A 56,869-nucleotide genomic window follows, 5' to 3' on the forward strand; every position below is an offset into this window, starting at 1 on the left:
GCGATGCCGATGGGTTGGCCGTCAGGTCGGGGCGATGTACCGCGCGAGCGCGACGCGCGGGGCCGCGCGCCGCATCGGGCGATTGGGCGATTGCGTGCCGTTGCGTCAGCGGACGAGCCGGCCGCGCCGCACGCGCAGCCCCTTTTTCGCGAGCGCCGGCGCGAGGCCGCCGATCGCGCCGATCGCGCCGAGCGTACTGCCGCTGTGCGCATGGCAGATCGCCATCCCGAGCGCGTCGGCCGCGTCGCTGCCGGGCTGGCCGGTGAGGTTGAGCAGCCGTGTGACCATCTCCTGCATCTGCGACTTGGTCGCGCGCCCGTAACCGACGACGGCCTGTTTCAGTTGCAGCGCGGTGTATTCGGCGACCGGCAGGCCGCCGGAGACGAGCCCGCAGATCGCGGCGCCGCGCGCCTGGCCGAGCAGCAGCGTCGACTGCGGGTTCACGTTGACGAACACCTGCTCGATCGCGGCCTGGTCGGGCGCGTGTTCGCGCACGAGCGTCGATACGCCCTGGAAGATCGTGCCGAGCCGCGTGGCCAGGTCGGCCGTCGGCGTGCGGATCACGCCGCTTGCGACATAGGCGAGCCGGTGGCCGCTGACGTCGATCACGCCGAAGCCGGTGACGCGCAGGCCGGGGTCGATGCCGAGAATTCGCATGAGTGAGGAGAAAAACCAGATGCAGCGATACTACAACGAATGGTGCGTGGCGCAGGCCGCATTGTCGCGTGCGCCGGCGGCGCGCAATAAAAAACCCGGCGGGTGCGATGCCGCCGGGTTTGGGTACCGCGACCGCGCGGGCCGCGTGCGATCAGTGACGGAAGTGACGCACGCCCGTCAGGATCATCGCGATGCCGTGCTCGTCCGCTGCCGCGATCACTTCGTCGTCGCGCATCGAACCGCCCGGCTGGATCACGCAGGTCGCGCCTGCCGCCACGACGACGTCGAGACCGTCGCGGAACGGGAAGAACGCATCCGACGCGACGGCCGAGCCAGCCAGCGTCAGGCCCGCGTTCTGCGCCTTGATGCTCGCGATGCGCGCGGAATCGACGCGGCTCATCTGGCCTGCGCCGACGCCGAGCGTCATGCCGTTGCCGCAGAACACGATCGCGTTCGACTTCACGTACTTCGCGACGCGCCATGCGAACAGCAGGTCATCCATTTCCTTCGCGCTCGGCTGGCGCTTCGTGACGACGCGCAGCTCGCTCGGCTGCACGTTCTTCGAATCGAGCGACTGCACGAGCAGGCCGCCGCCCACGCGCTTCAGGTCGAAGGCGTTATGGCCGTCACCCAGCGCGATCTCGAGCAGGCGCACGTTCTGCTTCGCGGCGAACACCTGCTTCGCGGCGTCCGAGAACGACGGCGCGATCAGCACTTCGACGAACTGCTTCGCCACCGCCTGCGCGGCCGCCTCGTCGACTTCGCGGTTGAACGCAATGATGCCGCCGAACGCCGACGTCGGGTCGGTCTGGAATGCCTTCGCGTATGCGTCGGCCGAGTCGTTGCCGACCGCGACGCCGCACGGGTTCGCATGCTTGATGATCACGCAGGCCGGCGCGTCGAACGTCTTCACGCATTCCCACGCCGCGTCCGAATCCGCGATGTTGTTGTACGACAGCTCCTTGCCCTGCAGCTGGCGGTAGTTCGCCAGTGCGCCGGCCGGCGCCGCGAGGTCGCGGTAGAACGCGGCGCTCTGGTGCGGGTTCTCGCCGTAGCGCAGGTCCTGCACCTTGTCGAACGCCATGTTCAGCGTCGCCGGGTACGCGCTGCGCGACGCGTGCTGCAACTCGTCGGTCAGGCTCGTCAGGTAGTTCGTGATCGCGCCGTCGTACTGCGCGGTGTGCGCGAACACCTTCGTCGCGAGGCGGAAGTTGGTCGCGTAGCCGATCGCGTTGCCGTTCGCCTTCATTTCGTCGAGCACGACCGCGTAGTCGGCCGGATCGACCACGACCGTCACGTCACGGTGGTTCTTCGCGGCCGAGCGCAGCATCGTCGGACCGCCGATGTCGATGTTCTCGATCGCGTCGGCGAGCGTGCAGTCGTCCTTCGCGATCGTCGCGACGAACGGATACAGGTTCACGACCAGCAGGTCGATCGTCGGGATGTCGTGCTGCTCCAGCGCCTGCATGTGCTCGGGCAGGTCGCGGCGGGCGAGGATGCCGCCGTGCACCTTCGGGTGGAGCGTCTTCACGCGCCCATCGAGCATTTCCGGGAAGCCCGTGTAATCAGCCACTTCGGTAACGGGCAGGCCCGCGTCGGCGAGGAGTTTCGCGGTGCCGCCGGTCGACAGCAGCTTGACGCCGAGGTCGGACAGCGACTTCGCGAAGTCGACGATGCCGGTCTTGTCGGAAACGGAAATGAGCGCTTGCTTGATCATGATGGAACCACCAATAGCCAGGGAAACGGGGACGGGACGGCCGGCCTACAGCAGGCCGTGCTGCTGCAGCTTCTTGCGCAGCGTATTGCGATTGATGCCGAGGTACTCCGCGGCGAGCGACTGGTTGCCGCCGGCCTGTACGAGCACGACCTCGAGCATTGGCTTTTCGACGCAGGACATCACCATTTCATAGACGTCGTGCGGATTGGAGCCGTCTAGATCCCGGAAATACACGTCCAGGCTCTCGCGGACACATTGTTCGATGTTGTGCTTGCTCATGCTGCTAACTGGTTATGGTCGTCCGACTCGCGCTGGCCGTTTTCCTCTTCGTCATCGACGTAGACGAGGTGGTCCGACAGCGCCTTTTGCGCCTCGAAGAATGCATTGACGGCGGCGAGCTGCTCGCGGGTGGAATCGAGCGTGTTCATCCTGTGCCGGAACCCGTTGGCACCGGAAAGGCCGCGAGTGTACCAGCCGATGTGCTTGCGCGCAGTACGGACTCCGGTGAATTCACCGTAGAACGCGTAGTGGTCTTCCAGGTGTTCGTTCATCACGTGCTGGATCTCGTCGATCCGCGGCGGGGGCAGCAGCTCGCCGGTTTGCAGGAAATGATCGATTTCACGGAACAGCCACGGCCGGCCTTGCGCGGCGCGACCGATCATCAGCGCGTCGGCGCCGGTTGCGTCGAGCACGGCCTTCGCTTTCGCCGGCGACGTGATGTCGCCGTTCGCGACGACCGGGATGCGCACGGCCGCCTTCACGGCCGCGATGGTGTCGTATTCCGCGTCGCCGCGGTAGAGGTCGGCTCGCGTGCGGCCGTGCACGGTCAGCATCGAGATGCCGGCCGCTTCGGCGAGGCGCGCGACCGTGATCGCGTTCTTGTGCTCGCGATCCCAGCCGGTGCGGATCTTCAGCGTGACGGGCACCGCATCCGGCCCCGTGCCGACCGCCGCGACGACGGCCTCGACGATCCGCTGCACGAGCGGCTCGTTCTGCAGCAGCGCGGAGCCGGCCGCGACGTTGCAGACCTTCTTCGCCGGGCAGCCCATGTTGATGTCGATGATCTGCGCGCCGTTGTCGACGTTGTAGCGGGCCGCTTCGGCCATCATCGCGGGATCGGCGCCGGCGATCTGCACCGCGATCGGCTCGACTTCGCCTTCGTGGTTGGCACGCCGCATCGTCTTCGCGCTTTTCCACAGCTGCGCATTGGACGCGACCATCTCGGACACCGCGTACCCGGCCCCCAGCCGCTTGCACAGCTGGCGGAACGGACGATCCGTCACGCCGGCCATCGGCGCGACGAACAGGTTGTTACGCAAAACGTGAGAGCCGATAACGGGCATCGCAATGGCACCGCCCGCGAGCGCCGGGCGTCGCGGGCAAAAAAGGCGGAGGGAAAACGCGCATTTTACCGTATTCCCATGGGCCGCCGATTTGACCCGGTTTGCGTGATCAGGCTGCGCGCAACTGACGTGCGCAACTGACGCGCGGTGCGCCGCGCGTCAGTTGCGCTGGCCGAACATCATCTGGCGCGCGATCGCCTTCTTCAGCGGCGGCACGAATTCGAGCGCGGTGAGCGCCGCGCCGCGCAGCAGCGGAAGCGGGCCGGCCTCGACCGTGAACAGGCGCGCGAGCGTGTCGGTCGCGCCGATCGTGAAGCGCCGGTCGAGCGCGCGCCGCGCGTTGAAGGTCGCGAGCGCGGTCGCTTCGAAGCCTTGCGTGGACAGCGAATCGACGAGCGTGTGCGCATCGCGCAGCCCGAGGTTGAGGCCCTGGCCGGCGACCGGATGCAGCGTTTGCGCGGCATTGCCGACGATCGCGATGCGTCCGTTGACGAGCGTCTGCGCCGCGGTCAGGCCGAGCGGGAACGATGCGCGCCCGGCGATCGCGACGAACCGACCCATGCGTTCGCCGAACGCGGCGCCGAGTTCGCGCAGGAACTCGGCGTCGGGAAGGGCGGCGCGGCGGGCTGCTTCGTCGGGCATGCAGCACCACACGAGCGAATAGTCGGCGCCGCCAAGCGGCAGCAGCGCGAGCGGGCCTTCATGCGTGAAGCGTTCCCACGCGACGTTCGGGCGCGGCGCCGAGACCGTGACCGTGCCGACGATCGCGGTCTGACCGTAGTCCCGGCGATGCTTGCCGGTATCAGCCTGCTGTTCATGGAACAGCCCGCCTTCCGCGTTGATGACGATGCGCGCGCGCAGCGTGCGCTCGCCTTGCGGGCCGTCGAGCGTCAGCGTGACGCCGTCGGCGTCCTGTTGCGGCGCGCGGGCGGTGGTCGACGTGAGCCAGTCGACGCGCGTGCCGCGCACCGCCTGCGCGAGCGCCTGCACGATCGAGCCGTAGCGCACCACGTAGCCGAGCGCGGCGAGGTCGTGCTCGTCCCGGTCGATCAGCGTGCGGCCGAAGTGGCCGCGCTGCGACACGTGGATGTGTTCGATCGGCGTCGCGTCGGCCGGCCACGCGAGCGTGTCGAGCAGCACGCGGCTGCCGTGCGACACGGCGATCGCGCGCGGATCGTTCGCGCTCGCGGCCGGCTCGCGCGCGTCGACCAGCGCGATCGACGCGTGCTGCGTCGCGCTGCGTCGTGCGAGCCAGCCGGCAAGCGCGAGTCCGACGGGGCCCGCGCCGACGATGGCAAGGTCGTAGTCCGGCGTGGCCGGGGAGGAAGCGGTCGTCATCAGTGTTCGTGAAACGGGGTAACGGTCAACGGCGGATCGGCAGGGATCGATGGCGGCCTGCGGCAAGCTCAGGCGGCGTGCGCCGCGCCCGCGCGCATCAGCGCCTCGATCTCGGCGGCCGCCACCGGCACGTCGCGCGTGATCAGCTCGCAACCGTGCTCGCGCACGATCGCGTCGTCTTCGATGCGGATGCCGATGTTCCAGTATTCGGACGGCACGTCTTCGGCGGCCCGCACGTACAGGCCCGGCTCGACAGTGAGCGTCATCCCGGGTTTCAGCGTGCGCCATGGCAGCGCGCCGTTGGCGTCGCGCTCGGCGAGCCGCTCGCGGTAGTCGCCGCAATCGTGCACGTCCATGCCGATCCAGTGGCCGGTGCGGTGCATGTAGAAGCGTGCGTACGCGCGCTCGGCGATCACGTCGTCGACGCTCGCGAAGCGTGTCTTCGGGATGATGCCGGTATCGAGCAGGCCCTGCGCGAGCACGCGCACGGCTGCGTCGTGCGGCGCCTCGAACGGCACGCCCGCGCGCGTCGCGTCGATCGCGGCCTGCTGCGCGGCGAGCACGATGTCGTACAGCGTGCGCTGCGCGGGCGAGAAGCGCCCGTTGGCCGGGAACGTGCGCGTGATGTCCGACGCGTAGCCGTCGAGTTCGCACGCGGCATCGATCAGGATCAGGTCGCCGTCCTGCGCGGCCGCGTTGCCGGCCGGGTAGTGCAGCACGCACGCATTCGCGCCGGCCGCGACGATCGAGCCGTACGCGGGCGCCTGCGCGCCGTGCTTGCGGAACGTATAGAGCAGCTCGGCCTCGAGTTCGTATTCGCGGATCCCCGGGCGGCACGCCTGCATCGCGCGGCGATGCGCGAGCGCGGAGATGTGCGCGGCGCGCATCATGATCGCGAGCTCGTGTTCGTCCTTCACGAGCCGCATGTCGTCGAGCAGCGGCGTGAGGTCGAGCATCGCGTCCGGCGCGGCGACACCGGCGCGCGCCTGCGCGCGCACCGCATCGATCCAGCCGGCGAGCTGGCGGTCGAACTCGGCCGATGCGCCGAACCGGTAGTGCACGGTGCCCGCATCGGCGAGCAGCCGCGGCATTTCGGTGTCGATCACGTCGACCGCGTAGGCCGTGTCGAAACCGAACGCATCGCGCGCGGCCTCTGGCCCGTAATGGAAACCTTCCCAGATCTCACGGTCGGCATTCTTCGCGCGGCAGAACAGGATCGACTCCGGCGCGCCGTGCCCGGCCGCGTTCAGCACGAGCACGGCGTCCGGCTCGGTGAAGCCCGTCAGGTAATGGAAGTAGCTGTCATGCCGGTACGGAAAGGCCGTATCGCGGTTGCGCAGCATTTCCGGCGCGGTGGGGACGATGGCGACGCCGCCGCCCGCGGCGCGCAGTGCGGCAAGCACGCGTTCACGGCGCTGGCGGTAGACGTCGACGGCGATGGCGGTATCGAGGGGCGCGTTCATTCGTGCGATTGTAGCGCCGCCGGACGCGGCGCGTGAGGGCGGTGGCCGCAAGCCCCGCCGGACGGGGCTCCGCGACGGCTGTTGCAAACCATCCACAGGCCGGACGGGCGATTTTCTACCCGGCCGCGCCGGCCGGTTATGATCGACGACAACGTATACTCTCGGCGGTTCCCTTAAAAAGGCAGATGATGAAATTAATCGGTTCGCTCAGCAGCCCGTTCGTCCGCAAGGCGCGGATCGTGCTTGCTGAAAAGAAGATCGACTACAAGCTGGAGCTCGAGAACGTGTGGGCGCCGGAGACGAACATTCATGCATCGAATCCGCTCGGCAAGGTCCCGTGTCTCGTGATGGAAGATGGTGCCGCGGTGTTCGATTCCCGCGTGATCTGCGAATACGTCGATACGCTGTCGCCGGTCGGCAAGCTGATTCCGCCGTCGGGGCGCGAGCGTGTCGAAGTGCGTTGCTGGGAAGCGCTGGGCGACGGCGTGCTCGACGCGGCCGTTGCGATCCGTCTCGAACACACGCTGCGTGAAGAAGCCCAGCGCAGCGCGAGCTGGATCGCGCGCCAGCAGCGCAAGATCGACGACGGTCTCGTCGCGATGTCGCAGGGCCTCGGCGGCAAGACGTGGTGCGTCGGTAATCATTACACCCTCGCCGACATCGCACTCGGCTGCGCGCTCGGCTACCTCGACTTCCGGATGCCCGAGCTCAACTGGCGCGAGCGCCATCCGAACCTCGACAAGTATTTCGTGAAGCTGTCGCAGCGGCAGACCTTCGCCGACACGCTGCCGCCAGCCTGACCCGCTGCCGGCGGGCAGATCGAGCCGACAAAAGAAAAGCGCCCCGCGGGCGCTTTTCTCTTTGGCGGATCGCCCGGCGACGGGCGATCGCAGGTCTCACGCGTCAGTCGATCGAAGCGTAAACGGTTTCGCCGAGCACGAACGAATCGCTGCGCGCGATCGGCCACCACTTGTCGTACAGCGAATAGCCGCAGGTCTGGCCGTCGAGCAGCGCGCCGGGCTTCAGGTACTTCAGCAGCTGCGACATCAGCCGGACCTCGTGCGGCGCGACGCGCTGCACGATGTGATGCGCGCGCAGCTCGGACGGATGGCCGAGGCCGGCCGCCTGCACGAGCTCCTGCAGCGCATGCAGCGTGTTGCGGTGGAAGTTGTACACGCGCTCGGCCTTGTCCGGCACGACGAGGGCGCGCTGGCGCACCGGGTCCTGCGTGGCGACGCCGGTCGGGCAGCGGTCGGTGTGGCAATGCTGCGCCTGGATGCAGCCGACCGCGAACATGAAGCCGCGCGCCGAGTTCACCCAGTCCGCGCCGATCGCGAGCGTGCGCGCGATGTCGAACGCGGTGATGATCTTGCCGCTCGCGCCGATCTTCACGCGATCGCGCACGCCGATCCCGACGAGCGTGTTGTGCACCAGCAGCAGCCCTTCCTGCAGCGGCACGCCGACATGGTCGGTGAATTCGAGCGGCGCGGCGCCGGTGCCGCCTTCCGCGCCGTCGACGACGATGAAGTCGGGCACGATGCCCGTCTCGATCATCGCCTTCGCGATCCCGAAGAACTCCCACGGATGGCCGATGCACAGCTTGAAGCCGGTCGGCTTGCCGCCCGACAGCGTGCGCAGCCGCTCGACGAATTCGAGCAGCCCGCGCGGCGTCGAGAATTCCGAGTGCGTCGCGGGCGAGATGCAGTCCTTGCCCATCGGCACGCCGCGCGTCTCGGCGATCTCGGGCGTGATCTTCGCGGCCGGCAGCACGCCGCCGTGCCCGGGCTTCGCGCCTTGCGACAGCTTGATCTCGATCATCTTGACCTGCGGATCGGCGGCCTGCTTCGCGAACTTGTCCGGGTTGAACGTGCCGTCTTCGCTGCGGCAGCCGAAGTAGCCGGACGCGATTTCCCAGATGATGTCGCCGCCGTTCTCGCGGTGGTACTTCGACAGCGAGCCTTCACCGGTGTCGTGCGCGAAACCGCCTTTCTTCGCGCCGAGGTTCAGCGAGCGGATCGCGTTCGCGGACAGCGAGCCGAAGCTCATCGCCGAGATGTTGAAGATCGAGATGTCGTAGGGCTGCGCGCGGTTTGCGCCGACCCGGATGCGGAAGTCGTGGTTCGGCAGCTTCGTCGGCGCGAGCGAGTGGCTGATCCATTCGTGCGCGACGGCCTTCACGTTCAGTTCGGTGCCGTACGGGCGGTTGTCGGCGACATTCTTCGCGCGCTGGTAGACGAGGCTGCGCTGCGCGCGCGAGAACGGTTTCTCGTCGGTGTCGTCCTCGACGAAATACTGGCGGATCTCGGGGCGGATGAATTCGAAGAGGAAGCGGAAATGGCCCCAGAGCGGGTAATTCCGCAGGATCGCGTGACGGTCCTGTTTCAGGTCGTACAGGCCGAGGGCGACGAGGGCGACGGGGATGATGATCCACAGCCAGGAAAGCACGTGGATCGACGCGAGGGCGGCCGCTGCGACGAGCAACAGCACGGCACACCACATCGCGAGGTAGCGTCTGGAAAGCATGGGGACTCCGTAAGAGAATGCCGCCATGCGTACGCTGCGCGGCGGCGCACCGGCCGCGGCGGAATCGTGTTCCGCCGGGCGCGGCGTGCCGCAAGTCTAAACCGAATGTATGTCAGCGTGCTTCGGCCAGCGCGCCCGCGTGGCCCGCCGCCGCTGCCGGCGCCGTCTGGCCGGGCTGGCCGGTAGCCGCGAACTCGATGATGCCGCCGCCCAGGCAGATCTCGCCGTCGTACAGCACGGCCGACTGGCCGGGCGTCACCGCCCATTGCGCGTCGTCGAACGTGAGCGAGAAGCGCTCGCCGTCGGCCCGGCCGAGCGCGGGCCGGCCGAACGAGCACGCGGCGTCCGCCTGCCGGTAGCGCGTCTTGGCGCCGCACGAGAAGCCGTCGGCCGGCGGCTCGCCCGCGACCCAGCTCACGTTGCCGGCGACGAGCTGACGCGACAGCAGCCACGGATGGTCGTGGCCCTGCACGACGTACAGCGTGTTCGACGCGATGTCCTTCGCGGCGACGAACCACGGTTCGCCGCTGCCGTCCTTGCTGCCGCCGAGGCCGATGCCCTTGCGCTGGCCGAACGTGTAGAACGCGAGGCCGATGTGCTCGCCGATCACCTTGCCGTCCGGCGTCTTCATCGGGCCCGGTTTCGTCGGAAGATAGCGGTTCAGGAAGTCGCGGAACGGCCGTTCGCCGATGAAGCAGATGCCCGTCGAGTCCTTCTTCTTCGCGTTCGGCAGGCCGATCTGCGCGGCGATCTCGCGCACCTTCGTCTTCGGGATCTCGCCGAGCGGGAACATCGTCTTCGACAGTTGCGCCTGGTTCAGCCGGTGCAGGAAGTACGACTGGTCTTTCGTATGATCGAACGCCTTCAGTAGTTCGAAGCGACCGTCGCGCTCGCGCACGCGCGCGTAGTGGCCGGTCGCGATCATTTCCGCGTCGAGCGACATCGCGTGATCGAGGAACGCCTTGAACTTGATCTCGGCGTTGCACAGAACGTCGGGGTTCGGCGTGCGGCCGGCCGAGTATTCGCGCAGGAATTCGGCGAACACGCGATCCTTGTACTCGGCCGCGAAATTCACGGCTTCCACGTCGATGCCGATCAGGTCGGCGACCGACACGACGTCGATCCAGTCCTGGCGCGTCGAGCAGTATTCGCCGTCGTCGTCGTCTTCCCAGTTCTTCATGAACAGGCCGACCACGTCGTACCCTTGTTCCTTCAGCAGCCACGCGGTCACCGACGAATCGACGCCACCCGACATGCCCACTACTACACGGCGCTTGGTCATTTGCTTACCGCCTGGCGGTCGAATGCGTCCGGACGCGGCGCGACCGAATGCGTATGCAGGAAATCGAGCGGAATGCGCCGCCCGGCGAGATAGTCGTCGACGCAGCGCATCACCGCCGGCGAGCGGTGGCGCTCACTGCACGCGCGCAGTTCGTCGGCGCTCATCCACAGCGTGCGGACGATGCCGTCGTCGAGCACGTGGCCCGGCAGCGGCTCGCCGGCCGTGCCGCAGAACGTGAAGCGCAGGTAGGTCGCGCCGGCGGTGCCGGGGCGGTCGTAGTGCGCGAGATAGACGCCGACGAGCGCGTCGGGCACGAACGGATGTGCGGTTTCCTCGAGCGTCTCGCGGATCACGGCGTCGGCGAGCGTCTCGCCGGCTTCGAGATGGCCGGCCGGCTGGTTGATGCGCAGGCCCGTGGAGGTTTCTTCCTCGATCACGAGAAAGCGACCGGCGCGCTCGACGAGCGCTGCAACGGTCACATGCGGGGTCCAGATTTCGGGTTTCATGGTTCGGCATTTTACCGGTTGCGCCCGGACGCTGCCGGCCCCCTTCGTTGGGCGGATCCGACCCTGGTCGTTTGTGTCGTGGCTACGGGTGGCCGATTTGCCGTGGCGGATCGGCGGCGCGGCGGGGCCGTTAGCGGCGCACGGCCCGAGCGGCCTGAGCGGACCGAGCGGATCGAACGGATCGAACGGATCGAACGGATCGAACGGATCGAACGGATCGAACGGATCGAACGGATCGAACGGACCGCGGACCGAGCGGACCGAACGGCCCGGACCCCGGACGCCCCCGACGGATGGAACGGCCCGAACGCACGGGAGACGCTAAATCGCGCCCCCATTTTTCACGGCGCGACGATCGCCGCGACACAGCCGGCGATCGTCTCCCGCACGCGCACGATCGCCGGGTCGCGCTGCGTGCTTGTGCGCCAGCCGATCTCCACCGGATAACGCGGCAGCTCGACCGGGCACGCGAGGGCGCGCAGCGACGTCGACTGCGCGATCGCGCGTGCGGCGTGCGCCGGAATCGTCGCCACCGCGGCGGAGCCGGCGAGCAGGTACGGCAGCGCCGCGAAGTGCGTGGTCGAGGCCACGACGCGCCGCTTGTGGCCGAGCGCGGCCAGCGCCTCGTCGACGATCCCGATCACGCCGCCCGACGACACGAGCACGTGATCGCGCTGCAGGAACTCGGCGAGTGCGAGCGTGCGCGGCGCTCCCGCGCGGCCGGCCGGATCGATCAGGCACGCGTAGCCGCCCGTGGCGACCGCGCGCCGGCTGAGGCCGTTGGCCGAGAACCCGCCCGACGCGATCGCGAGATCGACGCCGTGCCGCAGCAGCGCGTCGCCCGCGATGCCGCTGTGCGTCTGCCGGAAGATCAGCCGGATGCCCGCGGCTTCCCGCGCGATCGCGTCGATCAGCGCGCGACCGAGCGCGATCTCGAAGTCGTCCGACAAGCCGATCGAGATCGTGCGGCCGACCCGCTCGCCGCCGTCGGCCGCGATCGCAAGGCTTTCGCGGCAGCGGTCGAGCGCATCGGACAGGATCGGCTTGAGTTCGTCCGCGCGCGGCGTCGGCGCGAGCCCGCGGCCGGTGCGCACGAACAGCGGATCGGCGTAGATCACGCGCAGCCGCGCAAGCGCCGCGCTGACCGCCGACTGCGTGAGGCCGAGCCGCAGCGCCGCGCGGCTCGCGCCGCCTTCCTCGTACAGTGCCTCGAACACCTTCAGCAGGTTCAGGTCGACTCCGGCGATATCATCCGCATTCATGTCAGTTATCGTTGTATCGATTTGATCGATGAAATGATATCGATAAAGATGGCGTCACATCACTCACCCGGAGACGCCTTCATGTCCACCTCAGTCATCGCCGCGCTGCAGATCGGCGCATCGCCCGCCGGCACGCGCGCCACGCTCGACACGATCCTCGGCTACGAAACCGCGATCCGCGACAGCGGCGCGTCGCTCGTCGTGCTGCCCGAAGCCGTGCTCGGCGGCTATCCGAAAGGCGAGAGCTTCGGCACGCGGCTCGGCTACCGGTTGCCCGAAGGCCGCGACGCGTATGCGCGCTACGCCGCGCAGGCGATCGACGTGCCGGGCCCCGAAACCGACGAACTGGCCGCGCTGTCGCAGCGCACGGGGGCGAGCCTCGTGGTCGGCGTGATCGAGCGCGGCGGCAGCACGCTGTACTGCACGGCGCTGTTCTTCGACCCGCGCGACGGGCTCGTCGCGAAGCACCGCAAGCTGATGCCGACCGGCACCGAGCGGCTGATCTGGGGGCAGGGCGACGGCTCGACGCTTCCGGTGGTCGACACGGCCGCGGGCCGCGCGGGGGCCGCGATCTGCTGGGAGAACCACATGCCGCTGCTGCGCTGCGCGATGTATGCGAAAGGCGTGCAGATCTGGTGCGCGCCGACCGTCGACGAGCGCGACCTTTGGCAAAGCTCGATGCGGCACATCGCGCACGAGGGGCGCTGCTTTGTCGTGAGCGCGTGCCAGGTGCAGCCGTCGCCGCGCTCGCTCGGCATCGACGTGCCGGGCTGGGATCCCGAGCGGCCGCTGATCCGCGGCGGCAGCGTGATCGTCGGGCCGCTCGGCGACCTGCTGACGGAGCCGCTGATCGGCGAGGCCGGCCTCGTGACCGCGCGCATCGATACCGGCGAACTCGTGCGTGCGCGTTACGACTTCGACGTGGTCGGGCACTATGCGCGCGCCGACGTGTTTTCGCTGCACGTCGACGAGCGGCCGAAGCGGCCGGTGGTGTTCGAGGGCTGACGGGCGTTGCCGGGGCGCCGACGCCCCGGCGCTCGAATGGCGCGGAGCCGGCGGGGCGGCATCCGGCTTGCCGCTGCCGCGCGCGTCAGCGCATCGGCGCTTCCGCGATCCGCATGTAGTCGGCGATCCGCCGGCCTTCCATGTCCGGAAACTGCTCGTGCACGGTGATGTCGCCCATCCGCGCGATGTCGAAGGTGCGGAAGTCGCCGCGCAATTCGCACCACGCGCCGATCGTCCAGCGTCCGCCCCAGTAGACGAGCCCGAGCGGCCACACGCGGCGGCGCGTGTGCGCGCCGAGCCGGTCGCGGTAGTCGAAGCTGACGATGTGGTGCGTGTCGACCGCCTGATGGATCGCGTCGACCTTCGCGCAGAACGTCTCGTCGATGTGGAACGACGGCGCGAACACCGGCAGGCGGTCGAGCGCCGTGCGCTTGTCGGCCGGCATCGCCGAGGCGATCTTCGCGAGCGCGGAGCGTGCGCCACCCGCGAAGCGGGCGCCGCCCCAGGTCTCGAGCATCCGCGCGCCGACCGCGAGCGCCGCGAGCTCCTCGGCTGTGAACGTGAGCGGCGGCAGGCTCGCGTTGCGGTTCAGCCGGTAGCCGATGCCGGCTTCGCCTTCGATCGGCACCCCTGACAGTTGCAGGTCGCGCACGTCGCGATAGACCGTGCGCGGCGACACCGACAGCCAGTCGGCGAGCTGTTGCGCGGTCGTGAGACGTCGCCCGCGCAACAGCTCGGCGATCTGGAACAGGCGGTCGGCACGGCGCGTCATGGCTGCACCTCGACTCCAACGGCGACGGGAACTTCGCGATGATAGCGCCGCGCCGGCAGGATCGTGGACGCGCTCAGTGGCATTTCGGTGCGTGCAGGCCGACGCGGTTGCCTTCGGTATCGATCAGGTAGCCGATGTAGCCGTAGTTGTTCGGCAGCTCGACGACCGAGCCCTGCACGACGCCGCCCGCGCGCTTCGCGCGTTCGAGCGCCGCGACGACCGACTCGCCGGCGTTCAGATACACGAGCACGCCGTTCGCGCTCGGCTTCATCTGCTGCGGATCGAACACGATACTGCCGCCCGTGCTCGACGCTTCGTGATCGAACATGGCCATCGGCACGCCGCCGATGACTTCGCGTTGCAGCGTCGTTTGCAGCACGGTTTCGTAGAAACGGATCGCCCGGTCGAAATCGAGGGACGGGATGTCGAACCACGCGATCGCGCGTTCGAGGGTGGCGGTTGAGGTTGCAGTTGCGGACGTCATGACGAGTTCCTTGTGTTGTTCGGGTTGTTGATGGAAACCAGCCTTGCATTGCGCCGGGACTGCAGTGTGATGGGGGGCTGCTGACAGCGTGCTGTCAGTAGTCGTGGCGGTGCTGACGAAAGGTGGCTTCGACAGCTTCGGCGGTGTCCCGGCGGGGGGGCCGGATGGGACGGGCAGATCGAAGCGCGGCCTGCGCGGCACCGCATGCCTCCGCGCCCCACAACGAAAAACGCCCGGCGGATGCCGGGCGTCGTCAGGGTGTCAGCAGGCGGCCGCGGCGGCCGCTTCGCGTGTCAGGCGTCGCCTTCCGGCGCGGCAGGGCGTGCCTTCACGCTGCCGGCGATCAGGTCGAAGCGGAACAGCCGGCATTCGAGCGCGCCGTTGAACAGCGGCGTCTTCGCCGATTCGCGCAGCCGCAGCAGGCCCGGCAGCGACCGGTCCGACGTCAGCAGGAACGCCTGCCAGCCCGTGAAGCGCTGCTTGAGCGCATCGCCGAGCGCGTTGAAGAACTCGCTGTCCGGCGCGTCGGTGTGGGTGCGGCGGAATGCGTCGTCGTTGTCGCGGTTGCGGCCCGTCTCGCGTACCTCACCGCGCGCGCTGCGGCCGCGCACCTCGATCCGCTCGCCGTACGGCGGGTTCGCGAGGATGATGCCCGGGCCGTCGCACGGCGGCGTCATGCCGCGCGCGTCGACCTGCTTGAGCCACACCGACGACACGCCCGCGCGCTCGAGGTTCGCGCGCGCCTTCTCGAGCATGTCGCCGGAGATGTCGCTGCCGTACACGCCGAGCGCCTCGCGCTTGCCGCGCGCCGCGCGCTTCGCGTCGAGCGCCGGGACCTTCAGGCCCTGCCATGCGGTGATGTCGTACTGCTTGAGCTTTTCGAAGCCGAAACGGCGCTCGACGCCCGGCGCGACGCCGAGCGCGATCTGCGCGGCTTCCGCGAGGAACGTGCCGCTGCCGCACATCGGGTCGTACAGCGGGGTGCCGGGCGTCCAGCCCGTCAGGCGCAGGATGCCGGCCGCGAGGTTCTCGCGCAGCGGCGCCGCGCCCTTGTCGAGACGCCAGCCGCGCTTGAACAGCGGCTCGCCCGACGTATCGAGGTACAGCGTGCACTCGGTGGCCGTCAGGAACGCGAACACGCGCACGTCCGGCGCGCCGGTGTCGATGCTCGGCCGCGAGCCGGTCTTCTCGCGCATCCGGTCGCAGATCGCGTCCTTCACGCGCAGCGTCGCGAATTCGAGGCTCTTCAGCGGCGACTTGATCGCGGTGATGTCGACGCGCAGCGTCTGCGTCGACGCGAACCAGCGTTCCCACGGCTGCTCGAGCGCGAGCGCGTAGACGTCCTGTTCGGTGCGGTACGGGCGGTGCGCGATCTTCAGCAGGATCCGGCTCGCAATTCGCGAATGGAGGTTCGCGGCCATGCCGGCGGCCCAGCCGCCGCGGAAATGAACGCCGCCCGGGACCTGCGCGCCCGCGGTGAACGGCGCGCCGTCCAGATGGCGGCCGGCGATTTCGGCCAGCTCGGCGGCAAGCACCGCTTCGAGGCCGCGCGGGCAGGGAGCGAAGAATTCGTACAGGGTGGGCGAGGACATAAGGCGGGTGAGGGCGTGCAAAAGTCCACCATTGTACGCGGCGCGGGCGGCCGCGGCCGGTGTTGCGTCCGATTCGGGACGCCTGCGCGCGTGCGGCGGCCGCGCCCGCGGGCCGGGCAGCCTGCGCGGCGGCGCCCTGGCGGGCGCCGCGCTACCGTCGCGGTCAGTGCGAGTCCGGCTGGCCCGCTCGCGCGGCCGGGGCGCCGGCCGGCCAGAACAGTGCGGACGGTTTCGACAGCACCGTGCGCACGATCGCGCCGACCAGCGCGCGCACCTTGGCGCGGCGCAGGCTGCGCGAGCGCACGGCCATCGTGAACGCGAGCGCGAAGCTCACGAGCACGTTGAGGATCGCCATGCTCAGCACGCCGGCGCAGGCCCACCACAATTCCGGCGTACTCAGTGCGTCCTTGCCGAGCACGCCGAGCGCGATCCCGATCGAGCCGGCCGACAGCGTCACGTGCCGCACCTCGAACGGGAACAGGAACACGGTGACGATCGCCGGCACCAGGCCGAGCATCAGGCCGAGGCCGACGTTCGCGACCACGCCCGCGACGTTTGACCGGCAGAAATGCGCGAGCTTCGCGGCGCCCGCAGCGCCGAGCGTGAGCCGCAGCCGGCGGTTGTATGTGAGCGCGTCGCCGACCCGGTGCAGCACGAACCAGTTGTCGGCCCAGCCCGCGAGCAGGCTCGACGACCACAGCAGCACGCCCGTGAGCGCGGCATAGAACGGCGTCGGGCCGAGCAGCGAGAACGAATGCAGCGTGGCGTGCGCCTTTTCCGGCGAGATCAGGTTGCCGTGCAGCAGGTGGCCCGCGAACAGCTGCACGAGCAGGCACAGGGGCAGCACGACGAGCACGTTGCCGGAGATCGCCGCCGCCTGCGTGCGGATCAGCGCGATCACCGATGCGACGAACGCCTTCACGCCTTCGTCGTGACCGGTTTCGTCGAGCTCGCGCGCGAGCGTCGGCGCGGTCATCGCGGGTTGCTTGGTCGCGAGCGTGAAGTGCAGGAAGTGCATCAGCATGAAGCTCGCCGCGTAGTTGATGCCCGCGAGCAGCCCTTCGAGCATCGACTGGAGATGCGCGCCGGTGATCGCGAACTTCACGCACACGGTCGCGACGGTGACGAGGCCGCCGCCCGCGGCCATCCGCAGCATCTTCAGGTATTCGGCGCGGCCGCGCGAGATGTAGTGCTCGCCGGTGTCCGCGTTGGTCTCGACCAGCTTGCGCGCGAACAGCGAGAAGTTGCTGCGCACGAGGTGCGACACGCTCTGGCTGTTCTGGTTGGCGTCGACGAGCTCGGCCGTCAGGCGCGTCATCCCGCGCAGGTCGTCGCGCGCCATCCACGCGTTGAGCAGCGTTTCGGCGCGCAGGATGCGCATGCGCATCCGCTCGACCTGGAACACGATGTCGACCGACACGCCGTTGCGGTACAGGTGCGAGAACACGTCGTCGACCGCGGTCCGGCATTCGTCTAGCAGCACGCGCAGGTAGTTCACTTCGTGCAGCAGCTTGCTCGGATCGCCGCCCTCCTCGACGGCCGCGTGCGCCGTCTCGACCGCGAGCATCGCGCGCGTGAGCCGGTAGAACGGCTGCGTTTCGAGCGGCTTGCGCGCGTCGTCGTCGGACAGGCGGCTGCGCACCGTCTGCGACAGGCCGGTCGAGCTGATCTGGCAGGTCAGGTTGTGCAGCGCGGCCAGCAGGTCGCGCGAGAACGAGCCGGGCTCGTGGCGTTCTTCGTCGGTGACGTCGTACGAATTCAGGTCGGCGAGGCGGGCGAGCAGGTCGTCGGGCAGCGCGTCGATCCATTGCGCGTCTTCCGGCGCCGGGAACATCAGCGTGAACAGCGCGCTCAGCTCGCGGCGGTTCGGCGCGGGCGGGATTAGCGACGAGTCGATCCGCTCGAACAGCGCGCCGAAGAAGCCGGAATGCACCGGCATCCCCGCGTCGCACAGCAGCGAGATGCCGTCGCATTCGCGCAGGATCCCGCGCAGGATGCGCGCCGCGTGCGATTTCCACACGGGATTGCGGTCGAGCACGTGGAACAGGTAGCGCAGCCGCGCGTGTGCCGGATACGTGCGCGTGTCGGCGTCGTGCGCGGCCGTCGCGTCCGGCGCGGGCTGCACCGCGCCGTTGCGGCGCAGCCAGTGCGCGAGCTCGATCAGCCATTCGCTGCGCTCGGCGTACGACGCGTCCGCGTCGGCATGCGCGAGCAGCGCGTCGAGCTGGTGGCCCGTACTGCGCGACGCGCGCCACTTCTTGATCAGGGTCGTCAGGGAACGAAACATAAACGGAATAGCGAAAGCCCTGGACGGGCGGGTTCGGGGTGCCGGCCGGGAACACGGCACGGCGCCGGGGGAACGGTAAGGCTGGTCAGGTGGCCGGAAATACGCGGCGACCCGCGATGCGGCTGCCTCGATGCGGTGCACGCGGTTCGCGCGCGGGCGCCCGGGAGACGCGGCGACCGGACCGGACAGGGGCGGATCGCCGCCGGCTGGCGCGCACGACAGGCGGCGCGAGCCGGAAAGTGCGTAGGATCGTCAATCGGGCGCGAAAACGCAAGCCGACCGTATGGCATGGCGCCGGTTCCGGCGGATTTTGACAAACAGTGCAAAGCGGCCGTCCGGCCGATGGGTGGCGCGCGGGGGCGGCTGCCTCGGCGATGGCGGCGGGGGCACGTGCGCGGCGGCGCGCACGCGGATTGCCGCCGATGAGCGCTATCGGGCGGCGCGTGCCGGATGCGGCGGCAGGTGCGAATACACCGGACGCCGGCCCGCGCGCCGCACGCTTACGCGCCGGACTTGCCGGTCGCGCCCGCGTCGCCGCCTGACGTCGGATTGGCCGGGCAGGGCAGCACGGGCGCGGTGGCCGTTGCCTTGGCCGACGCGGTCCGCGTCGCCGTCGCCGTCGCATCGCGCTGCGCTACCATCGCACGCACGCCGGCCGCTGCCTGCGACGCAATCACGTCGAGCGCGCGCCGGTGGCCGGCGACGAGCGCGTCGTAGCCATCGCCGACCGGTTCCGCGACGCTCGTGCGGCACGTCATCACCGCCTGCGTGCCGAGCGCGCGCACGCTCCACACCACATCGATCGCCGCCCGCTTGCCGGGCCACGAATCGAAGCGCTGCAGGTTCACGCTGATCCGATAGACGGGCACGCCGACCGGGTACGCGGAATTCGCGACGTCGATCGTGTCGAGCTGCGCGGCGAGATCGTCGGACAGCGCGCGGCGGATCTCGTCGGCGGGCGGCGCGGCCCAGCGCTCCTGTTCGAGCACGTCGACCTGCGCGCCATTCTTCTGCACGACGAGCTGGTTCTTCGCGACCTGCTCGGGCACGCCGACGGACGGCACCTCGATCAGGAACGGCGGGTTGGCCGGCGCGGTGCGCACGGCGGCCGTGGCGCCGGCCGGGCTCAGCGTGTAGAACCGCGCGGGCGGCGAGCTGCACGCGGCGAGCGCGAGCACGGCGACAGCCGCCGCCGCGCCGCTCGCGAAACCGTTCACGCGTGTCGTCATTGTTGATCTCCTGGCTTGCCCTTGAGCAGCGATTCGGGGTGGCGCTCCAGATAGTCGGCGAGCGCGTTCAGGGATTGCAGCGTGCGCGTGAGCTCCTTCAGCGCGCCGCGCACGTCGGACTGCAGCGGCGAATCCTGCTGCAGCGTGGCCTGGGCGGTCGAGAAGGTCTGCTGCGCGGCCGACAGCGTATCGCGCGCTTGCGGCGCGATCTGCGTGTCGAGCTGCTTGAACAGCTTGTCGGCGTTCGACAGCGCGCTGTTCAGGTTCGCGCCGATCTGGTCGAACGGCACCTTGTCGAGCTTCTTCGCGATGTCGGCGACCTGCAGCTGCAGCTCGTCGAGCGTGTTCGGCACCGTCGGCAGCTCGAGCGGCTGGCGAGTGGTGTCGATCTTCGCGGGCGGCGCCTTCGGGAAGAAGTCGAGCGCGACGTACAGCTGGCTCGTCAGCAGGTTGCCGGTGCGCAGCTGGCCGCGCAGCCCGTGCTTGACGAGGCGCTCGACGATGTCGCGGCGGGCCGGTTCGCCCTGGCTCTCGATCGTTTCGCGGAACCGCCGGCCGAGCCGCTCCGGATATACGTTCATCGTGACCGGCATCAGGAAGTTCTTGGTCTTCGGATCGTAGTCGATGCCGATGTTCGTCACTTCGCCGAGCACGATGCCGCGGAAGTCGACCGGCGCGCCCACGCCGAGCCCGCGCAGCGACTGGTTGAAGTTCATCACGACCTGCAGCGGCTGGCCGTCCGGATCGCGCATCGCGTCGGTCTCGTCGGAGCCGAGGCGGAAGGTCGTGTTGTTCGGTGCGGTCGCGCCCGTGCCCTGGTTCGGCGGCGTCTGGAACGCGATGCCGCCGAGGATCACCGTCGCGAGCGACTGAGTGTTGAGCTTCAGGCCGCTCGAATCGAGCCGCAGGTCGACGCCGCTCGCCTGCCACCAGCGCGAGTTCACGCCGACGTACTGGTCGTACGGTGCATTGACGAACACGTTGAAGGTGACGCCCGTGCCGTCCTTGTCGAGGGAAAAGCCGACCACCTGTCCGACCTGCACGCGGCGGTAGTAGACGGGCGAGCCGATGTCGACGGAGCCGAGCGAATCGCCGCGCAGCACGTACTGCGTGCCCTTCTGGTCGCCGGTCACGGCCGGCGGGGATTCGAGCCCGGTGAAGTCGGTCTGCGTGTCCTGCCCGTGGCCGCCGTCGACGCCGATGTACGCGCCCGACAGCAGGGTGCCGAGCCCCGACACGCCGGTCGCGCCGACGCGCGGACGCACGATCCAGAAGCGCGAGCCCTTGACCGCGAAGTCCTCGGCTTCCTTCTTCAATTGCACCTGGACGAGCACGCGCGACAGGTCTTTCGACAGCTTGATCGTCTTGACCATGCCGATCTCGACGTCCTTGTACTTGACCTGCGTCTTGCCCGGCTCGAGGCCTTCCGCGCTGTGGAAGCTGATCGAGATTTCCGGGCCGCGTTCGCGCACGGACTTGACGACGAGGCCGATGCCGATCAGCGCGGCGATCAGGGGCACGAGCCAGACGAGCGACGGCAGCCAGCCGCTTTTCGTCGAGATCGACGGGTCGGGCGGCCGGGACGCGTCGTGCTGCGGGCCTTGCGGACTATTCATGGTGTTTCCCTGAGGTTTCGACTGGATCCCAGATCAGGCGGGGATCGAACTGCATCGACGCGAGCATCGTCAGGATCACGACCGAGCCGAACGCGAGTGCGCCGGGGCCGGCCGTGATGACGGCGAGCGAACGGAAATGGACGAGCGCGACGGTCAGCGTCACGACGAAGATGTCGAGCATCGACCAGCGGCCGATCCGCTCGACGATGCGGTACAGCAGCGTGCGCTGCAGCGGCCGCCACGTGGTGCGGCGCTGCGAACTGATCACGAGGATCAGCAGCACGCCGAGCTTGAGCATCGGCACGAGAATGCTGGCGACGAACACGACGACGGCGAGCGGCCAGTCGCCCGACGTCCAGAAATAGATGACGCCGCTCATGATCGTGTCCTCCTGCGAGCCGACGATCGACGACGTGCGCATGATCGGCAGCAGGTTCGCCGGGATATAGAGGATCGCGGCGGCGAGCAGCAGCGCCCAGGTGCGCATGATGCTGTCCGGCGTACGGAAATGGAGCCTGCTGCCGCAGCGCGCGCAACGCGCATGCGGATGATCGATCGTCTGCACGAGCCCGCATGCGTGACAGCTGGCGTAGCCCTCGCGGGCCGCGTTCGGCGTCGTCATCGGCGGGGGTCTTGCGGCGGCGCGGCGCCGTCGGGCTGCCCGGGCGCGCGGCCGGCGCGCAGGTCGTCGGCGATGTCCCACAGCGTGCGCGGATCGAACATCAGCACGACGGCCGTCATCAGCGTGAGCGCGCCGAACGCGAACAGCGCGGCGTCGGGCACGACGCGCGCGAGGCTCACCATCTTCACGATCGTCACGACGATGCCGAGCATGAGTACCTCGATCATCCCCCACGGCCGCACGAGCTGGATCGTGCGCAGCACCAGGTTGAGGCCCGGCGGCACGACGCCGCGGCGGATCGGCAGCAGCACGTAAAGCAGCGCGGCCATCTCGACGAGCGGGAACAGCACGGTCGAGCAGAACACCATGACGCCGACGACTTCCATGCCCTGGTGCCACAGCGACTCGATCGCGCCGAGCAAGGTCGTCTGCACGCGCGTACCGTTCAGGTCCATCTCGAGGATCGGGAAGGTCTGCGCGATGACGAACGTGACCAGTGCCGCGACCGCGAGCGCGCTGATGCGCTCGATCTGCGTGGTGCTGTTGCGGTAGAGCAGCGCGTCGCAGCGCGGGCAGCGCGCGATTTCGCGACCGCTCAGGCGCGGTTTATGCAACAGTGCGTCGCATTCGTGGCAGGCAATCAGGTCGTATCGTTGCATGGAGGAGGCGGTTGCGTGACGGCGGAAACGTGTGCCGACGGGGCCGGAAGCCGCGCCAATCTTACCAAAACGGCCTTTTCGGCGCGTCAACGTTCCGTTATCGGGTGACCGATCGGTAACATGTCATCAACATGGCGGCCGGCTGGCGCGCCTGTCCTCAGAGTCCGCGCAGCACAAAAGGTTGCGGTAGCATGGCGGCCGTGGCAAGCGTCGGACGAATTTACCGGCGCGGCCGTTCGCTCAACTGAGGAAACCAAGATGGCATCGAAATCGCTGCCGGCCCGGCCGGCACGTTACACGCAGACCGCGATCGCGCTGCACTGGCTGATCGCGCTGCTGATCGTCTGCGGCTTCGCGCTCGGCTGGGTGATGACGGACATCCCCGGTTTCACGCCGACCAAGCTGAAGTATTTCTCGTGGCACAAGTGGATCGGCGTGACGGCGTTCGCGCTGGCCGTCGTGCGCGTGCTGTGGCGCGCGACTCATGCGTCGCCGGCGCTGCCGGGCAATACGCCGGCGTGGCAGCGGGCGGCTTCGCACGGCGTGCACATCCTGCTGTACGTGCTGATGCTGGTGATCCCGGTGACCGGCTACCTGTACAGCTCGGCGTCGAACATTCCCGTCGTCTACCTCGGCATCGTGCCGTTGCCGCGCCTGATCGATCCCGATCCGGTGTTGAAGGAAACGTTCAAGACGCTTCACGTGTCTTTGAATTACATTCTGCTTGCGCTCGTTTCGCTGCACGTGCTCGCGGCGCTCAAGCACCAGGTGTTGGACCGCGACGGCCTGCTGTCGCGAATGCTTCCCTTTGCCAAATGAAGGATCCCATGAAAGTGTCTTTCTCCCGCTCCATGCTGACCGCGTTCGCCGCGGCGGCACTTGTCGCGTCGGGCGCGGCGCACGCCGACGTCGATCTCGCGAAGAGCAAGGTGTCCGCGGTGTCCAAGCAGATGAACGTGCCGACCGAAGGCGCATTCAAGAAGTTCTCCGCGCAGGTGAAGTTCGACCCGGCGAAGGCCGCGCAGGGCAGCGCGCAGATGACGATCGACATCGCGAGCTTCGACCTCGGCGACAAAATGTACAACGACCAGGTCGCCGGCAAGGACTGGTTCGACGCGAAGACGTATCCGCAGGCGACCTTCGCGTCGTCGGCGATCGCGCCGGCGGGCGGCAACAAGTACAACGTGACCGGCAAGCTGACGATCAAGGGCAAGTCCGAGACCGTTACGGTGCCCGTCACGGTCGCGCAGAGCGGCGCGACGCAGACCTTCGACGGCGTGCTGCCGATCAAGCGTTCGGCGTTCAACGTCGGCACCGGCGAGTGGAAGGACACGTCGATCGTCGCCGACGAAGTGCAGATCAAGTTCCATCTCGTCGCCACGAAGTAAGCGGCGCGCTGTTGCATTACCCGAATGCCGCGCGAGGGCGCGGCGCTGTTCACAGGAGAATGAGTTTGAAAAAGCATCTGATCATCGCCGCCGGCGCACTGGCCGCTTCGCTGTCGTTCTCGGCATTCGCCGACACCGCGACGTACCAGTTCGACCCGAGCCACACGTACCCGAGCTTCGAGGCCGACCACTTCGGCGGCCTGTCGGTCTGGCGCGGCAAGTTCGACAAGTCGAGCGGCACCGTGACGCTCGATCGCGCGGCGAAGACCGGTACGGTCGACGTGACGACCGACATCGCGTCGATCCACACGGGCAGCACGAAGCTCGACGAGCATCTGCAGACGGGCGAATTCTTCGACGCCGCCAAGTTCCCGCAGGCGAACTACAAAGGCACGATCAAGTTCGACGGCGACAAGCCCGTGTCGGTGGTCGGCAACCTGACGCTGCATGGCGTCACGAAGCCGGTCACGCTGAAGATCGACTCGTTCAAGTGCATGCCGCACCCGATGCTCAAGCGTGAAGTGTGCGGCGTCGACGCGGTCGGCGAATTCAGCCGCGACGATTTCGGCCTCGACTACGGCAAGCAATACGGCTTCAAGATGAAGACGAAGCTGCTGATCACGGCAGAAGCCGTCAAGCAGCAGTAACGCGCCCGGCGGCACCAGCCGCCGCGTGCCCGCCGCCGCGCCCCGCGTTTCCGGGGTCGCGGCGGTTTTTTTTGCGCGCCTATAATCGTCGGCACAGCTCGCGGCGCGGGAACGGCGCGTCGGACAGAACGTACAACGACAAGGAGATCGCCGATGCACGCCGTCACGCAGTCCAGCTCCATTGCCTCGTCGCAGCGCGTGTGGCGCGCGGTGGTCGCCGCGTCGATCGGCAACGCGCTCGAGTGGTTCGACCTCGTCGTCTACGGCTTCTTCGCGGTCACGATCTCGAAGCTGTTCTTTCCGGCCGGCAACGACACGGTGTCGCTGCTGCTCACGCTCGGCACGTTCGGCGTGTCGTTCTTCATGCGTCCGCTCGGCGCGATCGTGCTCGGCGCGTATGCCGACCGCGCGGGCCGCAAGGCCGCCCTCACGCTGTCGATCCTGTTGATGATGGCCGGCACGCTCGTCATCGCGGTGCTACCGACCTACGGGACGATCGGCGTCGCGGCGCCGCTGATCCTCGTCGCCGCACGGCTGATGCAGGGTTTCTCGGCGGGCGGCGAATTCGGCAGCGCGACCGCGTTCCTGGCCGAGCACGTGCCGGGCCGGCGCGGCTTCTTCGCGAGCTGGCAGGTCGCGAGCCAGGGCCTCACGACACTGCTTGCCGCCGGTTTCGGCACCGTGCTGAACGCGCAGCTCACGGCCGACCAGATGGCCACGTGGGGGTGGCGCATTCCGTTCTTCTTCGGGTTGCTGCTCGGGCCCGTCGCGTACTACATCCGCTCGAAGGTCGACGAGACGCCCGAATTCCTCGCGGCCGAAAGCACCGCGACCCCGCTGCGCGACACGTTCGCGTCGCACAAGGCGCGGCTCGTCGCCGCGATGGGCGTGGTCGTGCTCGGCACCGTCGCGACCTATCTCGTGCTGTTCATGCCGACCTACGGCGTGAAGCAGCTCGGCCTCGCGCCGTCGGCCGCGTTCGCGGCGATCCTCGTCGTCGGGGTGATCCAGATGGCGTTCGCGCCGCTCGTCGGCCACTGGTCGGATCGCTACGGCCGCGTGCGCGTGATGATCGCGCCGGCGCTCGGCATTCTCGTGCTGATCTATCCGGCGTTCGCGTACCTGGTCGCGCACCCGGGCTTCGGCACGCTGATCGCGCTGCAGGTGCTGCTCGCGTTCCTGATGACCGGCTATTTCGCGGCGCTGCCGGGCCTGTTGTCGGAAGTGTTTCCGGTGCAGACGCGCACGACCGGAATGTCGCTCGCGTATAACGTCGCGGTGACGATCTTCGGCGGCTTCGGGCCGTTCATCATCGCGTGGCTGATCCGCGCGACCGGGATGAAGACCGCGCCGAGCTTCTACCTGATGTTCGCGGCCGTGCTGAGCCTCGCGGCGCTGTTCGTGCTGCGGCGGCGGTTCGGATTTCGGTGAGGGGGCGGTGACGCGGGCGGAGGGTCGATCGCCGCGTGCGGGCGCGGCGGTTCCCGTGGTGGTAAGCATGCCGTCATGTAGCTGCTCGCTCGTGGTTCGGGATATATCAGCGATTGCCTCCGGCTCTATATGAGCTTCACCAAATTCAGTCACGTCTTATGGTGATTTCGTCCCTCGCTTTGTAGAGTCTTGCGGGTATTTCCCAAAATACCCCGGCGATTGGGCTGGAAAGGACTGATATGGTGCGCCTCGCACAACCGAACACAGGTTTCGAGAAATGGCAGGACGGCATCAATAGAGCCGTCGGCGATTCCAAATGGAATGCCTGGGATTGTGAAATCCGAATGGCAGTGGATGAGTACAACCGTCATCTGTCGGGCACGTCTGGCTACCGGCCATTGGATTGGCAGCTTATCAAGGCAATGATATGGGTGGAGACCGGTGCAGAAAGCAAGAAGTGGAGATCGAATCCGATCCAGATAGGAAACCCGGGAGATCCCGGATTGAGGTCTTTGCTAGCGGGGAACGAGGGAGGGGATTTGATTATTCCTGTCGCATGGAAGGAGCGATTGACCATAGGTGCTGCAACGACCGTTCCTGCATATAACATCCGTGCCGGAATTGGCTACCTGTTGATGCGTATGGCGAATTATGCGATCAAGAGCGTTCCGGATTCGGATGACGCCGTCTATGAAGTGAACGTGCAGGCCGGGGACAGCATCGCCAAAATTGCCAGAACCAAAGGCAGCACTGTGGAAACCATGCAAAAACTCAGTCCGACGGGACATATATTGAGGCCAGGCCAGGTATTGAAGTATCGGAAGGCATCGTTGAGGAAGGTCATCGTTGGCTGGAAGATGATCACGACATCGAGCATTGCAGCGTGCTATAACGTTGGTGATCCAATGTATGCCAGGAAGCTCGACTATGCTCTGGCATTGATCCGGAAGGGAGAACGGGCGATATGCGCGTACTGATGGCCTGGGTGTTGTCCATGTCTGTCGGAAGCATGTCGAGTGTGGCGCTCGCTTCTGATCAGATTTTCACGGGCACATTCGAGGGAACAGGCCGGGCCTGTTCCGGCGCACTCCATGTGCGTGCCAAGACAATCGAATGGGAATCGGCCTACAGTGTCTGCAAGGCGACGCACTATGAAATCCTGGAAAAAACGCTCGACCGCGACCGAGAACGAGTTGTCTTTCATTTGAAACAGCGCGGCAATCGATGTCGTTATTCCGTCATCGAAGTTGAGCACGCAAGTGGCTACAGCTGGAATGTGAGCGGCTACCAATCTTTGGAGGGATTTCAGAAAAGGGATTTGCCGGAATGGGGCAATTCGCCATTACCGGAAAGGCAGGTGTTGTCGTGCTTGATGACCAAGACGGATTGAGTTGGAGTCTGGAGTCGTATTGACAGTTAGTCCCCGGGTTTGCACACCGGCTTCGCGGGCATCAACCATGGTTTTGCCTCAACCGTCGCAATCGCGCGCTCGGCGAGTGCATTGAGCGCCCGCCGGAGCTGCCAGTCGGCAGCCGTGCCGAATTCGAGCTGCTCGCGCCGCGAGAAGAGGGCGGCGACTCCCATATGAAAAAAGGCCGGTCCAACAGGACCGGCCTTCGTATATCAGCCGAAACGGCGCGGGCTCAAACCTGCGCGCCCGCGTTCGGATCGTCCGGATCGTGTGCGCTCTTCTTGTCCTTGATCAGGTCTTCGCGCTTGATGCCGAGCCACATCGCGAGCGAGCCCGCGACGAACACCGACGAGTAGATGCCGAACATGATGCCGACCGTCAGCGCGAGCGCGAAGTAGTGCAGCGTCGGGCCGCCGAAGAAGAACATCGACAGCACCATCATTTCCGTCGACGTGTGCGTGATGATCGTGCGTGACATCGTCGTCGTGATCGCGTGGTTGATCACTTCCGACACGCTCATCCTGCGTTCGCGGCGGAACGTTTCGCGGATCCGGTCGAAGATGACGACCGACTCGTTGACCGAGTAGCCGAGCACCGCGAGGATCGCCGCGAGCACCGCCAGCGAGAACTCCCACTGGAAGAACGCGAAGAAACCGAGAATGATCACGACGTCGTGCAGGTTCGCGATGATGCCGGCGACCGCGTACTTCCATTCGAAGCGGATCGACAGGTAGATCACGATGCCGATCACGACGCACGCGAGCGCGAGGAGACCGTCGGTCGCGAGCTCGCGGCCGACCTGCGGGCCGACGAACTCGACGCGCTGCAGCGACACGTCGGGGCTCTGCGCCTTCAGTGCGGTCATCACCTGATCGCTCTGCTGCGCGGACGTGAGGCCTTCCTTCAGCTGCAGGCGGATCAGCACGTTGCGCGACGTGCCGAAGTTCTGCACCTGCGCATCGGCGTAGCCGAGCTTGCCGAGCGTGGCGCGCACGGGTTCGAGCTGCGCGGCCTGCTGGTACTGAACCTCGATCACCGTACCGCCGGTGAATTCGACGGACAGGTGCAGCCCGCGGTGGAACAGGAAGAACACGGCGGCGAGGAACGTGACCAGCGAGATCACGTTGAACACCAGCGCGTGCCGCATGAACGGAATGTCTTTACGGATGCGGAAAAATTCCATGGCTTCGTCTCCGGGGCCTTATTGGGTCGAGCCCGGTTTCTTCGGCGACACGCCTTGCTGCGCGCGGTTGCGCAGCTGCGGCTTGCCGGCGCGCGGGGCGTTGCCCTTCGCGGGGGCGGCGAGCTTCGCGGCGCGCGCGGTGTCGGTCGATTCGTCGGCCGCGGTGAACGATGCGCCGGCCGTGGCGCCTTCCGGCCTCCACACCTGGCCGATCGCGAGCGACTTCAGTTTCTTGCGGCCGCCGTACCAGAGGTTGACGAGCCCGCGCGAGAAGAACACCGCGGAGAACATCGACGTCAGGATGCCGAGGCAGTGCACGATCGCGAACGCGCGAACCGGGCCCGAGCCGAACGCGAGCAGCGCGAGGCCGGCGATCAGCGTCGTGACGTTCGAGTCGAGAATCGTCGCCCACGCATGCGCGTAGCCGGACTGGATCGCGAGCTGCGGCGGCTGGCCGGCGCGCAGTTCCTCACGCACGCGCTCGTTGATCAGCACGTTCGAGTCGATCGCCATGCCGAGCGCGAGCGCGATTGCCGCGATACCCGGCAGCGTCAGCGTCGCCTGCATCAGCGACAGCACCGCGACGAGCAGCAGCAGGTTCACCGACAGGCCGATCACCGAGATCACGCCGAACAGCATGTAGTACGCGATCATGAACACGGCGATCGCGCAGAAGCCCCAGATCACCGAGTGGACGCCCATCTTGATGTTGTCCGCGCCGAGGCTCGGGCCGATCGTGCGTTCCTCGATGATGTCCATCGGCGCGGCGAGCGAACCGGCGCGCAGCAGCAGCGCGAGATCGGCTGCTGCCTGCGGCGTCGGCTGGCCCGTGATCTGGAAGCGGTCGCCGAGTTCGGACTGGATCGTCGCGACCGTCAGCACCTCGCCCTTGCCCTTCTCGAACAGCACCATCGCCATCGGCTTGCCGATGTTCTCGCGCGATACCGCGCGCACCGAGCGGCCGCCCGCCGAGTCGAGGCGGATGTTGACCGACGGACGCTGGTGTTCGTCGAAGCCGGCCGATGCATCGATGATGCGGTCGCCGGTGAAGATCACTTCCTTCTTCAGCAGCACGGGCGCCTGGTTGCCCTGCGTGAACAGCTCCTCGCCCGGCGGCACGGGGTCGTTCGGGTTCGGGTGAGTGTTGATCGGATCGGCGAGGCGCGCCTCGAGCGTCGCGGTGCGGCCGATGATGTCCTTCGCCTTCGCGGTGTCCTGCACGCCCGGCAGTTCGACGACGATACGGTCGCTGCCCTGCTGCTGCAGGATCGGCTCGGACACGCCGAGTTCGTTCACGCGGTTGTGGAGCGTCGTCAGGTTCTGCTTGAGCGCGGCGTCCTCGACGGACTTCTGCACGGCCGGCGTGAACGTGCCGACGACCTGCGTGCCGCCGCCGCCGGGCTGGGTCGCCCATTGCAGTTCGGTGACCGACGCGGCGAGCACCTTGCGGGCGTCTTCGGCCGTTTGCGCATCGCTGAAGTTGACGACGACGGACTGGTCGACGCGGCTCACGCCGCCGTCGCGGATGTTCCGGTCGCGCAGCAGCGCGCGTGCGTCGGATGCGTCGGAGTCGAGCTTCTTCGTCAGCGCGCCCGTCATGTCGACCTGGAGCAGGAAGTGGACACCGCCGCGCAGGTCGAGGCCGAGATACATCGGCAGTGCGTGCAAGGCAGTCAGCCAGCGCGGCGACGCGCTCTGCAGGTTCAGTGCGACGACGTACTGCGGATCGTTCGGATCGGCGTTCAGCGATTTCTGCAGCAGGTCCTTGACGCGCAGCTGCGTATCGGTGTCCTTCAGGCGCACGCGGATGTTCGCGTTGGACGCCGTGTTCTCGAAGGTGATGTCGTCCGGCTTGATCTGCGCGGACGCGAGCGCGGATTCGACCTGGGTCAGCGTGGTCGAGTCGAGCTTGACCGTGGCCTTGCCGCTCGACACCTGCACCGCCGGCGCTTCGCCGAAGAAGTTGGGCAATGTGTACAGAAAGCCGATGGCGAGCGCCACGACCATCACGACATATTTCCAGAGTGGATAACGATTCATGAGGGGGCCGAACGGGTGGTTGGCGTGAAAGCGTCGCGTCCGGCGCCGCGGCGGCCCGCTCTCTCAGGCGGGCACGGCGCGGGGAGCCGGACGCTCGGTAAAAGCCTTACAGCGAGCCTTACAGCGACTTGATCGTGCCCTTCGGCAGAATGGTCGTGACGGCGGCCTTCTGCACGGTGATTTCGGTGCCTTCGGCGATTTCGACGCCGATGTAGCCTTCGGTGACCTTCGTCACCTTGCCGACGAGGCCGCCGCTCGTGACGACTTCGTCGCCCTTCGCCATGGCCGCGAGCATGTTGCGGTGTTCCTTCTGACGCTTCATCTGCGGACGGATCATGATGAAGTACAGCACCGCGAACATCAGGATGAGCGGCAGGAAGCTCATCAGGCTCGATTCGGCGCCACCGGCGCCTTGCGCGAAGGCATTGGAAATGAACGGCACGTTGGTCTCTCCGTAGGGGAAGATCGAAAAATAAGCCGGTTATTCTACCACCGGCCCCATGCGCAAACGGCGCGGCAAATGCGCTTTCGGATCAAGCTGTTAAAGCATGAACCCGCACCGTTGCGACTTGTTTGGAAAGGCAATTGTAATGTTTCGCGGTCGCGACCGGCACCTGGAACGCGTTATTTAGTACGCGTCCGATGTGACAGGCAGCGGCGCGGGCAGCGGTGCGGGCAGCCGGCCGCGTCAGTCGACCCCTCTCGCGCGATCCTCCGCGAAGCGCTGGCGGAACGCGTCGAACGTATGGGTTTCGATCGCGTCGCGGATCTCGCCCATCAGCTGCAGGTAGTAGTGCAGGTTGTGGATCGTGTTGAGCTGCGCGCCGAGGATTTCGCCGACACGGTGCAGGTGATGCAGGTAGCCGCGCGAGAAGTTCTGGCACGTGTAGCAGCCGCAGCTCGGATCGAGCGGCTTCAGCGAGTTCTTGTGCGTCGCGTTGCGGATCTTCACGTCGCCGAAGCGCGTGAACAGCCAGCCGTTGCGCGCGTTGCGGGTCGGCATCACGCAGTCGAACATGTCGATGCCGTTCGCGACGCCCTCGACCAGGTCTTCCGGCGTGCCGACGCCCATCAGGTAGTGCGGCTTGTTGGCCGGCAGCTTCGGGCCGACGTGCCGCAGCACGCGCATCATGTCTTCCTTCGGCTCGCCGACCGACAGCCCGCCGATCGCGAGGCCGTGGAAGCCGAGTTCGGACAGCCCCGCCAGCGATTCGTCGCGCAGGTCCTCGAACATCCCGCCCTGGACGATCCCGAAGAGGGCGTTCGGGTTGCCGAGCCGGTCGAACTCGTCGAGCGAGCGCTTCGCCCAGCGCAGCGACATGCGCATCGAGTCGGCCGCTTCCTTGTGCGTCGTCGGCACGCCGTTGGTCGCGTACGGCGTGCATTCGTCGAACTGCATCACGATGTCGGAGTTCAGCACCTTCTGGATCTGCATCGACACTTCCGGCGACAGGAACAGCTTGTCGCCGTTGATCGGCGACGCGAACGTGACGCCGTCCTCGGTGATCTTGCGCAGGTCGCCGAGCGAGAACACCTGGAAGCCGCCCGAGTCGGTCAGGATCGGCTTGTTCCAGCCCATGAAGCCGTGCAGGCCGCCGTGCGCGTCGATCGTGTCGAGGCCCGGGCGCAGCCACAGGTGGAACGTGTTGCCGAGGATGATCTGCGCGTTGATCTCGTGCAGCTCGCGCGGCTGGATCGCCTTCACGGTGCCGTACGTGCCGACCGGCATGAAGATCGGCGTTTCGACCACGCCGTGGTTGAGCTTCACGCGGCCGCGGCGTGCATGGCCGTCGGTCGTCAGCAGTTCGAATTCGAGCCCGTTGGCCGGGCGCTCCTGCACGGGCGCGTGCGTATCGTGGGATGAACCTTCGGTCATCGCGTCATTCTCCTTGCCACCGGAAGACAGTCCGGCGCATGTTGGACAGGCCGCCGGATGCCCGGCGGCGGGAAAAGCGGGTGCGCGCCAGCGTGGCGCGCACAGGGGGAAATCGCAGGTGCGACGGGCATGCGGTGCGAAACCGTCGCGCCCGTCGCGCTTACGCGCGCGGTGCCTCCGGCGTGTCGCGCCGCGTGAGCAGCATCGCGTCGCCGTAGCTGAAGAAGCGGTAGCGTTGGTCGATCGCGTGCCGGTAGGCGGCGCGGATCGTCTCGACCCCCGCGAACGCGGACACCAGCATCAGCAGCGTCGACTTCGGCAGGTGGAAGTTCGTGACGAGCCGGTCGACGACGCGGAAGCGGTAGCCGGGCGTGATGAAGATGTCGGTCTCGGCCTGCGTCGCCGCGAGCGGGCGGCCCGCTTCGTCGGCGCTGCGCGCCGCGGCTTCGAGCGCGCGCATCGACGTCGTGCCGACCGCGATCACGTTGCCGCCGCGCGCGCGGGTCGCGGCGATCTTGTCGACGAGCGACTGCGGCAGGTCGTACCACTCGCTGTGCATCCGGTGCTCGGCGATGTTCTCGACGCGCACCGGCTGGAACGTGCCCGCGCCCACGTGCAGCGTCAGCGTCGCGCGCTCGACGCCCATCGCGTCGAGCCTCTCGAGCAGCGGCAGGTCGAAATGGAGCCCGGCCGTCGGTGCCGCGACCGCGCCCGGGTTGCTCGCGTAGACGGTCTGATAGCGCGTCTCGTCGCTCGCGTCGGCGTCGTGCTCGATGTACGGCGGCAGCGGCAGGCGGCCATGCTGCTCGATCAGGGTGAGGCATGGCTGCGGGAAGTGCAGCGTGAAGAACGGTTCGACGCGCTCGCCGACCGTCACGTCGAACGCGTCGGCGAGGCGCAGCGTCGTGCCGGCGCCCGGCGACTTGCTCGCGCGGATCTGCGCGAGCGCCGTATGCGTGCCGGTCACGCGCTCGATCAGCACCTCGATCTTGCCGCCGCTGGCCTTCTGGCCGAAGAAACGCGCCTTCAGCACCCTGGTATCGTTGAACACGAGCAGGTCGCCGGGCGCGATGCACGACGGCAGCTCGACGAAGTTGCGGTCGACGAGGCGCGCGGGCTCGACGGTGTGGTCGACCTCGAGCAGGCGGCTCGCGGTGCGTTCGGGCAGCGCGGTTTGCGCAATCAGCTCGGGCGGCAGATTGAAATCGAAATCGGAAAGCGTGAACATGCGGGCTGGTTCGAAACGGCCGGCGGGCGCCGCCCACAAGGCGGAAACGCATAATTGGGGCGCGCGAGCCGCTATGATGGCGGGATGCGCGGCCTGGCCGGCGTCGTTCGTTCGGACGACGTGAAAGCCGCTATTGTACTTGCCTTGCGAAGCACCCAGACGATCCGATGCCTGTGTCACCACGCCGTTCCTCCGCTGCCGTTGCCGATTCCGCCGATCCGTTCGACGCGGACGATGCCGCGTTACCCGCGCGAAGCGCGGGGGAGCGCGACTCCGACGCGCGCGCGGCGCCGAAGCGCGCGGGCCCGAAGCGCGGCGCCGACGGGCGGCTCGCACAGCCGGCCGCCGCCGCGCCCGACGTCGAAGCGGGCGCCGGCGGCGACGAAGCGGGCGCGGCGGCGTCGGGCGCATCCGATGCATCCGGCGCGAAGCGCAAGAAGAAGCCGGCCGCCGACAAACCCGTGAAGACCGCCGACAAGCTCGCGAAGCTCGGTCTCACGCGCTCGATCGATCTCGTGCTGCATCTGCCGATGCGCTACGAGGACGAAACCACGCTCACGCCGATCGGCGAACTGCTGCCGGGCGGCATCGCGCAGACCGAGGGCGTCGTGTTCGACAACGAAGTCGCGTACCGGCCGCGCCGCCAGCTCGTCGTGAAGATCCAGGACGACGACGGCGAGCAGCTCGTGCTGCGCTTCCTGAATTTCTACGGCTCGCAGGTCAAGCAGATGGCCGTCGGCCAGCGGCTGCGCGTGCGCGGCGATGTGCGCGGCGGCTTCTTCGGGGTGGAGATGGTGCATCCGGCCGTGCGCGTGGTCGAAGCCGATGCGCCGCTGCCGCAGGTGCTCACGCCCGTCTATCCGAGCACGGCCGGCGTGTCGCAGGCGTATCTGCGCAAGGCGATCGAGAACGCGGTCGAGCGCACGCCGCTGCCCGAGCTGCTGCCGCCCGAGATCGAGCGCGACTACCTGAAGCCGCTCGGCGTGCCGACGCTCGCGCAGGCCGTGCGCATCCTGCATCACCCGGGCGTCGATTCCGATGAAGCCGCGCTGATGGACGGCTCGCATCCGGCGTGGACGCGCATCAAGTTCGAGGAACTGCTCGCGCAGCAGCTGTCGCTCAAGCGCGCGCACGAGGAGCGCCGCACGCGCGCGGCGCCCGCGATGCCGCGCCGCGCCGCGACCGATGCCGACGCGCTGACGACGCGCCTCTACGCGGCGCTGCCGTTCACGCTGACGGGCGCGCAGGCGCGCGTCGTCGACGAGATCGCGCACGACCTCACGCTCCCGCATCCGATGCAGCGGCTGTTGCAGGGCGACGTCGGCAGCGGCAAGACGGTCGTCGCCGCGCTGGCCGCGACGCAGGCGATCGATGCCGGCTACCAGGCCGCGCTGATGGCGCCGACCGAAATCCTCGCGGAACAGCACGCCCGCAAGCTGCGCGCGTGGCTCGAGCCGCTCGGCGTGTCGGTCGCGTGGCTCGCGGGCAGCCTGAAGGCGAAGGAGAAGCGCGCGGCGATCGAGGCCGCGGCGCTCGGCACCGCGCAGCTCGTGATCGGCACGCACGCGATCATCCAGGACACGGTCGAATTCGCGCGGCTCGGCCTCGTGATCGTCGACGAGCAGCACCGCTTCGGCGTCGAGCAGCGTCTCGCGCTGCGGGCGAAGGCCGCGAACGCGGCCAACGGCGCGCGCGATTTCCAGCCGCACCAGCTGATGATGTCGGCCACGCCGATCCCGCGCACGCTCGCGATGACGTATTACGCGGATCTCGAGGTGTCGACGATCGACGAGCTGCCGCCGGGCCGCACGCCGGTGCTGACGCGCCTCGTCGGCGACGCGCGGCGCGAGGAGGTGATCGCGCGCGTGCGCGAGGCCGCGCTGACCGGCCGCCAGGTGTACTGGGTGTGTCCGCTGATCGAGGAGAGCGAGACGCTGCAGTTGCAGACGGCCGTCGAGACCTACGAGACGCTGGCCGCGGCCCTGCCCGAGTTGAAGGTCGGGCTCGTGCACGGCAGGCTGTCCCCGGGCGACAAGGCGGCCGTGATGGAAGCCTTCACGCGCAACGAGGTGCAGTTGCTGGTCGCGACGACCGTGATCGAGGTCGGCGTCGACGTGCCGAACGCGTCGCTGATGGTGATCGAGCACGCGGAGCGCTTCGGCCTCGCGCAGCTGCACCAGTTGCGCGGCCGGGTCGGGCGCGGCACCGCGGCATCGGTGTGCGTGCTGCTGTACACGGGCCCGCTGTCGCTCACCGGCCGCGAGCGGCTGAAGACGATGCGCGAGACGACCGACGGCTTCGAGATCGCGCGGCGCGACCTCGAGATCCGCGGCCCCGGCGAATTCCTCGGCGCGCGCCAGTCGGGCGCGGCGATGCTGCGCTTCGCGAACCTCGAGACCGACGGCTGGCTGATCGACCCGGCCCGCGACGCGGCGGCGCGACTGATCGCCGCGTATCCTGACGTCGTCACGCAGCATCTCGCCCGCTGGCTCGGCGCGCGGGAGCAGTATCTGAAGGCGTGATCGACGTATTAAGGGCCGGTCCTGAAATCGAAATTCGCCGCCGCCCGGCGCATTGCAATACTGAGAAACTTGGCGAATCGGTCCGAGTGGGTGTATAAATTAAACCTATCGCCTGTATATATCTGATTGACCCACAATGACCCTGACTGAACTGAAATACATCGTCGCGGTCGCGCGCGAGCGGCATTTCGGTCGCGCCGCCGAAGCCTGCTTCGTGAGCCAGCCGACCCTCTCGGTGGCGATCAAGAAGCTGGAAGACGAGCTCAACGTGCAGATTTTCGAGCGCGGCGCGAGCGAAGTGAGCGTGACCCCGATCGGCGACCAGATCGTCACGCAGGCGCAGCGCGTGCTCGAGCAGACCTTCGCGATCAAGGAGATCGCGAAGCAGGGCAAGGACCCGCTCGTCGGCCCGTTCCGTCTCGGCGTGATCTACACGATCGGGCCGTACCTGCTGCCGACGCTCGTCAAGCAGATGATCCAGCGGGTGCCGCAGATGCCGCTGATGCTGCAGGAGAACTACACGCTGAAGCTGCTCGAACTGCTGAAGCAGGGCGAGATCGACGCCGCGATCATGGCGCTCCCGTTTCCCGAAACCGGCCTGATGGTGCGGCCGCTGTACGACGAGCCGTTCGTCGTCGCGCTGCCGGCCGGCCATCCGTGGGAGAAGCGCGACGAGATCGACGCCGAGGACCTGAAACAGGAAACCATGCTGCTGCTCGGCAACGGCCACTGCTTCCGCGATCACGTGCTCGGCGTGTGCCCGGAACTGATGCGCTTCTCGCAAACAGCCGACGGCATCCAGAAGACCTTCGAGGGCTCGTCGCTCGAAACGATTCGCCACATGGTCGCGAGCGGGGTCGGCATCACGGTGCTGCCGCGGATGTCGGTCGCCGAGATCGGCCCGCGCGCGAACGGCCCCGACGCCGAACTGCTGTCGTACGTGCCGTTCAACGAACCGGTGCCCGATCGGCGCGTCGTGCTGGTGTGGCGCAAGAGCTTCACGCGAATGCCGGCGATCGACGCGATCAGCGACGCGATCGCCGCATGCGACCTGCCGGGCGTCGCAAAGCTCGACATGCCGGCGACGATGAACTGAGCGCACGGCGGCATACGTGACCGCATGATGAACGGGGCTTGCGACCCCGTTTATTTTTGCCTATTGCATAGATTATTTTTATTAAATTACAAAAATCGATAGATATCGATACACTCTTCTACATGGATCGGCGTCGGTTCGCCAGCCCGATTCGCACCCTCAATGCAAGCGTCAAAGGAGGATGTCATGATGCGGTCGGTATTGCAGCACGCGCAACGGAACATCCCGTCGCGCGATGAAGTCCTGAATCGTGCGAGGGCGGCGACCCGCAGCCTGCGCCCGATTGCGTTCGCATACCTGGCGGATCGTGTCTACGGCGGATGAGTGCCGCCGCACGCCGCTCCGGTGCCCCCGATTCCCGTTTCATCCCCCGCAATGCTCCACGAACCGCGCCCGGCAAGTGGGGGCTTACGAGCAAATAAAGGAGAAAAGCATGTCGACCGAATCGAAATGTCCGTTCAACCATACGGCGGCCGGCGGCACGTCGAACAAGGACTGGTGGCCGAACCAGCTGAACCTGAACATCCTGCACCGGCACTCGGCGCTGTCCGATCCGATGGACAAGGATTTCGACTACGCACAAGCATTCAAGAAGCTGGACCTCGCGGCAGTGAAGCGCGACCTGCAGGCGCTGATGACGACGTCGCAGGACTGGTGGCCGGCCGACTTCGGCCACTATGGCGGCCTGTTCGTCCGGATGGCCTGGCACAGCGCCGGCACGTACCGGACCGCCGACGGCCGCGGCGGCGCGGGCGGCGGGCAGCAGCGCTTCGCGCCGCTGAACAGCTGGCCGGACAACGCGAACCTCGACAAGGCGCGCCGACTGCTGTGGCCGATCAAGCAGAAGTACGGCCGCAACATCTCGTGGGCCGACCTGCTGATCCTGACCGGCAACGTCGCGCTCGAATCGATGGGCTTCAAGACCTTCGGCTACGCGGGCGGCCGTGCCGACACGTGGGAACCGGACGACGTCTACTGGGGTTCGGAAAAGATCTGGCTGGAACTGAGCGGCGGCCCGAACAGCCGTTACTCGGGCGACCGTGAACTCGAGAACCCGCTCGCGGCCGTGCAGATGGGCCTCATCTACGTGAACCCCGAAGGCCCGGACGGCAACCCCGACCCGGTCGCGGCGGCGCGCGATATCCGCGACACGTTCGCGCGGATGGCGATGAACGACGAAGAGACGGTCGCGCTGATCGCCGGCGGCCACACGTTCGGCAAGACGCACGGCGCGGGCCCCGCGACGGACGTCGGTCCGGAGCCGGAAGCGGCGGGCATCGAGCAGCAGGGGCTCGGCTGGAAGAGCGCGTATGCATCGGGCAAGGGCCACGATGCGATCACCAGCGGCCTCGAAGTCACGTGGACGTCGACGCCGACGAAGTGGAGCCACGATTTCTTCAAGCACCTGTTCAGCTACGAATGGGAACTGACGAAGAGCCCGGCCGGCGCGCACCAGTGGGTCGCGAAGGGCGCCGACGAAGTGATTCCGGATGCGTTCGACGCGTCGAAGAAGCATCGCCCGACGATGCTGACGACCGACCTGTCGCTGCGTTTCGACCCGGCCTACGAGAAGATCTCGCGCCGCTTCTACGAGAACCCGGCCGAGTTTGCCGACGCGTTCGCGCGCGCCTGGTTCAAGCTCACGCACCGCGACATGGGGCCGCGTGCGCGCTATCTCGGCCCGGAAGTGCCGGCCGAGGAGCTGCTCTGGCAGGACCCGATCCCGGCCGTCGACCACCCGCTGATCGATGACGCGGACGTCGCGGCGCTGAAGGCGAAGGTGCTCGCGTCGGGCCTGTCGGTCGCGCAGCTCGTGTCGACCGCGTGGGCGTCGGCCTCGACGTTCCGCGGTTCCGACAAGCGCGGCGGCGCGAACGGTGCGCGCATCTGCCTCGCGCCGCAGAAAGACTGGGAAGTGAACCAGCCGGCCGCGCTCGCCGCGGTGCTCGAGACGCTCGAAGGCGTGCGCAAGGCGTTCAACGATGCGCAGACGGGCGGCAAGAAGGTGTCGCTCGCCGATCTGATCGTGCTGGCCGGTGCGGCCGGTGTCGAACAGGCCGCGAAGAACGCCGGTGTCGCGGTGACGGTGCCGTTCGCACCGGGCCGCATGGACGCGTCGCAGGAGCAGACGGACGTCGACGCGATGGCCGTGCTCGAGCCGGTTGCGGACGGTTTCCGCAACTACCTGAAGAGTGCGTACAAGACGCCGGCCGAGGCGCTGCTGGTCGACAAGGCCCAGCTGCTGACGCTGAACGGGCCGGAGCTGACGGTGCTCGTCGGCGGCCTGCGCGTGCTCGGCGCGAACGTCGGCGACGCGAAGCACGGCGTGTTCACCGACCGTCCGGGCACGCTGTCGAACGACTTCTTCGTGAACCTGCTCGACATGGGCACCGAGTGGAAGCCGGTGTCGGCCGCGAACGACGTGTTCGAAGGGCGCGATCGTGCGACGGGCCAGGTCAAGTGGACCGGCACGCGCGTCGACCTGATCTTCGGTTCGCACTCGCAGTTGCGCGCGCTGGCCGAGGTGTACGGCAGCGCGGACGCGAACGAGAAGTTCGTGCGCGATTTCGTCGCGGCCTGGGACAAGGTGATGAACCTCGACCGTTTCGACCTCGCGTGAACGTCGTGACGCGCTAGCGCAGTCACGTTGCAACGTGCAGCGGCCGGTCGCACGACCGGCCGTTTTTTCTTCCGATTCAAGGTCTTGTCGAAGGAGTGACGACCATGACGCAAATCGTGCTGAACATGCGCGCCGCGCTCGCGGCGCCCGAGCTGCGCACGCCGGCCGGGCTGGCGCGGCACATCGTCGGATTCGCGATCGTCGTCGGCGGTGCGGCCGAGCTGGTCGCGCAGGCGCTGCATGCGCTCGCGCCGATCGTCTCGAGTGCCGGCGGGTGAGCGCAGCGATTCGCTCGCCGCGCTAGACTGGCACGTGGCGACGAATGCCGCGCAGTGCGGCATGCCGGTTGCTCGACGCATTTTCGCCGGTTCAACATTTCGAATGAGGAGTCCCGAAGATGGCCAAGAAAGGTAACGCCACGCAGATCAACATCGGCATCAGCGACAAGGACCGCAAGAAAATCGCGGACGGCCTGTCGCGGCTGCTGGCCGATACGTTTTCGCTGTACCTGAAGACCCACAACTTCCACTGGAACGTCACGGGCCCGATGTTCAACACGCTGCACCTGATGTTCGAAGAGCAGTACAACGAACTGTGGCTCGCGGTCGACCAGGTCGCCGAGCGCATTCGCACGCTAGGCGTCGTCGCGCCGGGCACGTTCGGCGATTTCGCGAAGCTGTCGTCGGTGCCGGAGGCGAACGGCGTGCCGGCGGCCGAGGAGATGATCCGGCAGCTCGTCGAAGGGCACGAGACTGTCGTGCGCACCGCGCGCGAAATCTTCCCGATCGCCGATGCGGCGAGCGACGAACCGACCGCCGACCTGCTCACGCAGCGTCTGCAGACGCATGAAAAGACCGCGTGGATGCTGCGGTCGCTGCTCGCGTAAGACCGGCGCGGCCGGTCGCGCGCCGCGCGGCCGGCGTGAGGGGGTGGCCGACGCTGAACGGGGGCAGGGTTGCCCGCATCGGATCGAATGCCGGCGACAGCGCGGTACACACCCGCCACACATCTGTCCCTTGATTGACGTGCGGACTGCCTGGCCCCGCTTGCAGCGGGCCCGGGCGGCCGGCGCACAGGTCGCGGCAGCCGGCCGCGGGCCTGCCCGACATGACGTGACCCGCCGCTCGGCTCTAAAATGCCGGGATTATCTTCCCGGTGCTTCGCCATGCTTGCCCGCTTCCCCCTGTATCTGCGGCTCGTCCGGATGGACAAGCCGATCGGCAGCCTGCTGCTGCTCTGGCCGACGCTCAACGCACTGTGGATCGCGTCGGACGGCCATCCGCGCTGGCCGCTGCTCGCGATCTTCGCGCTCGGCACGCTGCTGATGCGCTCGGCCGGCTGCGCGATGAACGACTATGCCGACCGCGATTTCGACCGTCACGTGAAGCGCACGGCCGACCGGCCGCTGACGTCGGGCAAGATCCGCGCATGGGAAGCCGTCGCGATCGCGGTGGTGCTGGCCTTTATCTCGTTCCTGCTGATCCAGCCGCTCAATACGCTGACGAAAGAGCTGTCGGTCGTCGCGCTGTTCGTCGCGGGCTCGTATCCGTTCATGAAGCGCTTCTTCGCGATTCCGCAGGCGTATCTCGGCATCGCGTTCGGTTTCGGCATCCCGATGGCGTTCGCGGCCGTGCAGGACACGGTGCCGATGCTCGCATGGGTGATGCTGATCGCGAACATCTTCTGGTCGGTCGCGTACGACACCGAATACGCGATGGTCGACCGCGACGACGACATCAAGATCGGCATTCGCACGTCCGCGCTGACGTTCGGCCGCTTCGACGTCGCGGCCGTCATGCTCTGCTATGCGGCGACGCTCGGCATCTATGTGTGGATCGGCGTGACGCTCGGCTTCGGCCTCGCATATTGGGCCGGCTGGGCGGCGGCGGTCGGCTGCGCGCTGTATCACTACACGCTGATCAAGGACCGCGAGCGGATGCCGTGCTTCGCGGCGTTCCGGCACAACAACTGGCTCGGCGGCGTGCTGTTCGCGGGGATCGCCGCGCACTACCTGCTGGCGGGCACGGGAGGCAACTGAAGCGGCCGCGCGCCGGCGCGCGAGGCCAACAAAAAAGCGGCCGAGGCCGCTTTTTTGTTGCCGGTGCCGTAAGCCCGGCGGAGCGCGCCGCGCTTACGCGCGGCCGAGCTCGTCACCCATTTCCTTCGCACGCGCCTCGGCGGCCAGCGCGCCGCGCACGATCGCTTCCTTCACGCCCTGCGCGTCGAACGACGCGAGCGCGGCGGCCGTCGTGCCGCCCTTCGACGTCACGCGCTCGCGCAGCACGCTCGCCGGTTCGCCCGATTGCGCGGCGAGTTGCGCGGCACCCGCGAACGTCGCGACCGCGAGCGCGCGGCCCTGTTCGTCATTCATGCCGAGGCGGCGCGCGGCTTCCTGCAGCGCTTCGATGAAATAGAACACGTAGGCCGGGCCGCTGCCCGAGATCGCGGTGACGGCATCGAGCTGCGCTTCGTCGTCGAACCAGACGATCTCGCCGACCGCGCCGAGCACGTTCGACGCGAGCTCGCGACCGGCCGCGTCGACGCCCGGCAGCGCGGCGAGGCCCGTCACGCCCATGCCGACCAGCGCGGGCGTGTTCGGCATCGTGCGCACGACACGCGCGTAGTCGCCGAGCCAGCGGGCGAGGTCGGTGCCGCGGATGCCGGCCGCGATGCTGATCACGAGCTGCGACTTCAGATGCGGGGCGAGCGCTTGCGCGACGTCCTTCAGCACCTGCGGTTTCACCGCGAGCACGATCGCGTCGTAGCCTGCGAGCGCCGCGTCGATGGCCGCGCCGGTGCGGATGCCGAATTGCTGCGCGGCGCGCGCGCGGACGTCCTCGTTGACGTCGATGGCATACAGGCCGTCAGCGGCAACGCCGCGCTTGATCAGGCCGCCGATCAGGGCCGCGGCCATGTTGCCGCCGCCGATGAATGCGATTTTCATGGTGTCGATTGAGCAGAAGAGTGAACGGAAAGGCGGAACAGGGGAGGCGCTCAGTGCGAATAGTCGCGTGCGCCGAACAGCGCGGTTCCGACGCGCACGATCGTCGCGCCTTCGAGCACCGCGGCCTCGAGATCGGCGGACATGCCCATCGACAACGTGTCGAGCGGCAGGCCGTCGGCGCGCAGCGTATCGAACAGCGCACGCAGCGCACGATGCGGCGCGCGCTGCGCGTCGGTATCGCCGGCCGGTTCGGGAATCGCCATCAGGCCGCGCAGGCGCAGCGTCGGCAGCGCGGCGACCGCGCGCGCGACCTCGGCCACGTCGGCCGGCGCGACGCCGCTCTTGGACGCCTCGCCGCTGATGTTCACCTGCACGCACACGTTGAGCGGCGGCAGGTGCGCGGGGCGCTGTTCGGCGAGGCGCTGCGCGATCTTCAACCGGTCGATCGAATGGACCCAGTCGAACCGTTCGGCCACCGGGCGCGTCTTGTTCGATTGCAGCGGCCCGATGAAATGCCACTCGAGCCCGGTGCGCAGATCCGCGAGCGCGTCGATCTTGTCGATCGATTCCTGCACGTAGTTTTCGCCGAACGCGCGTTGTCCGGCCGCATGCGCGGCGCGCACGTCGTCGGCGGGAAACGTCTTCGACACGGCGAGCAGCGAGACGGTGGCGGGATCGCGGCCGGCCGCGCGGGCGGCGTCGGCGATGCGGCGGTGAACGGAGTCGAGACGGGCGGCGAAATCGGACATGACGGGCACGGAAGCAGGCACGAGAAGCGGATACCACGGCTAATACGGCAGCGAATGCGGCACGGCACGCGCCGCATCGATTCGCCCATTATACGGACGCGATGCAGTGCGCGACCGGCCGGCCCGGCGCCGCGCTAGCCGTACAGCAGATGCTCGACGAGCTGGATCCAGTGCGCGACCGGAATCTGCGTGCCGCTCTGCAGGTGCGCGATGCAGCCGACGTTGCCGGACACGATCATCTGCGGCTCGAGTGCCTGCAGCTTCAGCAGCTTCTGCTTGCGCAGCCGGTACGACAGCGACGGCTGCGTCAGCGAATAGGTGCCGGCCGATCCGCAGCACAGATGGCTGTCGGCCGGCAGCCGCACCTCGATGCCGAGCGTCTCGAGCAGGCGCTCGACCTTGCCGCGCGACTGCTGGCCGTGCTGCAGCGTGCACGGCGGGTGGTACGCGACGGTATGGATCGCGCGGCGCCGCGCGAGCGTCGCGATCTCGGCCTCGAACGCGAGCAGCACGTCGGAGATGTCGCGCGTCAGCGCGACGATGCGCTGCGCTCTTTCCGCATAGGCCGGATCGTCACGCAGCAGGTGCGCATATTCGAGCACCGTCGCGCCGCAGCCCGATGCGTTCATGACGATCGCTTCGGCACCTTGCTCGATATACGGCCACCACGCGTCGATGTTGCGGCGTGCGTCGGCGAGCGCTTCGTCGTGATAGTTCAGGTGCAGGCGGATCGCGCCGCAGCAGCCCGCGTCGGGCGCGACGATCGTCTCGACGCCGAGTGCGTCGAGCACGCGCGCGGTCGCGATGTTGATGTTCGGCAGCATCGACGGCTGCACGCAGCCGCCGAGCATCAGCATCTTGCGCGGATGCGTGCGCTGCGGCCATTCGAGCAGCCGCTGGCGCGGCGGTACCTTGTCGCGCAGCCGTTTCGGCAACAGCGGCCGCACGTGCTGGCCGAGCCGCATGACCGGCGAGAACAGCGCCGCGTTCGGCACGAGGCTCGCGAGCACGCGGCGCAGGATTCGCTGCTGCACCGGGCGCCGCACCTGCGCCTCGACGTGCTTGCGGCCGATCTCGACGAGCCTGCCGTACTGGACCCCCGACGGGCAGGTCGTCTCGCAGCTGCGGCAGGTGAGGCAGCGGTCGAGGTGCTGCTGCGTGCTGCGCGTGACGGGCGCGCCTTCGACCATCTGCTTGATCAGGTAGATGCGCCCGCGCGGGCCGTCGAGTTCGTCGCCGAGCAACTGGTAGGTCGGGCACGTCGCGGTGCAGAAGCCGCAATGCACGCACTTGCGCAGGATCGCGTCGGCCTCGTCGCCGTCGGGCGTGTTGCGAATGAAATCGGCGAGGTTCGTTTGCATTTAGAGCTCGGGGTAGAGCCGCCCGCGGTTGAAGATGCGTGCGGGATCGAACGCAGCCTTCAGCCCGCGGTGAATCTTCATCAGCGGCGCGGGCAGCGGCGTGAACACGCCCGCGCTGCGGTCGTACGAGTCGCCCGCGCGGAACAGCGTCGCATGGCCGCCGGCCTGCTTCGCGCTCATGCGCACCGTTTGCGCATCGGCGTCGGTGATCCACCAGCGCTGCGCGCCGCCCCATTCCATCAGCTGGGTGCCGGGCAGGTGCATCGGTTCGGTGATCGACGGCAGTGCGAGGCGCCATAGCGCATAGCCGGGCGGGATGCCGTTGAAGAACGGATCGGCATGCTCGCGCAGGCCGGCCCAGAAGCGCTCGGCCTCGACCGCGTCGACGACTTCGCCGCCGAGCAGCGTCTTCGCCGATTTCACGGCGGCCTCGGCGCCAGACAGCCGCAGCACCAGCGTGCCGTTGCGCCACGCGCTCCCGCTGACGGGCAGCGGATGGCCGCCCCATTCGTTGAGCTTGCGCACCGCGTCGGTCGCGGTCATCTCGAACTTCAGCGTGACTTCGGCGACCGGCACCGGTAGCACCTTGATCGACAGCTCCAGCATCAGACCGAGCGTGCCAAGCGAGCCGGCCATCAGCCGCGACACGTCGTAGCCGGCGACGTTCTTCACGACCTGACCGCCGAAGCGCAGCAGCTCGCCGCGCCCGTTCATCAGCGTGACGCCGAGCACGAAATCGCGCGGCGCGCCGCAGGTCGCGCGGCGCGGGCCCGCGAGGCCGGCCGCGATGCAGCCGCCGACGGTAGCCGTGCGGCCGAAGTGCGGCGGCTCGAACGGCAGCATCTGGCCGCACTCGGTGAGGGCGGTTTCAAGCTGCGCGAGCGGCGTGCCCGCGCGGACCGTGACGACGAGTTCGGCCGGGTCGTACGACACGATGCCCTGCAACGCGCGCGTGTCGAGTATTTCGCCGTCCAGCGCCTGGCCGTACCAGTCCTTGGTGCCGCCGCCGCGAATCCGCAGCGGCCGGCCGTCGGCACTGGCGGCACGGATGCGCTCTGCCCACCCGGCGACGATGTCGTCCTCTTCCATGTTCTGTTGCCGTCTCGTCTTGTTGTCCGGTCGATTGTACCGGGGTGGCGCGAATCCACATCGCGACTATCCCTAAGCCCCGTATCACGAACGCATGCAGGCGCCGCCGCGCGGATGGCCGGCGCGCGGGCAGGGCGGCACGTCGCGGCCCGCGCGTCGGGACGGGGCGCGCCGCCGCGCGGTGCTCAGAAGCGCGGCAGGTCGGGGTGCGGCAGCAGCCCGCCGCGCACGTGCTGGCGACCGTATTCCGCGCAGCGCGCGCGGGTCGGAATGCCCTTGTCGGGATTGAGCAGCCCGGCCGGATCGAATGCGCGCTTGACCGCGAAGAACGCGTCGCGCTCCTGCGGCGAGAACTGAACGCACATCGAATTGAGCTTTTCGATGCCGACGCCGTGCTCGCCCGTCACGCTGCCGCCGAATTCCACGCAGCATTCGAGGATTTCGGCGCCGAACTGCTCGGCGCGGTGCAGCTCGTCCGGATCGTTCGCGTTGTAGAGGATCAGCGGATGCATGTTGCCGTCGCCGGCATGGAACACGTTGATGCAGCGCAATCCGTATTGCGTCTCGAGCTGCTCGATGCGCGCGAGCAGCGGGCCGATCGCGCGGCGCGGCACGGTGCCGTCCATGCAGTAATAATCGGGGGAAATGCGCCCGGCTGCCGGAAACGCGTTCTTGCGGCCCGACCAGTAGCGCAGCCGCTCGCTTTCGTTGCGCGACACCTGGATGCGCGTCGCGCCATGCTCGCGCAGCACGGCCGTCATGCGCACGACTTCCTCCGCGACTTCCTCCGGCGTGCCGTCCGATTCGCACAGCAGGATCGCCTTCGCGTCGAGGTCGTAGCCCGCGTGCGTGAACGCCTCGACGGCCTGGGTGGCCGGCTTGTCCATCATCTCGAGCCCGGCCGGGATGATGCCCGACGCGATGATCGCGGCGACCGCCTCGCCGCCCTTCACGACATCGTCGAAGCTCGCCATCACGAGCTGCGCGGTCTGCGGTTTCGGGATCAGTTTCAACGTGACCTCGGTGACGATCGCGAACATCCCTTCGCTGCCGATCATCACCGCGAGGAGGTCGAGGCCCGGCGTGTCGAGGCCGAGCGAGCCGAATTCGACGATCTCGCCCTCGATCGTGACCGCGCGCACGCGCATCACGTTGTGCACGGTCAGCCCGTATTTCAGGCAGTGGACGCCGCCGGAATTTTCCGCGACGTTGCCGCCGATCGTGCACGCGATCTGCGACGAAGGATCGGGTGCGTAGTACAGCCCGTAAGGCGCGGCGGCTTCCGAAATCGCGAGGTTGCGCACGCCGGGCTGCACCGTGGCCGTGCGCGCGTACGGATCGACCTCGACGATGCGCGTGAAGCGTGCGAGCGACAGCACGACGCCGTTGCCGATCGGCAGCGCGCCGCCCGACAGGCTCGTGCCCGCGCCGCGCGGCACGATCGGCACTTCCATGCGGCGGCAGATCTGCACGATCCGCTGCACCTGAGATTCGGTTTCCGGCAGCGCGACCGCGAGGGGCAGCCGCCGGTACGCGGACAGGCCGTCGCATTCGTACGGCGCGGTGTCTTCGTCGCGGAACAGCAGGCAATGCGTCGGCAGCACGGCCATCAGCGCCTGCACGACTTCGCGCTGGCGCTGCGCGCGGGTCGCGCTCGACAGTTCGACGGAAGCGTTCATTGGGTCTCCTGCGGCGGCGCGGCGGCGCGCCGCCGTGTCAGCACGTGAAGATCTTGCCGGGATTCATCAGGTTGCGCGGATCGAGCGCGAGCTTGATCGCGCGCATCGCGTCGATCGCGTTGTCGCCGTGCTCCTTCGGCAGGAAGCGCATCTTGTGCAGCCCGACGCCGTGTTCGCCGGTGCAGGTGCCGCCGAGGCGCAGCGCGCGCTCGACGATCCGGTCGTTGATGCGTTCGGCTTCGTCGAGTTCGTCGGGCTTGTCGGGATCGATCAGGATCGCGACGTGGAAATTGCCGTCGCCGACGTGGCCGACGATCGGGCAGGGCAGCGACGACGCGCGCAGGTCGACTTCGGTCTCCTCGACGCACGCGGCGAGCTGCGAGATCGGCACGCACACGTCGGTCGTCACCGCGCGGCAGCCGGGTTTCAACTGCAGCATCGCGAAGTACGCGTTGTGGCGCGCGGCCCAGAGCCGCGTGCGGTCCTCGGGGCGGGTCGCCCATTCGAAGCCCTGGCCGTTGTTCTGGCCCGCGAGCGCCTGCACGAGCTCGGCTTGTTCCTTCACGCCGGCTTCGGTGCCGTGGAATTCGAAGAACAGCGTCGGCGCTTCGGCGAGCGTCAGGTTCGAATGGCGGTTGATCGAGCGCACCGCGAGCGCATCGACGAATTCGACGCGCGCGATCGGCACGCCGATCTGGATCGTCTCGATCACGGTGCGCACCGCGTCGCCCATCGACGGGAACGTGCAGATCGCGGCCGACACGGCTTCGGGCAGCGGATGCAGGCGCAGCGTGATCTCGGTGATCACGCCGAGCGTGCCTTCGGAGCCGACGAACAGGCGCGTGAGGTCGTAGCCCGCCGACGACTTGCGCGCGCGCGAGCCTGTCTTCACGACGCGGCCGTCGGCGAGCACGGCGCTCAGGCCGAGCACGTTCTCGCGCATCGTCCCGTAGCGCACGGCGTTGGTGCCGGACGCGCGGGTCGCGGTCATCCCGCCGATACTGGCGTCGGCGCCCGGATCGATCGGGAAGAACAGGCCGGTGTCGCGCAGCGCTTCGTTGAGCGCCTTGCGCGTGATGCCCGGTTCGACCGTGACGGTCAGGTCTTCCGCGTTGATCGACAGCACGCGGTTCATCTCCGACAGGTCGAGCGATACGCCGCCGCGCACGGCGAGCAGGTGGCCTTCGAGCGACGAGCCGGCGCCGTACGGAATCAGCGGTACGCTGTAGAGCGCGCACAGCGACACGACTTCGCGGACTTCATCCGCGCTGCGGGCGAACACGACGACGTCGGGGAGTTGCGGATCGAACGGCGATTCGTCGCGGCCGTGATGGGCGCGGACTGCGTCGGCGGTCGACACGCGCTCGCCGAAGGCGGCGCGCAGCGCATCGAGCATCGCGGGCGGGAGGGGGCGGCGCGTGGCGGCCGGCGTGTGGGGGTGATTCACTCGTGTCTCCTGACGGCTGCTTGTCAACTTTCGGTTCATTCTACGCTGCAACGTCCGCTGCGGCCCCCGCCGCGGCCTGCGATAATCGCGTACCAATCCCACCTGGCCGCGCTGCGGCCGCGCACGAGAGGACATTCGCATGGGCCACCGCTTGAGCAAGATCGCCACGCGCACGGGTGACGACGGCACCACCGGCCTCGGCGACGGCCGCCGCATCGGCAAGGACGACACGCGGATCGCCGCGATCGGCGACGTCGACGAGCTGAACTCGACGCTCGGCGTGTTGCTGGCCGAGCCGCTTCCGGACGACGTCCGCACCGCGCTCGTCACGATCCAGCACGACCTGTTCGATCTGGGCGGCGAGCTGTGCATCCCCGGCCATGGGGTGCTCGACGACACGCACCTCGCGCGCCTCGACCGATGGCTCGCCGACTACAACGCGACGCTGCCGCCGCTGAAGGAATTCATCCTGCCGGCCGGCTCGCGCGCGGCATCGCTGGCGCACGTGTGCCGCACGGTGTGCCGCCGCGCCGAGCGCTCGATCGTTGCGCTCGGGCGCACCGACACGCTCAATGATGCGCCGCGGCGTTACGTGAACCGGCTGTCGGACCTGCTGTTCGTGCTGGCGCGCGTGCTGAACCGCGCGGACGGCGGCTCGGACGTGCTGTGGGAGCGCGGGCGCGTGCGCTGACGCGCGCCATCGTTTTCCGCGCTGCGACAATTTGTCCGAGGGGCGCTTGGATTTTAAAGATGTATCGTGTGTGCATGTTTAACGGAGAACGCACATGACCCATATCACCGCTGACCAGATGGCCCGTGTGAAGGCCACCGCCCCCGTCCTTGCCGAGCACGGCGCGACGATCACGAAGCACTTCTATCAGCGCATGTTCGCGCGTCATCCGGAACTGAAGAACCTGTTCAACCAGACGCACCAGAAGACCGGCAGCCAGCCGGAAACGCTCGCGAAGGCGGTCTACGCGTATGCCGCGAACATCGACAACCTCGGTGCGCTGGGCGGCGCGGTGTCGCGCATCTCGCACAAGCACGCGAGCCTCAATATCCGTCCGGAGCATTACCCGATCGTCGGCGAGAACCTGCTCGCGTCGATCGTCGAAGTGCTCGGCGACGCGGTCGACGCGGAAACGCTCGAAGCCTGGCGCGTCGCGTACGGCCAGCTCGCGCAGATCATGATCGGCGCCGAGGCCGACCTGTACGCGAACGCCGCATGGAGCGGCTTCCGCCCGTTCAAGGTCGCCCGCAAGGTGCGCGAAAGCGACGAGATCACGTCGTTCTACCTGACCCCCGCCGACGGCGGCGACGCGCCGAAGTTCGAGCCGGGCCAGTACATCTCGGTGAAGCGCTTCGTCGGCGATCTGGGTGTCGACCAGCCGCGTCAGTACAGCCTGTCCGACGCGCCGCACGGCAAGTGGCTGCGCATTTCGGTGAAGCGCGAGGCCGGCAGGCCGGAAGCGATCCCGGCCGGCAAGGTGTCGACGCTGATGCACGACGGCGTGGAAGAGGGCGCTATCGTCGAAGTGACCGCGCCGATGGGCGACTTCTCGCTGAAGCGCGATGTCGAGACGCCGGTCGTGCTGATCTCGGGCGGTGTGGGCATCACGCCGATGATGTCGATGGCGTCGACACTGATCGCCGAAGGCAGCAAGCGCGAAGTGCGGTTCGTCCACGCATGCCGTTCGGGCGCGGTGCACGCGTTCCGCGACTGGCTGAACGACGCGGCGCGCGAGCACGCGAACGTGAAGCGCACGGTGTTGTACGAGCTGGTCGGCCCGAACGACCGTGCCGGTGTCGATCACGACCTCGAAGGGCGCCTGACGCCGGAACGTGTGAAGCAGCATGCGCTGGTGCCGGATGCCGACTACTACATCTGCGGCCCGATCGCGTTCATGAAGGCGCAACGCGATGCGCTCGTCGCGCTGGGCGTCGCGCCGGAGCGTGTGAACACCGAGATCTTCGGCTCGGGCGCGCTCGAGTGATGCGCGAACGGACGGTCTCAGGCCAGTAAAAAAGCCCGGCGCGAGCCGGGCTTCGATTTTGTCGCGTGCATGACGATGTCAGGCACGCAGCATCAGCGTGGAGTGATAGCGCCACACTTTCGGATCGGCGCTGACGAGCGGCATGCCTTCATGGAGTACCTGCGCGACCATCACGCGGTCGAACGGATCGGCATGATCCGGAAAATCCGGCAGCGCGGCGACGCCCTCAACATGATCGCTGCTGATCGGCAACTCGGTAAAACCTGCGAGCCGGAACGCCGAACGTGCATCGCGCGGATGGACGGGCAGATTGCCTTTGCGATATTTGGTCGCGATTTCCCAGATGGACGCGGCGCTGACGTACAGCGTGTTCTCGGGGGGCTCGATCAACGCGACCGCAGTCGCGGAAAGTTGCGGCGCGCCTTCAGCCGCCCATAGTGCGATGTACGTATCGAGCGGCAGCTTCATGGTGCGAGTCCCCGTTCCGAGCTGGCATCAAAGTCGGAAGCGATCGATTCGTCGCCGGCATTGAATGCCTCGACGGTTGTCGGGATGTTCAGCCCGGCAAGCAATTGACGGGCGGCGCCGATCCGCTTCGGCGCCGCGTAAGGAACGATTCGGGCAACGGGATGGCCATTGCGGGCGATCACGACTTCTGACTCGCGCCCCAATTCAATCGCTTCGACGAGGCTCGAGAGCCGCGACTTGGCATCGTGCATGTTGACGGTCGGCATGGCCGCTCCCTGGTTAGCGAGATGGTATTAGCTAGTTTAAGAGAGTGAAATGACGGCCGCAGGCTGACCGCATGGCCAAGCCGCCGGCAGGCGGGCCATGGCGGTTCAGCCAGTTCACGTCCGTCAGTTCCCGCTGCCGCGCGCGACGCGGCGTGCCTTCACCGATTCCGCGAGGCCTTCGAGCACCTTCACGCTGTCGTCCCACGCGATGCACGCATCGGTGATGCTCTGGCCGTACGTCAGCGGGCAGCCTTCCTTCAGGTCCTGACGCCCCTCGACGAGGTGCGACTCGATCATCACGCCGACGATGCGCTCGTCGCCGGCCGCGACCTGGCGGCCGATGTCCGCGCACACCGGAATCTGGTTCTCGTGCTTCTTCGAGCTGTTCGCGTGGCTCGCGTCGATCATCAGGCGCGCGGCGAGGCCGGCCTTGCCGATGTCCGCGCACGCGGCGTTCACGCTGTCCGCGTCGTAGTTCGGCGCCTTGCCGCCGCGCAGGATCACGTGGCAGTCCTCGTTGCCGGCCGTCGACACGATCGCCGAGTGGCCGCCCTTGGTCACCGACAGGAAATGGTGCGGCTGCGACGCGGCCTTGATCGCGTCGACCGCGATCTTCACGTTGCCGTCGGTGCCGTTCTTGAAGCCGACCGGGCACGACAGCCCCGACGCCAGCTCGCGGTGCACCTGCGACTCGGTCGTGCGCGCGCCGATCGCGCCCCACGAGATCAGGTCGGCGATGTACTGCGGGCTGATCATGTCGAGGTATTCGGTGGCGGCCGGCAGCCCCATCTCGTTGATATGCAGCAGCAACTCACGCGCGGTGCGCAGCCCTTCGTTGATCTTGAAGCTGTTGTCCAGGTGCGGATCGTTGATGAGCCCCTTCCAGCCGACCGTCGTGCGCGGCTTTTCGAAGTACACGCGCATCACGATTTCCAGCTCGCCCTTGAAGCGCTCGCGCTCCTTCACGAGCCGCCCCGCGTACTCGATCGCCGCCTTCGTATCGTGGATCGAGCACGGCCCGATCACGACGATCAGCCGGTCGTCCATCCCGTGCAGGATGCGGTGCATCGACTGGCGCGAGTGGTAGATCAGCTCGGACGCGGCCTCGGAGCACGCGAATTCGCGGATCAGGTGGGCGGGCGGCGTCAGTTCCTTGAGTTCGCGAATGCGGACATCGTCGGTGTTGTGCGGGGGCATGCTGTTTTCTCCTGTGTCGACCGGCTCGAGTGCTTCGGCACTTGCTCCGGCCCCATGCAAAGCTGTTGAGGGCGCCGCCCAATGACTACGCGTGCGGCAAATTCATCGATTCAGGCAATTCAGTGGTGTCGACCGCGGCCGCGGGACCGCTGCGGCGGCGACCGGCTGGCGAAGGGCGAAAAAAAACCGCCGGGTTCGCCGGCGGTTTTTCGGGAATTTCGGTTGCGCTTCACGCGCCATCAACCCTCTCGATCCGCCAGCGGTCTGAGATGCCAAAAAAAGTAAAAATAAAACTTGGCGGACATGACGGAGATTCGGTTCGTCAAAAAAGTTGATTCGGAATTTATACCGTGTCGCCGGGCGGCTGGCAAGCCGGGGCGTCAAAAAATGCGGACAATCCGCGCGTTGTTGTCAAAATGCGCGGATTGTCTGCGTCGCGATGCGGTTATGCCGTACCGCCGACCGTCATCTTGTCGATCCGCAGGGTCGGCTGGCCGACGCCGACCGGCACGCTCTGGCCTTCCTTGCCGCACACGCCGACACCCGAGTCGAGCGACATGTCGTTGCCGATCATGCTCACGTACTTCAGCGATTCCGGGCCGCTGCCGATCAGCGTCGCGCCCTTCACCGGGTAGGTGACCTTGCCGTTTTCGATCATGTACGCCTCGGACGCCGAGAACACGAACTTGCCGTTCGTGATGTCGACCTGGCCGCCGCCGAAGTTCACCGCGTACAGGCCGTTCTTCACCGACGCGATGATTTCCTGGGGATCCTTGTCGCCGTTGAGCATGTACGTGTTGGTCATGCGCGGCATCGGCAGCGCCGCGTACGATTCGCGCCGCGCGTTGCCGGTGACGGGCATCTTCATCAGGCGCGCATTCAGCGTGTCCTGGATGTAGCCCTTCAGGATGCCGTCCTCGATCAGCGTCGTGCACTGCGTCGGGTTTCCTTCGTCGTCGATGTTCAGCGAGCCGCGGCGGTTCGGCAGCGTGCCGTCGTCGACCACCGTCACGCCCTTCGCGGCGACCTGCTCGCCGATGCGGCCGGCGAACGCGGACGAGCCCTTGCGGTTGAAGTCGCCCTCGAGACCGTGGCCGATCGCCTCGTGCAGCAGCACGCCCGGCCAGCCCGGCCCGAGCACGACCGTCATCGCGCCGGCCGGTGCGGGGCGGGCGTCGAGGTTCACCAACGCTGCGTGCACGGCGTCGTCGACGTAGCGCGACAGCACGTCGTCGGTGAAGTAGGCGTAGTCGAAGCGGCCGCCGCCGCCGCCGGAGCCGATCTCGCGGCGCCCGTTCTGCTCGGCGATCACCGTGACCGACACGCGCACGAGCGGGCGGATGTCGGCCGCAAGCGCGCCGTCGCTGCGCGCGACCAGCACGACATCGTATTCGCCGGCGAGACCCGCCATCACCTGCGTGACGCGCGGGTCGCGCCCGCGCGCCATCTGCTCGATGCGCTCGAGCAGCTTGACCTTGGCGGTCGCGTCGAGCGACGCGAGCGGATCGGACGGCAGGTACAGGTCGCGGCCCGAGATGCCCGTCAGCGACGTCGCGGCCCTGATCTTCTGGCGGCCGCCGCCGGCCGCCGCGATTGCCTTGGTGGCCGCGGCCGCCTGCGCGATGGCTTCCGGCGACAGGTCGTCCGAGTAAGCGAACGCGGTGCGGTCGCCCGCGACCGCGCGCACGCCGACGCCCTGGTCGATGCTGAAGCTGCCCGACTTCACGATGCCTTCCTCGAGGCTCCACGCTTCGCTGCGGGTCGCCTGGAAGTACAGGTCCGCGTAGTCGACGCGATGCGTGAAGATGTCGGCGATCGTGCGCGTGAGCAGGCTCTCGTCGAGGCCGTACGGCGTGAGGAGGATGTCCTTCGCCAGCGCAAGATTGCGGATGCCGGGTTCGATGATGTTCATGCGGGTATCGAGGGTTCTCAAAAAGTTGTCGGGTGCGTTCTGGGCAGATGGGTTGGCCGGGCGGCGTTTCAAGCGCCGGGGCGGTTCAGCGGGTCAGGCCAGCACGCGATGCCGCCACGCGGGCAGGCTCTGGCGCACGTCGGCGATACGCTGCGGATCGAGCGCGCCGGTCACGACGCTCGCGCCTTCGTCGCGGACTGCGACGATCTCGCCCCACGGGTCGATCAGCATGCTGTGGCCCCAGGTGCGCCGGCCGTTCTCGTGCTTGCCGCCCTGCGCGGCCGCGAGCACGTAGCACTGGTTCTCGACGGCCCGCGCGCGCAGCAGCATTTCCCAGTGCGCGCGACCCGTCGTATACGTAAACGCCGACGGCACGACGATCAGCGCGCAGTCGCCCATCCGGCGATACAGCTCCGGAAAGCGCAGATCGTAACAGACCGACAGGCCGACCCGCCCGAACGGCGCGTCGAACGCGACGACCGTCTCGCCCGCGCGGATCGTGCGGGCCTCGTCGAACGATTCGTCGCCTTTCTCGAAGTTGAACAGGTGGATCTTGTCGTAGCGGGCGGCCTCGTGGCCGCTCGGATCGAACACGAGCGTCGTGTTCAGCACGCGATCGGGCTCCGGTGCCTTCAGCGGCAGCGTGCCGCCGATCACCCAGATGCCGTGACGCTGCGCGGCCTGCGCGAGAAACTGCTGGATCGGACCGTCGCGGTAGGGTTCGGCGAGCGCGAGCTTGTCGGTGTCGCGGTGGCCCATGAAGCAGAAATACTCGGGCAGCAACACGAGCTGGGCGCCGTCGCCGGCCGCTTCCGCGATCAGGCGGCCGGCTTCGGCGAGATTGCGCGCGACATCCGGCGTGCTCACCATCTGCAGCGCGGCGACCCGAAAGGGCGTGGCGGAACGGGTGTGATCGGTCATCGCTGGATCGATTGCGTCATAAATAGGGTGCGGCCCGGCACCCTGCGCGCGTCAATGGCTCGCCGCATCGGCCGGACCGTGATTCATCTTACCCTGATCGCCCCGCACCCGCTCGATGTGCGGATGCGCCCACGAGCCCGTGATCGCGTAGTCGAGCGCGAACGCGTGCGACAGCGTCTCCGACAGCGCGTAGTTCGCGGCCAGCACGCCGACGCCGAGCAGCGGATTGATGATCGCGGCCGCGATCGCCGCCGTGCCGGCGCCGATCTTCGGTGCGACGTGCGCGTGCAGGTCCTGCGTCTCGGCGCCGAGGTCGACCGCACCGCGCACCGTCACGTTCGCCGGCGCCGTCGTCATCGAGAAGTCGTCGGTGCGCGCGATCCCGTTCGAGATCCGGCTGGTGCCGGTGATCTTGTCGAACGGCAGCCCCTTGCCGACCACGTCGCGGAAATTCAGCGTCAGGAAGCGCGCGAGACTCTGCAGGCTCAGCACGCCGAGCAGTTTCGCGGCACCCGGATCCACCTTCAGGATCTGGCCGTGCTCGAGATCGACCGCGACCTGGCCGCCGAGCGACGGCAGATCGACCGCGGTGGGGCCGCCGCGCCAGCCGACCTTGCCGGTCACCGTGCCGTGGCCGTTCGCGACCGTGCGCGGCAGGCCGACGAGATCGAGCAGCGCGCCCGCGTTGCCGATGTCGAGCTTGAAGTCGAACACGCTGCGGCGCGGCGCATCGTTTTCGTCAACGCCGCGGGCCAGCGCGCGGCGCGAGGTGCGCCAGTTGCCGGTCGCCGTCAGCTTCGCGGCCGGGTTCGCCAGCTCGAGCTTGTCGAGCTGCCACACCGGCGCGCCGTCCTCGTCGATGTTGCGCGCATTGACGACGAGCCGGCCGATGTCGTGATCGCGCGCGACGACCTGGTCGACGATCAGGTCGACCGACGGCATCGGCCGGTCGGTCGGCGTCGGCAGGTTCATCGCACGGCCGACGAGGTCGTGCTGCGCGCTCTGCGGAATCACGAGCTTCGCGAGCCGCGCGTTCAGCACGC

At 67.8% G+C, this 56,869-nt stretch carries 51 protein-coding genes (1 of these 51 cut by a window edge); 16 read left to right on the top strand and 35 right to left on the bottom strand.

Annotation, left to right across the window (positions count from 1 at the left end; genetic code table 11):
- Positions 1-105: 105 nt before the first annotated feature.
- From ruvC to FFI87_RS03335, 6 genes are all read right to left on the bottom strand, one after another.
- The gene (gene ruvC / locus FFI87_RS03310) at positions 106-657 is read right to left on the bottom strand and encodes a crossover junction endodeoxyribonuclease RuvC (RefSeq protein WP_012363105.1); all 552 of its coding nucleotides are present in this window, start codon (positions 655-657) and stop codon (positions 106-108) included.
- Between the two features lie 151 nt (positions 658-808).
- Positions 809-2,374: a bifunctional phosphoribosylaminoimidazolecarboxamide formyltransferase/IMP cyclohydrolase gene (gene purH, locus FFI87_RS03315; protein ID WP_012363106.1), complete on the bottom strand. Its 1,566-nt coding sequence runs from the start codon at positions 2,372-2,374 to the stop codon at positions 809-811.
- 45 nt (positions 2,375-2,419) lie between these two features.
- Entirely contained in the window at positions 2,420-2,653 is a 234-nt protein-coding gene (locus FFI87_RS03320) for a Fis family transcriptional regulator (protein ID WP_006476892.1), read from the bottom strand.
- The gene (dusB, locus tag FFI87_RS03325; protein ID WP_012363107.1) at positions 2,650-3,717 is read right to left on the bottom strand and encodes a tRNA dihydrouridine synthase DusB; all 1,068 of its coding nucleotides are present in this window, start codon (positions 3,715-3,717) and stop codon (positions 2,650-2,652) included. The genes FFI87_RS03320 and dusB overlap by 4 nt, the downstream gene beginning before the upstream one ends.
- A 159-nt stretch (positions 3,718-3,876) precedes the next feature.
- Positions 3,877-5,055, bottom strand: coding sequence for a UbiH/UbiF/VisC/COQ6 family ubiquinone biosynthesis hydroxylase (locus tag FFI87_RS03330; protein WP_138848235.1), 1,179 nt, complete (start codon positions 5,053-5,055; stop codon positions 3,877-3,879).
- Between the two features lie 68 nt (positions 5,056-5,123).
- Positions 5,124-6,518, bottom strand: a complete 1,395-nt coding sequence (locus tag FFI87_RS03335; RefSeq protein ID WP_138848234.1) for an aminopeptidase P N-terminal domain-containing protein — start codon at positions 6,516-6,518, stop codon at positions 5,124-5,126.
- Positions 6,519-6,703: 185 nt separating this feature from the next.
- On the opposite strand from FFI87_RS03335, the gene FFI87_RS03345 reads away from it, so the two are divergent.
- Entirely contained in the window at positions 6,704-7,318 is a 615-nt protein-coding gene (locus FFI87_RS03345; RefSeq protein ID WP_041489763.1) for a glutathione S-transferase family protein, read from the top strand.
- A gap of 103 nt (positions 7,319-7,421) precedes the next feature.
- Here FFI87_RS03345 and FFI87_RS03350 read toward each other — a convergent pair whose 3' ends face one another.
- From FFI87_RS03350 to FFI87_RS03370, 4 genes are all read right to left on the bottom strand, one after another.
- The gene (locus FFI87_RS03350) at positions 7,422-9,041 is read right to left on the bottom strand and encodes an FMN-binding glutamate synthase family protein (protein ID WP_138848233.1); all 1,620 of its coding nucleotides are present in this window, start codon (positions 9,039-9,041) and stop codon (positions 7,422-7,424) included.
- A gap of 112 nt (positions 9,042-9,153) precedes the next feature.
- Entirely contained in the window at positions 9,154-10,323 is a 1,170-nt protein-coding gene (gene mnmA, locus FFI87_RS03355) for a tRNA 2-thiouridine(34) synthase MnmA (protein WP_012363112.1), read from the bottom strand.
- Positions 10,320-10,829 carry an NUDIX hydrolase gene (locus tag FFI87_RS03360; RefSeq protein WP_006751904.1) on the bottom strand — a complete coding sequence of 170 codons (510 nt, stop codon included), beginning with the start codon at positions 10,827-10,829 and terminating at the stop codon, positions 10,320-10,322. The genes mnmA and FFI87_RS03360 overlap by 4 nt, the downstream gene beginning before the upstream one ends.
- A gap of 341 nt (positions 10,830-11,170) precedes the next feature.
- The gene (locus tag FFI87_RS03370; RefSeq protein ID WP_138848231.1) at positions 11,171-12,091 is read right to left on the bottom strand and encodes a LysR family transcriptional regulator; all 921 of its coding nucleotides are present in this window, start codon (positions 12,089-12,091) and stop codon (positions 11,171-11,173) included.
- Positions 12,092-12,172: 81 nt separating this feature from the next.
- Between FFI87_RS03370 and FFI87_RS03375 the strand changes: the two genes are divergently transcribed.
- Positions 12,173-13,096, top strand: coding sequence for a carbon-nitrogen hydrolase family protein (locus FFI87_RS03375; RefSeq protein ID WP_138848230.1), 924 nt, complete (start codon positions 12,173-12,175; stop codon positions 13,094-13,096).
- An 85-nt stretch (positions 13,097-13,181) separates the two neighbouring features.
- Here FFI87_RS03375 and FFI87_RS03380 read toward each other — a convergent pair whose 3' ends face one another.
- From FFI87_RS03380 to FFI87_RS03415, 8 genes are all read right to left on the bottom strand, one after another.
- Positions 13,182-13,868 carry a helix-turn-helix transcriptional regulator gene (locus tag FFI87_RS03380; RefSeq protein ID WP_006751907.1) on the bottom strand — a complete coding sequence of 229 codons (687 nt, stop codon included), beginning with the start codon at positions 13,866-13,868 and terminating at the stop codon, positions 13,182-13,184.
- Positions 13,869-13,941: 73 nt separating this feature from the next.
- The gene (locus FFI87_RS03385; protein WP_012363116.1) at positions 13,942-14,352 is read right to left on the bottom strand and encodes a VOC family protein; all 411 of its coding nucleotides are present in this window, start codon (positions 14,350-14,352) and stop codon (positions 13,942-13,944) included.
- 293 nt (positions 14,353-14,645) lie between these two features.
- Positions 14,646-15,944, bottom strand: a complete 1,299-nt coding sequence (locus FFI87_RS03390) for a class I SAM-dependent RNA methyltransferase (protein WP_138848229.1) — start codon at positions 15,942-15,944, stop codon at positions 14,646-14,648.
- Between the two features lie 163 nt (positions 15,945-16,107).
- On the bottom strand, positions 16,108-18,231 hold the full coding sequence (locus FFI87_RS03395; RefSeq protein ID WP_138848228.1) for a site-specific recombinase: 2,124 nt from the start codon (positions 18,229-18,231) through the stop codon (positions 16,108-16,110).
- Between the two features lie 500 nt (positions 18,232-18,731).
- Complete coding sequence (locus FFI87_RS03400) at positions 18,732-19,460, bottom strand: membrane integrity-associated transporter subunit PqiC (protein WP_138848227.1); 729 nt, start codon at positions 19,458-19,460, stop codon at positions 18,732-18,734.
- Positions 19,457-21,076 carry an intermembrane transport protein PqiB gene (locus FFI87_RS03405; protein ID WP_138848226.1) on the bottom strand — a complete coding sequence of 540 codons (1,620 nt, stop codon included), beginning with the start codon at positions 21,074-21,076 and terminating at the stop codon, positions 19,457-19,459. The genes FFI87_RS03400 and FFI87_RS03405 overlap by 4 nt, the downstream gene beginning before the upstream one ends.
- Entirely contained in the window at positions 21,069-21,698 is a 630-nt protein-coding gene (locus FFI87_RS03410; protein WP_012363120.1) for a paraquat-inducible protein A, read from the bottom strand. The genes FFI87_RS03405 and FFI87_RS03410 overlap by 8 nt, the downstream gene beginning before the upstream one ends.
- Positions 21,695-22,357, bottom strand: a complete 663-nt coding sequence (locus FFI87_RS03415) for a paraquat-inducible protein A (protein WP_012363121.1) — start codon at positions 22,355-22,357, stop codon at positions 21,695-21,697. Before FFI87_RS03415 ends, FFI87_RS03410 begins: the two co-directional genes overlap by 4 nt.
- Positions 22,358-22,615: 258 nt before the next feature.
- Here FFI87_RS03415 and FFI87_RS03420 point away from each other — a divergent pair, with 258 nt between their 5' ends.
- The 6 genes from FFI87_RS03420 to FFI87_RS03445 all read left to right on the top strand — a co-directional run bounded on the left by FFI87_RS03420 (position 22,616) and on the right by FFI87_RS03445 (position 27,213).
- Positions 22,616-23,176 (top strand): cytochrome b, encoded by a 561-nt coding sequence (locus FFI87_RS03420; RefSeq protein WP_138848225.1) that lies wholly within the window; start codon positions 22,616-22,618, stop codon positions 23,174-23,176.
- Positions 23,177-23,184: 8 nt separating this feature from the next.
- Positions 23,185-23,745, top strand: a complete 561-nt coding sequence (locus FFI87_RS03425; RefSeq protein ID WP_138848224.1) for a YceI family protein — start codon at positions 23,185-23,187, stop codon at positions 23,743-23,745.
- A gap of 65 nt (positions 23,746-23,810) precedes the next feature.
- Positions 23,811-24,392, top strand: a complete 582-nt coding sequence (locus tag FFI87_RS03430; RefSeq protein ID WP_012363124.1) for a YceI family protein — start codon at positions 23,811-23,813, stop codon at positions 24,390-24,392.
- A 153-nt stretch (positions 24,393-24,545) separates the two neighbouring features.
- A complete protein-coding gene (locus FFI87_RS03435; RefSeq protein ID WP_138848223.1) occupies positions 24,546-25,823 on the top strand; it encodes an MFS transporter in 1,278 nt (425 codons plus the stop codon).
- Positions 25,824-26,062: 239 nt separating this feature from the next.
- Positions 26,063-26,800 (top strand): LysM peptidoglycan-binding domain-containing protein, encoded by a 738-nt coding sequence (locus FFI87_RS03440; RefSeq protein ID WP_138848222.1) that lies wholly within the window; start codon positions 26,063-26,065, stop codon positions 26,798-26,800.
- Positions 26,788-27,213, top strand: coding sequence for a hypothetical protein (locus FFI87_RS03445; RefSeq protein WP_138848221.1), 426 nt, complete (start codon positions 26,788-26,790; stop codon positions 27,211-27,213). The genes FFI87_RS03440 and FFI87_RS03445 overlap by 13 nt, the downstream gene beginning before the upstream one ends.
- Positions 27,214-27,466: 253 nt before the next feature.
- Here FFI87_RS03445 and secF read toward each other — a convergent pair whose 3' ends face one another.
- The 5 genes from secF to queA form a co-directional block, all read right to left on the bottom strand.
- Entirely contained in the window at positions 27,467-28,417 is a 951-nt protein-coding gene (gene secF, locus FFI87_RS03450; protein ID WP_006755170.1) for a protein translocase subunit SecF, read from the bottom strand.
- A gap of 18 nt (positions 28,418-28,435) precedes the next feature.
- On the bottom strand, positions 28,436-30,457 hold the full coding sequence (gene secD, locus FFI87_RS03455) for a protein translocase subunit SecD (RefSeq protein WP_012363128.1): 2,022 nt from the start codon (positions 30,455-30,457) through the stop codon (positions 28,436-28,438).
- 118 nt (positions 30,458-30,575) lie between these two features.
- Positions 30,576-30,899 carry a preprotein translocase subunit YajC gene (yajC, locus tag FFI87_RS03460; protein WP_006476868.1) on the bottom strand — a complete coding sequence of 108 codons (324 nt, stop codon included), beginning with the start codon at positions 30,897-30,899 and terminating at the stop codon, positions 30,576-30,578.
- Positions 30,900-31,145: 246 nt separating this feature from the next.
- Positions 31,146-32,333, bottom strand: a complete 1,188-nt coding sequence (tgt, locus tag FFI87_RS03465) for a tRNA guanosine(34) transglycosylase Tgt (RefSeq protein WP_138848220.1) — start codon at positions 32,331-32,333, stop codon at positions 31,146-31,148.
- Positions 32,334-32,493: 160 nt separating this feature from the next.
- A complete protein-coding gene (queA, locus tag FFI87_RS03470; protein WP_012363130.1) occupies positions 32,494-33,561 on the bottom strand; it encodes a tRNA preQ1(34) S-adenosylmethionine ribosyltransferase-isomerase QueA in 1,068 nt (355 codons plus the stop codon).
- A gap of 167 nt (positions 33,562-33,728) precedes the next feature.
- On the opposite strand from queA, the gene recG reads away from it, so the two are divergent.
- The 6 genes from recG to ubiA all read left to right on the top strand — a co-directional run bounded on the left by recG (position 33,729) and on the right by ubiA (position 41,837).
- Complete coding sequence (gene recG / locus FFI87_RS03475; protein ID WP_138848219.1) at positions 33,729-36,083, top strand: ATP-dependent DNA helicase RecG; 2,355 nt, start codon at positions 33,729-33,731, stop codon at positions 36,081-36,083.
- 136 nt (positions 36,084-36,219) lie between these two features.
- The gene (locus tag FFI87_RS03480) at positions 36,220-37,179 is read left to right on the top strand and encodes a LysR substrate-binding domain-containing protein (protein WP_012363132.1); all 960 of its coding nucleotides are present in this window, start codon (positions 36,220-36,222) and stop codon (positions 37,177-37,179) included.
- Positions 37,180-37,612: 433 nt separating this feature from the next.
- Positions 37,613-39,799: a catalase/peroxidase HPI gene (katG, locus tag FFI87_RS03485; protein WP_138848218.1), complete on the top strand. Its 2,187-nt coding sequence runs from the start codon at positions 37,613-37,615 to the stop codon at positions 39,797-39,799.
- A gap of 104 nt (positions 39,800-39,903) precedes the next feature.
- The gene (locus tag FFI87_RS34405; RefSeq protein ID WP_011656013.1) at positions 39,904-40,077 is read left to right on the top strand and encodes a hypothetical protein; all 174 of its coding nucleotides are present in this window, start codon (positions 39,904-39,906) and stop codon (positions 40,075-40,077) included.
- Between the two features lie 119 nt (positions 40,078-40,196).
- Positions 40,197-40,685 carry a non-specific DNA-binding protein DpsA gene (gene dpsA, locus FFI87_RS03490; protein ID WP_011656014.1) on the top strand — a complete coding sequence of 163 codons (489 nt, stop codon included), beginning with the start codon at positions 40,197-40,199 and terminating at the stop codon, positions 40,683-40,685.
- 279 nt (positions 40,686-40,964) lie between these two features.
- A complete protein-coding gene (ubiA, locus tag FFI87_RS03495) occupies positions 40,965-41,837 on the top strand; it encodes a 4-hydroxybenzoate octaprenyltransferase (protein ID WP_138848217.1) in 873 nt (290 codons plus the stop codon).
- Between the two features lie 93 nt (positions 41,838-41,930).
- On the opposite strand, the gene proC is transcribed toward ubiA, so the two are convergent.
- The 6 genes from proC to FFI87_RS03525 all read right to left on the bottom strand — a co-directional run bounded on the left by proC (position 41,931) and on the right by FFI87_RS03525 (position 49,068).
- Complete coding sequence (proC, locus tag FFI87_RS03500) at positions 41,931-42,743, bottom strand: pyrroline-5-carboxylate reductase (protein WP_138848216.1); 813 nt, start codon at positions 42,741-42,743, stop codon at positions 41,931-41,933.
- Positions 42,744-42,793: 50 nt separating this feature from the next.
- Positions 42,794-43,492, bottom strand: a complete 699-nt coding sequence (locus tag FFI87_RS03505) for a YggS family pyridoxal phosphate-dependent enzyme (RefSeq protein WP_012363137.1) — start codon at positions 43,490-43,492, stop codon at positions 42,794-42,796.
- 134 nt (positions 43,493-43,626) lie between these two features.
- Positions 43,627-44,853 (bottom strand): glycolate oxidase subunit GlcF, encoded by a 1,227-nt coding sequence (gene glcF, locus FFI87_RS03510; protein WP_138848215.1) that lies wholly within the window; start codon positions 44,851-44,853, stop codon positions 43,627-43,629.
- Complete coding sequence (gene glcE, locus FFI87_RS03515) at positions 44,854-45,942, bottom strand: glycolate oxidase subunit GlcE (RefSeq protein ID WP_012363139.1); 1,089 nt, start codon at positions 45,940-45,942, stop codon at positions 44,854-44,856.
- A 185-nt stretch (positions 45,943-46,127) separates the two neighbouring features.
- Complete coding sequence (locus tag FFI87_RS03520; RefSeq protein WP_011656020.1) at positions 46,128-47,621, bottom strand: FAD-linked oxidase C-terminal domain-containing protein; 1,494 nt, start codon at positions 47,619-47,621, stop codon at positions 46,128-46,130.
- Positions 47,622-47,658: 37 nt separating this feature from the next.
- A complete protein-coding gene (locus FFI87_RS03525) occupies positions 47,659-49,068 on the bottom strand; it encodes an FAD-binding oxidoreductase (RefSeq protein ID WP_012363140.1) in 1,410 nt (469 codons plus the stop codon).
- Between the two features lie 139 nt (positions 49,069-49,207).
- Here FFI87_RS03525 and FFI87_RS03530 point away from each other — a divergent pair, with 139 nt between their 5' ends.
- On the top strand, positions 49,208-49,759 hold the full coding sequence (locus FFI87_RS03530) for a cob(I)yrinic acid a,c-diamide adenosyltransferase (protein ID WP_012363141.1): 552 nt from the start codon (positions 49,208-49,210) through the stop codon (positions 49,757-49,759).
- A 94-nt stretch (positions 49,760-49,853) separates the two neighbouring features.
- Positions 49,854-51,062 carry an NO-inducible flavohemoprotein gene (hmpA, locus tag FFI87_RS03535; protein WP_012363142.1) on the top strand — a complete coding sequence of 403 codons (1,209 nt, stop codon included), beginning with the start codon at positions 49,854-49,856 and terminating at the stop codon, positions 51,060-51,062.
- A 78-nt stretch (positions 51,063-51,140) separates the two neighbouring features.
- Here the strand turns inward: hmpA and FFI87_RS03540 are convergent, their stop codons facing one another.
- The 6 genes from FFI87_RS03540 to FFI87_RS03570 all read right to left on the bottom strand — a co-directional run.
- Entirely contained in the window at positions 51,141-51,530 is a 390-nt protein-coding gene (locus tag FFI87_RS03540; protein WP_138848214.1) for a type II toxin-antitoxin system VapC family toxin, read from the bottom strand.
- Positions 51,527-51,796: a type II toxin-antitoxin system Phd/YefM family antitoxin gene (locus FFI87_RS03545; protein ID WP_138848213.1), complete on the bottom strand. Its 270-nt coding sequence runs from the start codon at positions 51,794-51,796 to the stop codon at positions 51,527-51,529. Before FFI87_RS03545 ends, FFI87_RS03540 begins: the two co-directional genes overlap by 4 nt.
- Before the next feature lie 123 nt (positions 51,797-51,919).
- Positions 51,920-52,993: a 3-deoxy-7-phosphoheptulonate synthase AroG gene (gene aroG / locus FFI87_RS03550; protein ID WP_012363144.1), complete on the bottom strand. Its 1,074-nt coding sequence runs from the start codon at positions 52,991-52,993 to the stop codon at positions 51,920-51,922.
- Positions 52,994-53,438: 445 nt separating this feature from the next.
- Complete coding sequence (tldD, locus tag FFI87_RS03560) at positions 53,439-54,905, bottom strand: metalloprotease TldD (protein WP_012363145.1); 1,467 nt, start codon at positions 54,903-54,905, stop codon at positions 53,439-53,441.
- 93 nt (positions 54,906-54,998) lie between these two features.
- A complete protein-coding gene (locus FFI87_RS03565; RefSeq protein WP_138848212.1) occupies positions 54,999-55,826 on the bottom strand; it encodes a carbon-nitrogen hydrolase family protein in 828 nt (275 codons plus the stop codon).
- Positions 55,827-55,877: 51 nt separating this feature from the next.
- Positions 55,878-56,869: the 3' portion of a YhdP family protein gene (locus FFI87_RS03570; protein ID WP_138848211.1), read on the bottom strand. 3,205 nt of this gene lie beyond the right edge of the window; 992 of the gene's 4,197 nt are visible here — the last part of the coding sequence; its start codon lies beyond the right edge, outside the window — the gene reads right to left on this strand; the stop codon is at positions 55,878-55,880.

Origin of the sequence: Burkholderia sp. KBS0801 (genome assembly GCF_005937855.2) — a bacterium.
In the GTDB taxonomy this organism is placed as follows: Bacteria; Pseudomonadota; Gammaproteobacteria; order Burkholderiales; family Burkholderiaceae; genus Burkholderia; species Burkholderia ambifaria.

Bases quoted from the DNA above. Each gene is read 5' to 3' on its own strand.
- ubiA (WP_138848217.1), top strand. From the start codon at position 40,965: ATGCTTGCCCGCTTCCCCCTGTATCTGCGGCTCGTCCGGATGGACAAG.
- FFI87_RS34405 (WP_011656013.1), top strand. From the start codon at position 39,904: ATGACGCAAATCGTGCTGAACATGCGCGCCGCGCTCGCGGCGCCCGAG.
- FFI87_RS03360 (WP_006751904.1), bottom strand. From the start codon at position 10,829: ATGAAACCCGAAATCTGGACCCCGCATGTGACCGTTGCAGCGCTCGTC.
- dusB (WP_012363107.1), bottom strand. From the start codon at position 3,717: ATGCCCGTTATCGGCTCTCACGTTTTGCGTAACAACCTGTTCGTCGCG.
- FFI87_RS03505 (WP_012363137.1), bottom strand. From the start codon at position 43,492: ATGTCCGATTTCGCCGCCCGTCTCGACTCCGTTCACCGCCGCATCGCC.
- ruvC (WP_012363105.1), bottom strand. From the start codon at position 657: ATGCGAATTCTCGGCATCGACCCCGGCCTGCGCGTCACCGGCTTCGGC.
- tgt (WP_138848220.1), bottom strand. From the start codon at position 32,333: ATGACCGAAGGTTCATCCCACGATACGCACGCGCCCGTGCAGGAGCGC.
- FFI87_RS03400 (WP_138848227.1), bottom strand. From the start codon at position 19,460: ATGACGACACGCGTGAACGGTTTCGCGAGCGGCGCGGCGGCGGCTGTC.
- FFI87_RS03395 (WP_138848228.1), bottom strand. From the start codon at position 18,231: ATGTTTCGTTCCCTGACGACCCTGATCAAGAAGTGGCGCGCGTCGCGC.
- FFI87_RS03445 (WP_138848221.1), top strand. From the start codon at position 26,788: ATGCGCGTACTGATGGCCTGGGTGTTGTCCATGTCTGTCGGAAGCATG.
- FFI87_RS03565 (WP_138848212.1), bottom strand. From the start codon at position 55,826: ATGACCGATCACACCCGTTCCGCCACGCCCTTTCGGGTCGCCGCGCTG.
- FFI87_RS03530 (WP_012363141.1), top strand. From the start codon at position 49,208: ATGGGCCACCGCTTGAGCAAGATCGCCACGCGCACGGGTGACGACGGC.
- katG (WP_138848218.1), top strand. From the start codon at position 37,613: ATGTCGACCGAATCGAAATGTCCGTTCAACCATACGGCGGCCGGCGGC.
- FFI87_RS03350 (WP_138848233.1), bottom strand. From the start codon at position 9,041: ATGCTTTCCAGACGCTACCTCGCGATGTGGTGTGCCGTGCTGTTGCTC.
- FFI87_RS03545 (WP_138848213.1), bottom strand. From the start codon at position 51,796: ATGCCGACCGTCAACATGCACGATGCCAAGTCGCGGCTCTCGAGCCTC.
- aroG (WP_012363144.1), bottom strand. From the start codon at position 52,993: ATGCCCCCGCACAACACCGACGATGTCCGCATTCGCGAACTCAAGGAA.
- hmpA (WP_012363142.1), top strand. From the start codon at position 49,854: ATGACCCATATCACCGCTGACCAGATGGCCCGTGTGAAGGCCACCGCC.
- tldD (WP_012363145.1), bottom strand. From the start codon at position 54,905: ATGAACATCATCGAACCCGGCATCCGCAATCTTGCGCTGGCGAAGGAC.
- FFI87_RS03420 (WP_138848225.1), top strand. From the start codon at position 22,616: ATGGCATCGAAATCGCTGCCGGCCCGGCCGGCACGTTACACGCAGACC.
- FFI87_RS03345 (WP_041489763.1), top strand. From the start codon at position 6,704: ATGATGAAATTAATCGGTTCGCTCAGCAGCCCGTTCGTCCGCAAGGCG.
- glcE (WP_012363139.1), bottom strand. From the start codon at position 45,942: ATGGAAGAGGACGACATCGTCGCCGGGTGGGCAGAGCGCATCCGTGCC.
- mnmA (WP_012363112.1), bottom strand. From the start codon at position 10,323: ATGACCAAGCGCCGTGTAGTAGTGGGCATGTCGGGTGGCGTCGATTCG.
- FFI87_RS03405 (WP_138848226.1), bottom strand. From the start codon at position 21,076: ATGAATAGTCCGCAAGGCCCGCAGCACGACGCGTCCCGGCCGCCCGAC.
- secF (WP_006755170.1), bottom strand. From the start codon at position 28,417: ATGGAATTTTTCCGCATCCGTAAAGACATTCCGTTCATGCGGCACGCG.
- FFI87_RS03415 (WP_012363121.1), bottom strand. From the start codon at position 22,357: ATGCAACGATACGACCTGATTGCCTGCCACGAATGCGACGCACTGTTG.
- queA (WP_012363130.1), bottom strand. From the start codon at position 33,561: ATGTTCACGCTTTCCGATTTCGATTTCAATCTGCCGCCCGAGCTGATT.
- FFI87_RS03335 (WP_138848234.1), bottom strand. From the start codon at position 6,518: ATGAACGCGCCCCTCGATACCGCCATCGCCGTCGACGTCTACCGCCAG.
- FFI87_RS03520 (WP_011656020.1), bottom strand. From the start codon at position 47,621: ATGAACGCTTCCGTCGAACTGTCGAGCGCGACCCGCGCGCAGCGCCAG.
- FFI87_RS03410 (WP_012363120.1), bottom strand. From the start codon at position 21,698: ATGACGACGCCGAACGCGGCCCGCGAGGGCTACGCCAGCTGTCACGCA.
- FFI87_RS03330 (WP_138848235.1), bottom strand. From the start codon at position 5,055: ATGACGACCGCTTCCTCCCCGGCCACGCCGGACTACGACCTTGCCATC.
- FFI87_RS03380 (WP_006751907.1), bottom strand. From the start codon at position 13,868: ATGACGCGCCGTGCCGACCGCCTGTTCCAGATCGCCGAGCTGTTGCGC.
- proC (WP_138848216.1), bottom strand. From the start codon at position 42,743: ATGAAAATCGCATTCATCGGCGGCGGCAACATGGCCGCGGCCCTGATC.
- FFI87_RS03370 (WP_138848231.1), bottom strand. From the start codon at position 12,091: ATGAATGCGGATGATATCGCCGGAGTCGACCTGAACCTGCTGAAGGTG.
- FFI87_RS03435 (WP_138848223.1), top strand. From the start codon at position 24,546: ATGCACGCCGTCACGCAGTCCAGCTCCATTGCCTCGTCGCAGCGCGTG.
- glcF (WP_138848215.1), bottom strand. From the start codon at position 44,853: ATGCAAACGAACCTCGCCGATTTCATTCGCAACACGCCCGACGGCGAC.
- FFI87_RS03385 (WP_012363116.1), bottom strand. From the start codon at position 14,352: ATGACGTCCGCAACTGCAACCTCAACCGCCACCCTCGAACGCGCGATC.
- FFI87_RS03480 (WP_012363132.1), top strand. From the start codon at position 36,220: ATGACCCTGACTGAACTGAAATACATCGTCGCGGTCGCGCGCGAGCGG.
- purH (WP_012363106.1), bottom strand. From the start codon at position 2,374: ATGATCAAGCAAGCGCTCATTTCCGTTTCCGACAAGACCGGCATCGTC.
- FFI87_RS03390 (WP_138848229.1), bottom strand. From the start codon at position 15,944: ATGTCCTCGCCCACCCTGTACGAATTCTTCGCTCCCTGCCCGCGCGGC.
- FFI87_RS03320 (WP_006476892.1), bottom strand. From the start codon at position 2,653: ATGAGCAAGCACAACATCGAACAATGTGTCCGCGAGAGCCTGGACGTG.
- FFI87_RS03540 (WP_138848214.1), bottom strand. From the start codon at position 51,530: ATGAAGCTGCCGCTCGATACGTACATCGCACTATGGGCGGCTGAAGGC.
- dpsA (WP_011656014.1), top strand. From the start codon at position 40,197: ATGGCCAAGAAAGGTAACGCCACGCAGATCAACATCGGCATCAGCGAC.
- FFI87_RS03375 (WP_138848230.1), top strand. From the start codon at position 12,173: ATGTCCACCTCAGTCATCGCCGCGCTGCAGATCGGCGCATCGCCCGCC.
- recG (WP_138848219.1), top strand. From the start codon at position 33,729: ATGCCTGTGTCACCACGCCGTTCCTCCGCTGCCGTTGCCGATTCCGCC.
- FFI87_RS03440 (WP_138848222.1), top strand. From the start codon at position 26,063: ATGGTGCGCCTCGCACAACCGAACACAGGTTTCGAGAAATGGCAGGAC.
- FFI87_RS03425 (WP_138848224.1), top strand. From the start codon at position 23,185: ATGAAAGTGTCTTTCTCCCGCTCCATGCTGACCGCGTTCGCCGCGGCG.
- secD (WP_012363128.1), bottom strand. From the start codon at position 30,457: ATGAATCGTTATCCACTCTGGAAATATGTCGTGATGGTCGTGGCGCTC.